This window comes from Corynebacterium provencense (assembly GCA_900049755.1).
GTDB classification, from domain to species: domain Bacteria; phylum Actinomycetota; class Actinomycetes; order Mycobacteriales; family Mycobacteriaceae; genus Corynebacterium; species Corynebacterium neomassiliense.
This window is the reverse complement of sequence record LT160593.1, coordinates 221,824-275,582: the sequence shown is the minus strand read 5'-3', so window position 1 is coordinate 275,582 and position 53,759 is coordinate 221,824. Positions and strand designations below refer to the sequence as shown.

The following is a 53,759-nucleotide window of genomic DNA, read 5'->3' as shown; positions in this document are numbered from 1 at the left end:
AACGGGGGGGCGAGATCCACTGCCTGTCTCTAAAAAACAACAAGAAGTGAAAAAGAGACAGGCGTCCCACCGTGTGGTGGCGACCACCTGCCACGCCGGCGCGTCGCTGAGCACCAGCAGACGACGCCCGGTGCCGCTGTAGCGGGCGGCGACACGTTCGGCGATGTGCTGTTCGGTCACCGAGTCCACCGCGGTGGTCGGGTCCGTGAGCACGAGTAGCTCCGGGTCGGCGGCCAGGGCCCTGGCCAGGGCTACACGCTGCCGTTGACCACCCGACAGTCCGTGTCCCCCCTCACCCACCGGACGGTCGGGTCCGCCGGGAATGTCCGCACAGTCGGCGAGGACGAGCGCGGCGTCCGCCACCTCCGGGTCCGGGTGAACATTGTCACGCAGCGATCCGTCGAACAGGTCCGCGGTGTGCGGGGCCACGATGACCCGGTCGCGGGGCAGATGCTGCAGGGCATCGGCCAACCTGGTCGACCGGCCCGTTCCGCGGACCACCGTGAGACCCGTGGGGACCGCGTCAAGCACCGCCGAGGTGGCGGACTCCGACGCCTCCCCCACGGTGACGTACGGTGCGGTGAGCACGCTGACGACCCTCCGACCGGACGCCGCGGACACCGCGACCCGGGTGGCGAAGTTCCGCCCGAGCATGGTCATCGGGTGGACCACGTACTGGGACAGGCCGACGACGGTGATCAGCTGACCGACAGTCAGACCGTCGTGGAGGGCCAGCCACCCGGCGGCGACGCCGACCGCGACGACGTAGACCGCGCCGATGGACTGGGTACTCGCCGTCAGACGGGCTTCGGCCGCGTTGGCCGCGACCGTCGCCCGGTAGGCCCGGTCCGAGTGACCCCGGTACCTGTCCCGCATCGTGGAGACCACGCCGAGACCCTTGATGATCCGCAGACCACGCACCGCGTCGGTGGCCACCGCCGCCGTGCGTGCGAGAGCCGTCTGACGGGCACCAGCCCGGGCACGCAGCGGGCGGGCCGCACGCACCGACAGCAGGACCACAGCGGGGGCACCCAGAAGAACCGCCAGTCCGAGACGCCAGTCCACGGTGAGCACAACCGCGGCGACATAGAGTATCGAACCGAGCTCCGCGACGGGGAAGACGGTCATCACCACGATCTCGGCGGCCTTGTTGGCGTCGGTGCTCGCCACCGACAACAGCCCCCCGGCAGTACGTTCCACTCCGGCACCTCCGGCCGGCACACCGACCCCGCGCGGATCCTGGATGCGGTCGGTGACCGCCGTGCGCAGGTCATGGCTGAGCTGCTGGAGGATCATCTCCAGGTAACGGCGTCCGAACCAGACGGCCACCCCGTTGAGACAGAACAGGGCGACGAGGGCGCCGAGCCAGACAAGGAGCTGGCGGACACTGCCCGTGGCGACAGCCTCGTCGATGGCCCGTCCGACGATCACCGAGGTGGTCGCGTTGCAGATGAACCCGAGGAGCATCCCGCCCGAGGCGAGGAACTGCCGGGGCCGTTGCGAGAACGCCACCTTGAACAGCCAGTGCGGATCCGTGGGCTCCGGCAGCCGGGACACCCGGACGCTGAGCCTGCCCGAACTGACGGACCCGTCGTGACGGTCCTGCCGGGGGTCGTGCCGGGGGTGTCGTTCCTGTCCGTCGCGCTGCGCCATGACCTCCGAGGCTACCGCTCTACACGCCGCGGGGTAACTGCCCGTGCAGTTTGACTGAAAAGACCCTGCAGCAGTCCCTGCACTGCCATGCGTTGTCTGTCTCCGGATCCGGCCAGAGGTTCTCCGATGCGCAGTAGGGGCAGTTCATCACGGTGGCCCTCCGGGGGTTGGGGTGGGCGGATTTCCCGCCGATGGTCAGGTTCGTCTCGTCCGTCACTGCAGGACCGCCTCATCCGCCCGCAGCACCCAGTCACGGAACTGCTCCCCGTCGTTGCGCTGCTCCTTGTAGTGCTCCACCACGCGGACGATGTAGTCGTCCAGACCGGCGGAGGTCACCTTGTGACCGCGCAGCTTCTTGCCGAAGTCGGGGTGCATGCCCAGGGCGCCGCCGAGGTGCACCTGGAATCCCTCGACCCGGTTGCCGTTCTCGTCGGTGACGATCTGGCCCTTCAGACCGATGTCCGCGACCTGTGTGCGGGCGCAGGAGTTCGGGCACCCGTTGAGACTGATCTTCAGGGGGACGTCCAGGTCTCCGAGACGTTCCTCGAGCTGGTCGGTGAGTTCGATGGCCCGGGCCTTGGTCGTGACCAGTGCGAGCTTGCAGAACTCCAGACCGGTGCAGGAGATGATGTCGCGCCGGAAGCTGGACGGCCTGGCAGACAGTCCTTCCCTGTCCAGGGCGGCGACGAGGTCGTCGACGTCCTCCCCGTCCACGTCGAGGAAGAGCAGTTCCTTGTCAGGGGTGGTCCGCAGCTGGGAGACACCGTGGGCCTCGGCGAGGTCCGCGAGCCGTTGCAGCTGGTCGCCTTCGGTGTGGCCCACGGTGGGCTTGACACCGACGTAGAACCTTCCGTTCCTCTGCTCGTGGACTCCCACGTGGTCACGGTAGCCCGGCCAGATCTCCGGAGCCGGACCGTCGGTGAGCGGGTGCCCGAGGTAGTCCTCCTCGAGGATGCGGCGGAACTTCTCGATGCCCCAGTCGGCGACGAGGAACTTCAGACGGGCACGGTTGCGCAGCTTACGGTAGCCGTAGTCACGGAAGATCCGGACCACACCGACCCACACCTCGGGGACCTGGTCGATCGGCACCCACACCCCGAGTCGCCGCGAGAGCATCGGGTTGGTGGAGAGCCCGCCGCCGACCCAGACATCGAAGCCGGGGCCTTTCTCCGGGTGCTCGGAGCCGATGAAGGAGATGTCCTGGATCTCGTGGGTCACGTCCTGCCGACGGTTGCCGGAGATCGCCGACTTGAACTTGCGGGGGAGGTTGGCGAACTCTTCGCGTGTCAGCCAGTTCTCCTTGATTTCCCTGATGGCGGGGGTGGCGTCGATGATCTCGTCCTTGGAGATCCCTGCCACCGGAGAGCCGAGGATGACGCGCGGGACGTCGCCGCATCCGAAGAAGGTGTCCAGGTTCACCTGGGCGAGTCTGTCCCAGATCTCCGGGACGTCCTCGATCCTCACCCAGTGCAGCTGGATGTTCTGGCGGTCGGTGAAGTCGGCGGAACCGCGGGCGAACCTGGAGGAGATCTCCCCGATGACCCGCAGCTGGCGCGGGGTGACCTGCCCGCCGTCCAACCTGATCCGCATCATGAAGTAACGGTCCTGCAGTTCCGCGTTGGACAGGGTGCCGGTCTGCTCACCGTCCATGTCCTGACGCCGCTGCGTGTACATCCCGATCCACTTGAACCGGGGGGCGAGATCCTCTGCCGGGATGGAGTCGAATCCCTGGAGGGCGTAGATGTTCCGCACCCGGTCGGCGACGGCGAGTCCGGCGTCCTCCCGTTTGATGCGTTCGTCGTCGTTGAGGGGACGGTGCCCGTCGATGAGCCACTGGCCCTGTGGTTTGGGGGCGCGGCGTTCCTCCTTCTCCTCGTCGGTGAGTGTCCTGGGGGCAGGCAGCCCGGCGGGCGGGGCGGGCCGGGCGGCTCCGGCCTACCCATCTAGAAGTTTCGCCGCCTGCGCGGCTGCTCTGGCGGCCGCCGCCGCGGAATCCCTGGCTGCGGTCGCTTCACGGACATGCTCACGGGCGGCATCCACCCTGGATGTGGCATCCACCCTGGACGAGGCGCGGGAAGGCGTCTCGGTCGCCGTGGTCATAGGTACCCTTCTCTCTGAGCGGCTCTCTGTCCAGACTGCTCGGTCTAGCATTCGTCGACGCCCCAGAGTAGACCGCTCGGTTCAGATACACAACGCAGGACGCCCTCATCCCCACCCGGCACAATTCACCTTGCATAGAACAGACCAAGCGGTCTAGACTGCGGTCCGACCCACCTGCCCTGCCCACTTCCGCGTGCCCGGCCCTTCCCGGGGAAGTCAGGCCAGGCTAACGTGGAAGCACTGTCATCAACGGATTGGACCCTCGTATTCATGTCTGACAACCGACCGCTCCGCGTCGCCGTCATCGGATCCGGCCCGGCCGGCATCTACGCCTCTGACGCCCTGATGAAATCCGGCCAGGAGGTCTCCATCGACCTCTACGAGCGCATGCCCGCCCCATTCGGACTGATCCGGTACGGCGTCGCCCCTGACCATCCCCGCATCAAGGGCATCATCAAGAGCCTCCACAAGGTGCTGGACAAGCCCCAGATCCGCCTGCTGGGCAATATCAACGTCGGCGAGGACGTCACCCTGGACGACCTGAAGAAGCACTATGACGCCGTGATCTACGCCACGGGCGCCACCGACGACCGCGAACTGAACATCCCCGGCGGCGAACACACCATCGGTGCCGGAAAGTTCGTCGGCTTCTACGACGCCAACCCGCACTTCTCCGAATCCTGGTCACAGCCGGCCGAATCCGTCGCCGTGATCGGGGTGGGAAATGTCGGCCTCGACATCGCCCGCGTGCTGGCGAAGACCGGGGACGAACTCCTGGTCACCGAGATTCCCGACAATGTCTACGAGTCCCTGAAAAACAACCGGGCCCGGGAAGTCCACGTTTTCGGACGCCGTGGTCCCGCCCAGGCGAAGTTCACCCCCCTGGAACTCAAGGAGCTCAACCACTCGAAGACCATCGAGGTCGTCGTCGACCCGGAGGACATCGACTACGACGAGGCGTCCATGGAGGCCCGTCACAACTCGAAGATCACCGACCAGGTCTGCACCATTCTCGAGAACTACGCCATCGCCGACCCCAAGAATGCCCCCCACAAGCTCTACCTGCACTTCTTCGAGTCCCCGGTGGAGGTGAAGACCGACGCCGACGGCAAGGTCACCGGTCTCGTCACTGAACGCACCACCTACCGGGACGGCAAGGTCGTCGGCACCGGCAAGCTCACCGAGTGGCCGGTCGGCGACGTCTACCGTGCCGTGGGCTACAAGTCCCACAGGCCGGCGGACATTCCGTGGGATGACCGCCAGAACGTCATCCCCAACGTCGGTGGACGTGTCCTCACCGAAGGTCCGACCGCGGACGGCATCGCCGGCGTGCCCGGCTCCGCCGACCCCGAGGCCGAACTGCGCGAAACCCTCCCCGGTGTCTACACCACCGGCTGGGTTCGCCGCGGCCCGGTGGGGCTGATCGGCAACACCAAGGGTGACGCCAACCAGGCCGTCGCCAACCTGCTCGAGGATGTCGCGCAGGGGATCGGATTCCAGCCTGAGGACGCGTCCGAGGAGGGCGTGATCGAACTGCTGCACTCGCGGGGTATCGACTACACCACCTGGGAAGGGTGGCACAACCTCGACGCCCACGAGCGTGCCCTGGGCGAGGCAGAGGGACGCGAGCGCAAGAAGGTCCGCGAGATCGAGGAAATGGTCCGCTACTCCTCCGGCGAAGCCCGGGTCGAGGCGTAGGACAGATCCTCTCACCCTAGGTCACCGTTGTGACCCGGGGTTTTCGTTGCTGCAGTTCGGCGCTAGCGTGTGAAGCGTTAAAAGTAGGGTCGAATCTGCACCGTCGATGCACGTGAGTCGACTGATCTTGACTGACTTCACACACCGGCCGGGCGATCAGACTGTCACCCAGGCAAGACGCTCCTGTCCCCAGGCATCCGCCTCAAAGTCACCGTGGTTCCCTAACACGCTGAGGTCCGGAGATCCGGGGCACAGACCGGACCACCGTCCAGGCACGCCGATATCATCAGCGGCCTCCACTCCTCGTGCGACTTCTCGTCCACTGCGCCAGAGCCGATGCCCAAGGCAATGGCGTCCCGGGCTGCCCGATGGCGACAACGAAGACCAGTCCCACCGAGGAACCACCAGGTACGACGCCGTCCCACTTTGAGTGACACGGTTCGAGATTGGAACAGGTCGGGTGTCAGGGAGTAGCTTGCCGCGACACCCAGCGAGGTATCAGGTGACGCGGTGGAAGGACGTTTCTACTGCAACTCTCCCGCTGTCAGTCGCGCCATGCCTAACGGCAGTCCGGTGTCTGACGGGAACAACAGCCCGTCGGTGGTGGTCGACACGGAGACATGTTGCCCGACGTAACCGGTCCAACTGATGGAACTTGTCGACCCGAGCGGGGTGGCCAGGCTGACGTAACTGACCGTCTTCTCCCATACTGATCCGGGACTGCCGGACTTCAGCGCCGTAATCTGCTGCGGACTATCGAGTTTCAGAACCAGGTAGCCTTTGACGTCCGCTTCCCCATTCGGGGTGGCCACACCCCGGCTTGTCTCTGCTGTGACGGCCATGAGCTCACTGGGGGTCATGTCGACGACCGTGCCGGTGAGGACCATCTGGCCGTCGACAGTGTTGCCCGGGGTGGGCTGTTGCTGATGCCCCGGAGATGCCCCGGGACTCGAGTTCTCGTCGACGAGGTACAGCAGGCTGCCATTACCCGCCTTCTCGATACGGACCTGGGCGTTGTTCCCACCGGAGCAGTTCGCGGTGCCGCCACCGGAACCGATCACGCAACTCATCGTGTAGGTGGTGCTCGTCGTCGGACTGGACGCAGTGACGGTGGTGGCACCGGCACCTCCATTGGCACCGGCGGGCGAGGCGGTGTCCGGTCCCCACGTCGTACCCAACGCCTCCTTCGCGACATTCATCGCGAAGCCGCAGCTGGTGACGCTGCCAGCCGTGATCGTCGCACCGTCGACTGTGCCACAGTTTCCACCGATCTGGGAGAACGGTGCGGTCGCATTCACAGACAGCGCTCCACTGCGGGCTGTCGTCGGCCGCGGGCCTTCGCCGGACGCCGCATCCTCCTCTGCCCCGTCGACGACCAGGGAATCGATAGCCGAGGAATCGTCGGTGGAGATCCAGGAGATCTCGGTCCGGAGAGCTGCCAGATCCTGAGGAGTCTGGTCTAACCGGTAGTTCCAGACCTGACCGGAATCGGCCATCTCCGCCCCATCGAAGGCCCAGAGCGTCGACATTGCCTCACCGGTCCCACCCGTCAGGTCAGTTTGAAGCACACCGCTACTGTCGGACGCCGTATACACAGCGGACCGGGAACCGCCGGCAGATGATGCACCCTCATGGAAAATCTTGGCGGGGGTGATGAGCGTGCCGTCCTCCGTGGCACCGTACACCCGGATCGGACTGAATCCTCTACCATCCGCCTTGACCAGCAGTTCCGGTGCTCTGTCGGCATTGAGGTCAGCCAGTGTGTATTCGAAGTCTCCGGTGTAGTCGATTCCGGGACCCCCCGGTTCATCGAAGTCAGCGGTGGTCAGATCACCGAGGACGCCCCGGTAGGTCTTTTTCAGAGCCTCTGCCCTCTGCGCGCCGACGCCACTGCCGCTGTCATCGTCGGCAGTTGGCGAAGACCCGTCCGACGATGCTCCAGAGGTGCCCCCGGAACCGCATGCGGTGACGGTCAGGGCCATGACGGTGGCCAACGCAGCTAGGCCTGTGGCGTGACCTAAGCTGGCAGTACGCCGTAGGTAATGAACCATGATACTCTCCCTGTGAGTTTGATCAGGCCTTAAGTGTATACAAATTCGTCACCCGCGCATAATATATCATGAACCTACCTTAGAGAGGAGCTGTCTTCGCCAGTCGTTGGCATCGTAACTCACGTGAGCAGTAAGCCTTAACAACTCAAAAGAGTTAGGCGCACAGACCACATCTCCGGACATACACGGGGAGATAATCCTCGACTTCCACTCCATTGGAAGAACGTCGTCAACTGCACCGGAATCTATCCCGTGGTGGAGTGCCACCTGGGCAATCCCCTGTCTCGCATCGGTACCATACTCCGGGATAGTCTCTACGTTGTCGTAGGGAACCTTGTCCCCGTCCCCGATCAGAACCACTGCGGTGATCCGAGCATCAGGACCGATCGCCCGCAGCGCACGGTGCACTGCCATTGCACCCTGGGAGAATCCAGCAACCACGATCTTTGAATCACCACACTCCTCCGTCGTCGTCCTTATCAGCTGCTCGGCCTCCGACGCGCCAGTGGAGACCGAATCCATGAAAGCTGTCCAGTTATCCACCGTCGGCTTGACAGGTACAGCCGTAGCCGGATACTCCACAGTCCGGAGGTTGATATCCGTCCCCTCCGGAAGATCGACTGCAAGATTCTGGTAAGTGTCCTCAACGATGCCGCCTACACCACTGTCGGCAATCTCGGTAATCCCGGAGGAAGGGTCACTGTCACGTTGACCGGAACCGGCTGCGCCGATGAACTCCACGTCAGCACAGGACGCCGTCGCTGACGGTGATCCGGAGCGGACAGCAATGACCGCAACTGCCGCGACCAGGACAATGATCAGGGCCAGCGCCCCGACAACGAGAAGCCACAGGGACCGCCGTTGCGGGGCAGAGTGGTGTGGAGGGTGTGGTGGGCAGGGAACAGACACGGCAGTATTCCTTCGGGCGTACGGGGACGGTCAGTTTGGATCGAGACAGGTGAAGAGCTACTGCGGATACTGCGGCGGACCCGCATTGGTGCCTGACTGCCGGTTCGTCCACGACACGGCGGGGACAGAGGATGGCGGAACGGACACAGCCCCCGCGCGGGTCACCGTAGATTCTCCAGCAAAACGGCGGAGCCCTTGCATGTCCTCGATAAGTTCTTCACGGACTTCTGTAGACATGTGGGTAAATTCATGAGCTTCCCGGTAGACAAGTCGAGCAAAAAGAAAAGACATAATCAAAGTAGTGAAGAAGTACCGTGCAATAGTGCCGACTCCAGTTTGAGAAACGTTAAGGTACGAGAACCAAGCATTTCCACTCTCAGCGTCAGAGGTACTCCCAATCAGATCCATTCCGCTAATATCTGCCGTGAAAAGATAGATGCAGAGCAGCACCAGTCCGACCAGACTTGCCCCTATCGACAGAGAAGATGACCTAGTAAAGATGGGAGCGGCTTCCGTTCTCGACATTGGCTTTGTGAAGTTTTTCATAAAAAGTAGGTTGAGAAGTGGGGCGACCGACAGGATCAGAGCTCCCGCCGCCAGAAGAGCATTTCCCAACATTGGAGCTATTATCGCAAAAACCGTCAGCAGAATAACAGAATAGAAGGGTCCGGCAATAATGATAAACCACCCAGGAACGATGGAAGAGGGAAAAACTGACTTTGTTCTGCGAGCTCCCCTGATTACACCTCCCACCAGACCGACGAGAACGGGAAGAAGCGCTACCGTGTATGAAACAACACTAGAAATACCCATGACTCCGGATGCAAAATCGGAATAGATTTGCACTTCTTCCGCATTTTGAATCATATCAGGAGAGTAACCGTAGTCAAACGCATATCCTTGTGCTCCGACTTTCTCAAAATCAATCCGCCACGAGAGCGGCACTAATGCTGTGAGCAGAGGAACGATGGTGGCCACCAACCAACTCCAGAATAGGATTCGGGTGGATCGCCCCGCCTCAGTCCACCAGCCAATGGATATCAGCGCACTTACGGGAATGGCCAAGAACGTGACAGGGGTCAAACATTCCACCAACTTCCCCAGTCCCGTCATGAACTCCGAAATATCCTGCGTCATCGAGACCACGCACTGGTAGGCAGACAGAATGAAAGCCAGCAGCAGTAGCGGTGTAATCACGATGAGAAGGGTGCGCCGCCAGACGAGAAGGCCCTGGACCCGTGGCTCGACCACACCGGCCGCGGTAAGCGCCGCCGCCTCCCGGGGGCTGGGCACGGACTCACCGAATCCGGTGAGCCGGACCAGGTAGTCCCGGGCACCCGGTCCGGGAAGGGGGGCAGGTTGCTGCGGATACGGTTGCTGCGGCATCTGCCAGTTCCGCGGTGTCTGCTGGGTGTGCTGTTGCCAGTTCGTCATGCGAGGACTCCCAGGTCCATACCTGTCATCACTTTGTCGATGGTCTTGCCGTTGGTGGTCGCAGCATCCTCCGCGAAGTTCACCCAACTGGTGATGGCGACGGCCTGAATTGTGTGCATGGAGCTGTCCGCAGGATCGAATGCCCAGATCACGCCGCCGGAATCACCATGATCGGTGATACCGTCGAAGGCGACATTCGTATCATCCACCATCTTCTGATATTCACCGCAGGTGATGCCGGAGCGCCAACCGAGGCGACACATGTAGGGTTTGTTCTTCTCCAGCCAGGTGGAATCCTCCCATCCTGCAAGTTCCAGTTCACCCTGTTTTCCGAAGATCTGGAAGTTCGGGGTACCGGTCATGACGTCCTCATCGACGAGTTCCGGGTAGAACTGGATGAGCGCATAGTCATCGCCGCCGTTCATCGCTGATGACTCACTGTCGAATGCCTGCCACACGAACTCACCGACCCCGATGAACTGTCGGGGATCCTCGGTCCCACTCGGATCCATGTAGACCTTGTCTCCGGGGTTACCGCAGTGTCCGGCGGTGAGGTTGTAGGTTGCGTCCCGGTTGCCCTTCTCCTGGACGAACCAGCCGAAGGAGCACGAGGCCAGCCCCTCTGCGGAATCGACGTAGTACCGTGCACCCGGTTCGATGTAGTTCGGCGTGGACAGGTACTGATAACTCTCGCTGTCCCGGAGGATTTCCCTCTTCTCAATGGTTTCCGGATCCTGTTCCACCTTCTCCGGCGATGAGGTGTCCAGTTTGCCAAGGTCCTGCGTGTCAGCGGCGTCCGTGAACGTCGCCGGTGGCGTGTAGTTGTCGACGACCTTGGCGGTCGAACCGTCACTGCAGGATGCGAGGACGAGGGAGACTGCGAGAGCGGAGATACCCGCCGCTGCGCGTGATGTCTTCATTTTGGTCATCTTTCTGGTGAGTTCCCCGGCCATTCAGATCCGGTTGCCGGAGGCGAGATGGGACGAGATCGGAGCAGCGTCCGGGTGGTCACCGAAACCCGAGTTTCCCGGGCACTCATATCCCGACTGAGCGAGTTGCTGTCGACGGACCAGAACGAAGGCAGATCCGGCTGCCACTATGATCAGGATTCCGGTGGCAAGGGCGATGAAGCAGCCGAGCCCGGTGGACAATTCGCCGTCCCGGAGCATCGCTTCAACAACGTCCTCAGCACCTTCTGAATAATCCATGGCGTCGTCCATGTTGTTCGCAGCCATGTTCAGGACAGCGAGAAGTGCTGCGACCAGGCCGCCGACACCAGCCAGCACGGTGGCGGAACGGGGCGCCTTCCCCATCGCGAGAAGCCCTGATCCCACAAGGACCAGCACCAGAGAGAGCAGTATCCCTGAGAGGTAGAAGGGGAGGATCTCGGAAGTACTGTCAAGCGACTGTCCGTCGGCGGCGAGGTCGGCAAGTAGTCGTCCGTACCCCTTCTGGTCGATGTCATAGTCGAAGTCCACGCCTTCATAGCTGAAGCTGCTTGTGAACTTCTTCCAGTTCAGGAACAGACTGAGCACCAGGAACAGGAACAGTACGCCGAGGGCTGCTGCTGCTCCCCGCCCCGCGGTAGCCGGGGCGGCGGAGACGACCTGTGCCGCGGAATACGCCTGCCTCTGTCCGGCGGTCGGAGCCACCGCCGGCTCAGCAGCCTGCGACCAGACCGGGGTCGCCGGGTACTGCTGCCACGCGGCCAGCTCCGTCAGTTCCGCCAGCGACATGGGGGCGGCGGCGGGGTCGTCGATCCGCCGGTCGTACTCGGTCCTCTTCCACGGGTCGCCGAGGATGGCCCGGGCCACCCGCAGTTCCTCCAGGCGCAGGGCGTCCTGGTCCGGCATTTTCAGCCACTGGTCGAGCTGGGCCGCCAACTGCTGCGGGTCTCTGCTCCGGTCTAGACCGAGTGATCGGTAGAGGGTGTACCGGGACATGTGGTTTTCTCCTGTTTCTCTTGCGGTGGCAGTGGTGGTTGCACACGGGACCGTAGTGACAGTACTGTCACTTTCTGTGGTAATCAACAGCTCCGGGCGGTATCCGACGGCACCGGCCGGCGGAGCTGTCAGGTGCCGTAAGGCACAATGGGCGTCATGCCCCAGTCATCCGCCCATCTCAGCGAGGCCCAGCTCGCAGTGCAGGAGCGGCGTCGGATGAGCCTGGGGAACACGATCTGCGACCTCCGGCACGCCAGGGGACTGACACAGACCCAGCTGGCGGCGGCGGTGGGGATCAGCAAGCGCGGCGTCATCCGCATCGAGCAGGGTCAGACCAGCCTGACGGTGGACATCCTCGGCAGGTTCGCGGACGCCCTCGGGGTCCGCCCCAGCGAACTGCTGAGACTTGCCGAGGAGCGGGACGCAGCCGACAGTCGCAACCGTCTGTCCTGACCGTTCCAGATATGCCTTCACATATGCCGACATATGTTTCCTTCCGTCCGTGCCGAGGGTGACACGTCGGAACTTACCTGTTCAGGGCCATTATTCAAGCCGCACACTTGACACGTATGGTAGCCTAAGTCCTCGATATTTACCCCACTAATAGTCGAGGACTCAGACGAGGACTTGACTGTGATGAACATCACATAAGTTCGGCATTCTGCGCCGGCCACGGCGTCCCTGTCCGCCGCAGTTCCTCCGGAGAAACCGGTGCCCGGCAGAAGACACGGCAGGGACAGACTTTCCGCGATCCTCCCTCTCCCCACGGGTCCCGGACTATCCTGATCGACATGACCGACAGCCAGGACATCTCCTCAGAGACCCCCGACGTCCACATCACCGGCAAACAACTGCTCGCCATGACCCCCGGCCAGGTCCATGCCCTGTACAAGCTGCGTGTGGACACATTTGTCAACGAACAGCACACGAGCTTCGCCGAGATCGACGACGCGGACGCCGAACCCGGCACCCACCATGTCCTCGCCTACATCCACCCCGGTGCGGACCTGCGGTGGGGCACCCCCGACCCGGGGTCCCCGCTGAAGCTCATCGGTACCGCGCGCATCTTCGGGCCGGCCGAAGAACAGCAGATAGGACGCCTCGCCGTACTGCCGGAATTCCGCGGCTTCGGCGTCGCCCGCAGAATCGTCGAGGCGACACTCGACGTCGCACGGGGTCGCGCCGCCGCACTGGACCCGGTGAGTCAGCAGGCGGTCGTGAAGATCGACGCCCAGGTCGCGACCCAGCCGTTCTACGCCTCCTACGGTTTCGAGCCTGTCGGCGAACCGTTCACCGTGGAGGGTATCGCGCACCAGGAGATGCACCTCACCCTCTGAGATGCCGGCCGGCCCGCCTACACTCACACGCGTGACCGAATCCCGCATTCTCCTGTACTACCGCTTCACACCGCTGTCCGATCCCGGCGCAGTGATGCTCTGGCAGCGCACCCTGTGCGAGTCCCTCGGACTCCGGGGACGGATCATCATCAGCCGCCACGGCATCAACGGCACAGTCGGAGGCACCCTCGACGCCGTCAAGGCCTACATCCGGAGCACCCGCACCTACCCGGCCTTCCACGACATCGACTTCAAGTGGTCCGCAGGTTCTGCCGGTGACTTCCCGCGGCTGTCGGTCAAGGTCCGCGACGAGATCGTCACCTTCGGCGTGCCCGACAGTATCGAGGTCGACGAACACGGGGTTGTCGGGGGCGGGGTGCACCTCTCTCCCGTCCAGGTCAACGACCTGGTTGCCGAACGGGGCGACGAGGTCGTCTTCTTCGACGGACGGAACGCCATGGAGGCCGCCATCGGAAAGTTCCGTGGAGCGGTCGTCCCGGACGTGGACACCACCAGGGACTTCCTCGGTGAACTGGATTCAGGGAAGTACGACGACCTCCGTGACCGGCCTGTCGTCACCTACTGCACCGGAGGCGTCCGATGTGAGGTTCTCAGCAAGCTCATGGTGGACCGGGGATTCCGGGAGGTCTACCAGCTGGACGGCGGGATCGTCCGCTACGGGGAGCAGTTCGGCGACCACGGCCTGTGGGAGGGGTCACTGTACGTCTTCGACCGGCGCATGCACGTGGAGTTCAGCGGGGACGCCGCGGAACTCGGCCACTGCATCCACTGCGGAACCGCGACCAACACCTACCGCAACTGCATCAACGACAGCTGCCGGGACATGGTCCTCATCTGCGACAACTGTGCCGCGCAGCCGGCGACCTCCCACTGCGGACGCCCCGGGTGCCGGATCCCGGCTGTGGAACCGGGGACGGTCCCGGACGGAGACACGGCGGGGACCTCCACAGGGCGCGTCAGCGGCTCCGTGTCCGTGTGATTCGTATGATCAGGGTGGAGAGGCCTTATGAGGCCATGTGAGGCGCTGAGAGGCACTGAGAGGCGCTGAGAGACCCGGGAACAGGCATACAGGAACCGCAGAACCACGGAGGACGGACAATGAGGGTTCACCATGAGAGCTGACCACGGAATCCCGCGCGTGGTCGCCCTCGCTGCAGGGGCGGTACTGCTGACCTGCGCCGCCGGATGCGCAGACAAAGCGGTGTTCTACAGTGAGGTCGACAGTGAGACCGATCCTGCGGCCGCGGGCATCTCGGCCCCTGCCGACGCCTCGGTCTTCCGTTCCTCGGCGATCGGTCCCGACCGGGTGAACTTCTTCGTCGGGGAAGGGTCCCCACTGGCCTACGTGGAACGCAGACTGCTCGACAGTGAAGGACGTCTGCCCGCGGGAATGAGTCTGACCGAGGCCCAGTCGCTCCAGGTCCTCGGCAAGCTCGACGACCTGCTGACCTCCCGGGGTCTGGAGTTCTACGAGGTCGGCACAGTCAGGGCCTACCTGGCACCTGACGGGGCGGCAGGCGCAGACTTCGACGGGTGGCAGCGTGCCTACCGCCGCTACTTCGCCAACATCGACCGGGACAACGGGGACTCCCTCCTCCCGGAACCGGTGGAGACCACCACCGTGTCGACCACTGTGGCGCTGTCCACTCCACCGCCGCCTGTGGCGCTGTCCACCACCCCGGCCGGTCCCGACGAGACCTCACCGGCCACGACCGGCCGGTCATCCACTGCACCGGCGACGACGAGGACGACCCGCCCCTCGACGGTCGAGGATCTGTACCCGGGCACGGTCAACCCCACCCGCCCCACCCTCGTCACCGTGGGGGTCGCCCAGCAGCCGGTGGAGGGGTGGCTCGTGCAGGTGGAGATCGAGGTCTTCCACGGGGAGGACTGACCGGGCCCCGGGAGCACGGCAGGTGTCCCCCGTGAAACCCGTCTGAGCGGGCCGCCGGCTATTCGCCGCTGACGCTCAGGGTCACGGCGTCCGCGGCCTGTCTGGCGTTCCTGCGGGCGGTGTCCGTGTCCTCGGCCGTCGCGAACGCCACCCCCATCCTGCGACGGACATGACTCTCCGGCTTACCGAAGATCCGCACGTCGGATTCCGGCACGGCCAGTGCCTGCGCCAGACCCGCGTAGGACGGGGCCCTGCCCTCGACGTCACCGTAGATCACCGCGGACGCCCCGGGGGAGATCAGGGTGGTGTCGATCGGCAGTCCCAGGATCGCCCGTGCGTGCAGGTCGAACTCACTGAACCGCTGCGACCCCATGGTCACCATGCCGGTGTCGTGCGGGCGGGGGCTGACCTCGGAGAAGTACACGTCATTGCCCTTGACGAACAGTTCGACCCCGAACACTCCACGTCCGCCGAGAGCACCGGTGATCCTCGCGGCCACCGAGCGTGCGGCCTCCAGTGCCTCGGTGCTCATCTGTGCCGGCTGCCAGGATTCGACGTAGTCGCCGTGCTCCTGCCGGTGACCGATCGGTTCGCAGAACCACGTGGCGTCCTCCCCCGTCGCCGGATCCACCGACCGCACCGTGAGAAGTGTGATCTCGTAGTCGAAGGGCACGAACTGCTCGATGATCACCCTCTCGGAGTGGACCCGCCCACCGCTCATCGCGTACTCCCATGCCGGGGCGATGTCCTCCGCTGACCGGATGTAGGACTGTCCCTTGCCTGAGGAGCTCATTACCGGTTTGACCACGCAGGGGATCCCGATCTGCCGGACACCGTCCCGGAACTCCTCGAAGGAGGAGGCGAAGACGTGCCGGGAGCTCGGCAGCCCGAGTTCCCGGTCGGCGAGTGTCCTGATCCCCTCCCTGTTCATCGTCAACCTCGTCGCCCGCGCGGTGGGGATCACCGTGGTGAGCTGCTCGTCCTCCAGTTCCTGGAGGGCGCCGGTGGCCAGGGCCTCGATCTCCGGGACGACGAAGTCCGGACGGATCTCCTCGACCAGGCCACGGATCATCTGCGGATCAGTCATGTCGACGGTGTAGTGGAAATCTGCGACCCGCTGTGCCGGTGCCCCTGCGTACCGGTCGACGGCGTGGACCTCGACGCCGAGCCGTTGCAGTGCGACGGTGACCTCACGCCCGAGTTCACCGGAACCGAGGAGAAGGACTTTCGTGGCGTTGGCGGCGCCCGGAGTGCCGATGGCGTCGGGAGTGTACACCGTGTTCCTTTCGGGAGACTGTCAGTTGCGTCACCCCGAGACGCTACCCCCAGGACCCCCGTCACACCGAAACTGAACGGGAAAAATGTGCCCGGTCGGGAATAGATCCTCCCCCGCAAGAGTTGAGTGTGGTGCAAGCAAGTTTTGAGACCGTTCCCCGGATTCACCGGGGCAGAAAGGACAGTACAATGACCAGCTTCCGCCTCGACCCCTTCGCCCCCCTCGACCACGTCGCGCGCGAGTTCTTCGGCACCCCCGCCACCCGTGCTCCCCGCTTCATGCCGCTGGACCTGGTGAAGACCGAGGACGGCTTCACCCTCACCGCCGACCTCCCGGGAGTCTCGCCCGAATCCATCGGGATCGACATCGACAACGGAATCCTCACCATCACCGCGGAGAGGACCACCGGACCGGCCGCCGACACCACCGGGGACGCCCGGGGTGACGCCCAGGCCAACGGGACCTCAGGCAGGTCCGGAGCCACCTGGCTGGCGAACGAACGGTTCTCGGGTTCCTACCGGCGCCAGATCTCCGTCGGCGACACGGTCAACACCGAGAAGATCACCGCCGACTACTCCGACGGAGTGCTGACAGTCACCCTGCCTGTCGCAGAACGTGCCAAGACCCGCAGGATCGCCGTCACCCACAGCGCCTCCACCCCGGAGACCGTGACGGCAGCTGCGCCGGAGACCGTCGACGCGGCACCGACCGCACCCGCCGTCGAAGCCTGAGCGGTTCTTGACGCCTGCGCTGTAACACCTCCCCTGCAGTGACGTTGGTCAGCAGGAGACACACGACATCTCCGGAGAACCCGGCCACACCCGCCTGCGGCCGGGTTCTGCTGTGCCCGGCCCCCGCCCCCGGCCCCCGGCGTCCCTCAGTCGCGTCCGCTGGCTGGGGGTCGCGGCCGACCTGAGGTGCCCGGGCAGGGGCGGTTCCGGGGGTTGTTCCGGAAGGTGCAACGGGCAATGGGGCCCGTGTGGCTGGTAGACATCTGGATGGGGAGAAGGGCGAGGCTGACCGCCGCGGCGAAGTCCGCGTCATGACAGGTCCACACCACCGCCGGACGTACCCCGTCCCTCCCCAGTTCACGGTGGTAGTCCCCCGCCGCGTACCGGCGCAGGACCCCGGCGAGCCACCCGTGGCCCGGCGCGTCGAGCCCCACCGTCGGCTCATCGACGAGCAGCAGTTCCGGCCCCCTCACCAGTGCTGCAGCGACCGCGACCATCCTGCGTGCGGCACTGGGCACGTCCAACGGGTGCACGTCACGCCACCGCTCCAGCCCCACCCACCGGAGCGCCGCCTCCGCGTGGTCCGCGTCGGTGCCCACCTCCAGTTCCCTGGCGACGGTGCGCCTGGAGAACGCGGCGTCCATCCCGGTGGGTGCCCAGCCGGTGACGGCGGGGGCGTGGAGGCGTCCCTCTGACGGCCGCAGTCCGGCCACTGCGAGCATGAGGGTGGTCTTCCCCGACCCGTTCGGCCCCGCAAGGTGGGTGACCTGGCCCGCGAAAGCGGTCAGGGACGCCCGGAGCGTGAACGCGCCGTTCACCACGGTGAGATCGCAGTCGAGGACGGCGTCCCCCGGCGGTGCGGGAACCGTGGCGGAAACAGTGGCAGGAACCTCGGGCCGCGGTGCCGGCGCGGCGACGAGATGCCCGTCGGTCAGCCTGAACTGCTCGTCGGCGAGGGCTGTCAGGGGCGTGGCGAACCGGTCGTAGACGGTCACGTCACCGACCGTGCGGCTGAACCGTACGAGCGTGGCGGCCAGGGTGTCCACGGCGGCGGCGTCCAGTCCGTCTGTCGGACAGTCGAGGACGAGAGCCCCCGGGTCCCGCAGGAGCGCTGAGGCGACGGCTACCCGCCTGGTCTGCCCGGTAGACAGTGCCGACGGGTCCTGACCGGTGATCTCCTCCAGTCCCCACAGGTGCACGGCGGCACTGATGCGGGACTCCATCTCCTCCCTGGGCACCCCCTGCTGTTCCATGCCGAAGGCGAGCTCCTGACGGACCGTAGGTCGCAGGAGCGAGATATGTGCGGCGGCGTCGTTGCCCACCCACGCGGCACCGGTGGATTCGGCCGTGGCCCAGGCGTGCTCGGACAGGCCGGATCCGGAGGTCCCCCAGATGAAGCGCACGGTCATGGCCGAGACCGTACCAGCGTCGGCACGGCCCGGCGGCACCGGCGGCACCGACGGCAGCTCACCACAGCACCGTGACTGCGACGAACACCGGGACGAGCACCAGGAGGCGGCGTCCCACCCTCTCCTGCCAGGGATCGTCCACCGGGTCCAGGAGTGTCCTGGGGCCGGGATCGCCGATTCCGGTGCGCTGGAGTGGGCGGGAACGGTGACCGGCCTCCACCACCAGTCCGACGACAAGGGGCAGGACGCAGGACGCCCTGGCCCGCCAGGTGTCGGGCACACCGCGGCTGCGCTGCACCTCCCGGATCGTCGACCAGCGGCGGCGTGCCATCGGCAGCAGCCGGACCACGGATCCGACCATGTAGACCAGTGGTGCCGGGACCCGCAGCTGCAGTGAGCACATCAGATCGTCGACATCCACGAAGGACAGCAGGACCAGCCCTGACGCCGTCATCGCGGCGAACCGGAGTGACAGCCCTCCGGCGGTGGTCCAGCCCTCCGCGGAGAAAGGCACGTAGATCAGCGCGTAGGAGACCGTGGCCGGGACAGTGAGCAGCAGGGAGGCGCCGAGAGCGCGGAGCTGCCGTGACGACCGGCGTCCGGTGGAGCGGCCGGCCCCGCCAGACAGTACGGCTGACAGCACGGCGGTGACCACGGCGAATGCCAGCATGACGGCACTGACCACGGTGTCGTGGGCGATCATGACCACGACCACCGCACACACCGCCGCGGTCAACGGCGTCAACGGGTTCACACCGTCACCGTGGTGCCGTCGGCGGCGGGGGCACTGTCGGCCGCGGGGGCGAAGGTCCGGCGGGTCTTCTGCGGCAGTGCCCGGTAGACCACGAACACCAGCATGAAGATGATGACCTTGTCGACCGGGTCGGAGGTCCAGGACTGCAGGAACACCGCTGTGGTACCGGAGAACCCGAGTGCCTCGTAGGCGGAGACGAGCAGCCCGGTCCCCGTGCCTGCGGTTCCGCCGAAGATGAAGTTCGCGACCGGGGCGGAGACCAGGCCGGAGAGGAGGCCGACGACAAGTCCGGCGATGACGACCTTCCACCACGACGACCGCCACAGTCCCCGGACCAGACCGACGACGAAGCCGGTCATCGCGTAGCCTGCCGCGAAGCAGATGATCGTGGGGTTGAACGCCCCCCACACCAGACTGGAGAGTCCCCCGGTGGCCAGTCCTGCGGCCGGACCGGCGAGGACCGCCACGAGTACTGTGCCGAAGGAGTCGAGGTAGAGCGGCAGGGGCAGGCCCATGGTCCCGACCACCTGGCCGACGACGATGTTGAGCACCAGGGCGACGGGGATGATGCTGAGGGTGCGCACCGGCAGGGTGGGGACCACGGCGATGAGGGAGAGGACCGTGGGGACGAGGAACCCCACCAGTGCGACGGCGGTGGACCGGGAGTCCGCAACCGTGGAGAAGTCGGAGTCCTCCGGCTGACTGAGGACGAGCCAGAGCCAGGTGAGGACGAACAGCAGCACACTGGTGCCGACAAGTGCGTGGCGTACGGGGCGTGACAAGGGGCGCACGGTGATGACTTCCTGGGTTGGCCTGGTGTGGACGGCGTGGCTGGACAGGTCGCGGCAGCCCCTATGTCACCTCGGGGTCGCCGCCCACCTCAGATCGCCGGGCAGGGCCGGTTCCTGAGGTTGTTCCTGAAGTTGCTACGGGCAATTGTGCCCAGTACGGCCCGCGGGGGCAAGACAGCTGCCTGCCGAACACCGTGTGAACCGGGTTTTCCCGGGATGCGGGACAGTGGAGTCCACCCGCAGACTTGACAGACCGAGCGGTCTACTGGTTTTCTTGGGCACCAAGCAGTCGACGAGAGTCGAGTTCCCCTCCTGGAGCCCCGGATGAGGCGGAACCTGCGGACCTTCCCCCCACGGGAACGGACCGCAGCGTGCAGCCTGGTCCACAGGCGCTTCCCCGGGGCTTTCCGCGCATCATCCGCAGATCCCCCGGCAGGTACCGGCGGACCCGGCCTTCACGTGACCTCCCACCGACGGCGAGACCCGTACACCCACTTTGTGAAGGATCATCGTGACCGCACAGATCAACGCCACCGTCGCCGGGGTTCCGCGCATCGGCCCCGGGCGCGAGCTGAAGAAAGCTCTGGAAACCTACTGGAAGGACGCCACAACCGGGCGCAACCTCGCCACCGTCGCCACACAGCTGGTCAACCAGCAGGCGGACGCGCTGACGCAGGCGGGCCTGGACTCCGTCCCCACCATCGGCCGCAGCTTCTACGACTCGATGCTCGACACCTCCGCCCTCCTGGGCACCCTGCCCGCCCGCGTCGCCGACATCGACGACCACGGCAACGACGGCCTGCCCGCCTACATCGACCGGCTGTTCGCCGCCGCCCGGGGCACCGCCGACCTCCCGGCGTCCGCGATGACGAAGTGGTTCGACACGAACTACCACTACATCGTCCCCGAACTCGACGCGGACACCGAGTTCCGTCTCGACGACGCCGCCCTGCTCTCCGACCTCTCCGACCAGATCACCCGCGGCACCGCCGCCCGCCCGGTGCTCATCGGCCCGCTGACCTACCTGGCACTGGCCCGCACCACCGACGGGTCAGACGCCCTGGTCCACCTCGGTGAGGTCTTCGACGCCTACGCCCGCCTGCTGCCCCGCATCGCCGAACGCGGTGCCTCCTGGGTCCAGTTCGACGAGCCCTACCTCGTCACCGACATCGCCGTCGACGACGGGCGCCGGTCCGACCTGCTGGCCCGCACCCGCGCCGGGTACACGAAGCTGGCCGCGGCGTCGGACCTGCACATCCTGCTGCAGACCTACTTCGGGGACGGTGACCTGGCGGTGAGCACCCTGTCGGGCACCGGCATCGCCGCTTTCGGTGTGGACCTGGTCACCGGCCGCACCGACGAACGTCAGTCCACCGACACCCGTACCGCCGACGCCGACCTGCTTCCCTCGTGGACCGGGCAGGAGCAGATCCTCGCCGGTGTCGTCGACGGGCGCAACATCTGGCGCACCGACCTTTCCCGCGCCCTCGCCACCCTGAAGACCCTCGCCGCGCGGGGGCCGGTGGGGGTGTCCACCTCATCGTCACTGCTGCACGTCCCCTACTCCCTGGCGCAGGAGACGAGCCTCGACGATGACGCCGAGCTGCGCAGCTGGCTGGCGTTCGGTGCCGAGAAGGTCGCCGAGGTCGCTGTCCTGTCCCGGCTGCTCACCGGCACCGAGACCGAGACTGACCGGACCGCGGTCGCCGTCTCCCACGACGCTGTGGAGGCACGCCGTGTCTCCGCGCGGACCCACAATGAGGCACTGCGTGCACGTACCGCCGGCGTCACCGACGCCGACCGGCACCGCAGTCCGTTCGAACAGCGTCGCGAAGTACAGGCCAGGGAGCTGAACCTGCCCCCGCTGCCGACGACCACGATCGGTTCCTTCCCCCAGACGGCCGAGATCCGGCGGGCCCGGGCCGACCTGAGGGCGGGCCGGACCACCCCGGCCGAATACCACCAGGCGATGGTCGACGAGATCCGGGACGTCATCGAACGGCAGGAGGCACTGGGCCTCGACGTCCTGGTCCACGGGGAACCGGAACGCAACGACATGGTCCAGTACTTCTCCGAACAGCTGGAGGGATACCACTCCACCGACCTGGCATGGGTGCAGTCCTACGGGTCGCGGTGTGTCCGCCCGCCGATCCTGTTCGGTGACGTCACCCGCCCGGAGCCGATGACCGTCGAATGGTTCCGGGTGGCCCAGTCCTTCACCGACAAGCCGGTGAAGGGGATGCTCACCGGGCCGGTGACGATGCTCGCCTGGTCGTTCGTCCGCGACGACCAGCCGTTGGGGACCACCGCCGACCAGGTCGCCCTGGCCCTGCGTGACGAGATCGACGACCTTGTGGACGCCGGTGCGAAGATCATCCAGGTCGATGAGCCTGCGATCCGTGAGCTTCTGCCCCTGCGCCGTGCCCAGCAACCGGCGTACCTGGAATGGGCGGTCGGTGCCTTCCGTCTGGCCACCTCCGGTGTCGCGGACAGCATCCAGATCCACACCCACATGTGCTACTCCGAGTTCAACGAGCTCATCGGGACAGTGGGCGACCTGGACGCCGACGTGACCTCCATCGAGGCCGCCCGCAACGGGATGCAGGTGCTCCACGCACTGCGGGAATCCGGTTTCGAGCTCGGTGTCGGCCCCGGGGTGTGGGACATCCACTCCCCCCGCGTCCCGGAACAGTCCGAGGTGGACACCCTGCTCACCGAGGCGTTGGAGGCCGTCCCGGCGTCCCAGCTGTGGGTCAACCCGGACTGTGGTCTGAAGACCCGCGGCTGGGAGGAGACCACGGCCTCGATCCGGGTGCTCGTCGCGGCGGCGGAGAAGGCCCGCGCGACAGTGTCGGCGTGACAGCGTCGGCGTGACGCCACGGGCCTGATCTGCCCGGTCAGGGCCCTGTCAGGACCCTGTCAGGACCCTGTCAGGGCCTGCCGGAGCGGGACAGCAGTCCGCCGAGTTCCTCAACCATCTCCGGTATCCACCAGGCCCAGTCGTGACCGCCGGACACCGTGCGGGCGGTGGCGTCACCGCCCTGCCGGCGCAGCAGCGCCGCCAGTTCCTGCGCCCTCTGCGCCGAATCTCCCTCGTAACGTCCTGACTGGAGGCGGACGACGGCGTCCCCGCCACGGAGTGCGGCGGCCAGGGCATTGTCGAGGTCAGGTGTCCGGTAGCGCCAGTAGGAGACCGACTGCGCCACGGCGGCGCCGATCCTCCCCCCGGACCGGGCGAGTGCGAACAGTGCCGACAGTCCTCCGAAGGAGGCCCCGGTGACCACCGTGCCGGTCCTGTCCACCGCGCCCAGGACGCCCTCGGCGTGGAGACGTGGAACCAGAACGCCTGCCACCCACTCCGCCTGACCGCCGGGAACCCCCAGGTCCTCCGACCTGGCAGGACCGGCGGAGACGAAGGCCACCGCCACCGGGGGAACCACCCCCGCCTGCTCCGCGTAGCTGAGGACCAGCGGTGTGCCGAGACGGTCGACATGCCCCTCACCGTCGAAAACCACGACCAGGGGGACAGGAGTTTCCGGTCGCGCGGACGGGGAGCGCCACAGCCGGACGACCGGTTCCTCCGGTGACCGGGCCGGCAACGTGACCGTCATCTCCGGGCACGGCGTCCCGTAGGCGTCCAGCCACGGACGCCGGGGGCAGACCCGTGCCACCTCACTGACGGTCGCGCGACGCAGACCGGGGTCACCGGGCACCAGGCGTGGCAGGCGGTGGAGGTCTCCCCCGTGCCACGGGGCAGCCCCCTGCCCTGACTCACGGTCCGGCACGGGGCCGGCCGGAAACTCCGTCCGCCCGACGGGTCCCCGGTGCTCGAGGAAGGAGTACGAGGCCTGCCAGTCCCCCGGGACGGTGAAGGCGGCCGCCCACCAGCCGTGGCCGACCGGCTCCAGGTCGCAGGCGGCGGGGGGATCCGGGCGGAACCATCCGCTGACGGCGACCGACACCGCCGTCGCCTCCGGTGCGCGGTGACGCACCACGACCCCGACACGACCGTCACTCCGGCTGAACTCCGTCCACACCGGCGCCCCGTCCCACCCGTGGCCCGACGCCGGGTCACGGAAACCCTCAGGGAGGGTGGTCCGCGGCACCGGTGTCCGGAGCCTGCTACCGGGTCTCGGCAGCACAGTCAGTCCGTCAAGCATCATGTCCTTCCCACCTGCTGTCACCACAGTGCGATCTCCACAGTTCGATCTCCACGGTTCGATCTCCACGGACGTCCACAGTCAGTCATCTTCCACCGGTCAGTCTCTCCGGCCTGTCTCCGTCACCACGGTAGCGCCACGTCCCGGCCCCTGTTCATACCGGAACCACCAGCGGATCACCGGCGACCGGGTGGCCGGGTGGCCGGGTGGCCGAGGATACGGACCTGACGACCTAGACTTGGTGGCCATCTGGAGCTCCGACCCCACAGACTGACGGGAGAACCCCGGTGACTCATCCCACCGACTCCGGCAAGACCGCCGCAGCCCTGCGCTACCTGCGTGCCCGCATCACCTCCGGAGAATGGACACTGAACTCACGGATCCCCCGGGAGCATGAGCTCATGGTCGCCATCGGAGTGGGCAAGTCCACCTTGCGCGAGGCGGTACGGTCGCTGACCAGCCTCGGAATGCTGGAGCCGATCCGCGGTGTCGGCACGTTCGTTCGTTCCAGGACACCGGTCAACTCGGTCATCGCCGACTACATCGCGGACTTCCCCGTCGCGGACATTCTCGGCTACCGCAGGTCCCTCGAGATCGAGAGTGCGCGGCAGGCCGCCGTGAACCGGTCAGAGGAACAGCTGCAGACCCTCACCGCCCTGCTCGACGACAGCCGCAACGCCGGTGCGGAAAGCACGCTGCCGTTCAGTCACGCCCGGGCCCCGGGCAGTTTCCACCACACCGTGGTCGAGGCGTCCGGAAATCTTCTCCTGCTGAACATGTACACGTGCACCATCGCCGCGGTGAGACGCCACCGGCAGAGCGGAGACCTGCAGGCACCGGACCTTCCGCAGCTGCGCAGGGAGGACCATTCGGTGATCCTCCGGGCGATCAGGGACCGGGACCCGGACGCCGCCGCTGCCGCCATGGCCGCCCACGTCTCACACGACATCACCCCCGGCCCCGGTGCCGTCGGGCCTACGGGGTGACCGGGAGGTCGCGCAGGTCCTTGCGGAGGATCTTGCCGGTGCCGGACTTCGGGATCACGTCGATGACCTCGACCATCCGGATCTTCTTGTACGGCGCCACCCGTGCCGCGACCCACTCCATCAGCGCGTCCCCGTCAACGGTGACCGGGGTGCCGGACGCGTCGACCTGGGGGACGACGAACGCCCGGGGGATCTCCTCACCGTCCTCCGGCCGGAAGAAGCCGACGACGGCGGCGTCCGCGACAGAGTCGTGGGTCATCAGCAGTGCCTCAAGCTCCGCCGGGGCGACCTGGTAGCCCTTGTACTTGATGAGTTCCTTCGCCCTGTCGACCACGTACACATTGCCCTGGTGGTCGTAGCGCACGATGTCTCCGGTGCGCAGCCAGCCGTCGCGCAGCAGTGTGACCTCGGTGGCCTCCTCGTTGTCGAGGTAGCCGAGCATCACCTGGGGACCGCGGACCCACATCTCCCCCGGCCTGGACAGTCCGGACTCCTGCGCCGGCGGGAGGATCTCGGAGAAGTCCGGGTCGGTGAGGTCCACCACCTTGCACTCGGTGTTCGCCACGGGCAGACCGATGGAGGCCAGGGGTGTGACACCCCGGGAGGACACGTGGGTCACCGGTGACGCCTCGGTCATGCCGAACCCCTGGAGGACTTTCACCCCCAGCCGCTTCTCCACCGCTGCGGCAAGGTTCTCGTCGAGGGCGGCAGCCCCGGAGAGCACGGTGGTGAGTGAGGAGATGTCGTAGTCATCGACCAGCGGATGCTTTGCGAGGACCACGGCGATCGGGGGTGCGACAAAGGTGAAGTCGATGTTGTGCCTCTGGTGCAGTTCGAGGAAGGTCGGCAGGTCGAACGAAGGCATCGTGACCAGGTGGGTCCTGTTGTGCAGCGAGGAGTTGAGCAGGACGTTCATCCCGTAGATGTGGAAGAACGGCAGGACGGCCATGATCACCGAGTCCCGGGTCTGCCCGTTGTCCATGAGCAGCGGACTGATCTGCACGATATTCGCCACCAGGTTGCGGTGACTGAGCCGGACTCCTTTGGGAACCCCGGTCGTGCCCGAGGAGAAGGGCAGGACCGCGATGTGGGTGGCGGGGTCGAAGTCGACCTGGGGTGCGGGGTGGCCCTCCGACAGCAGGGACGCCAGTCCCCGCTCCCCGTCCGCCAGGTCGATCACCCGGTCAGTGTCGAGACCGGCCTGTTCCGCCCCCTGGGCCCCGGCCGGGCCGAGCAGTCCGACGGTGAGCATGAGGGACGCCCCGGAGACGGTGACCTGCCGGGCGACATCCCCTGCCGTGGCCAGGGCGCCGACAGTGGTGACGGTCGCCCCCGCCCGCATGATGCCGTGGAAGGCGACGACGAAGGCGAGGGAGTTGGGTGCGTGGAGGGCCACGACGTCCCCGACTCCGACGCCCCGGTGCGCCAGGGCGCCGGCGAAGGCGTCGACACGGTCTCTCAGCTCCCCGAAGGTGACGGAGGTGCCGGTGGCGGAGTCGGTGACGGCGGTACGCGCGGCGTCCTGCGGGGTCAGGTCGGCGAACAGGAGGTCGTATACACCGACCCCGGGGATCTCGACGGGGCGGTGCGGGCTGGTGACGGGCACGGCGGGCTCCTTGGGTGACTGGCGGGAGAGAACTGACGGGACTTTCCGTTGTGAAATGACACTAGCCTGTCCCGCACCCCCGCGTCCGAATTTCGGTTCAGATTCCGGGGGTCAGCCGAAGGTACGCAGAGGGTGCCCGCCTTTCCCGTCCTGTCGGTCGAGGTGGGCGTGCTCGTTGAGCGAGCGCAGCCTCATCCCGGGTCCTGCCTCCGGCGTCACCCCGATCGTGGTCACCGACCCGTTGAGCACGGTCATCAGCAGGGTCGTCCACCGGACTCCGGGGAGCATCTCGGCGACGCAGGCGGCGATCGGTCCACCTGAACTGACCACCACCAGCGCACCGGTGTCCGCCGCAGTGCGGGCGGCGTCCTGCAGCCCGGCGCGGACGGACCCGGGCATCACAGGCCGGACGCGCCCAGCGGGCCGAGCGTCGGCGCGCCGACATTCTCTCCGCCGCGCGTACCGTGTTTCTCCGCGACGGCTACCATGACGCCAAGCTCACCGGTGTGGCCCGGGAGGCGGGGTGTTCGGTGGGGACGCTCTACACCTACTTCACCGACCGGGACGCCCTGCTCGCCGCGGTGCTCTCCGAGGTCGAGGAGGAGATGAGGGCCGCCGGGCGGCCGGCAGCCCCGGAGGACGGCAGGCCCGTGTCCCCTGCGGCGCAGATCAGTGCGACCAACCGCGCATACCTGGCCTCCTACCGGCGCAACCGGGCGATCATGGCGTTGATGGAACAGGTCGCGCAGGCCGACGAGAGCTTCGGACGCCAGCGGCTGCTGCGGGCGGACGGTTTCATCGACCGCAACTCCCGGGCGCTGCAGCGTCTCGTGGACGCCGGGGAGATCGCCCTGGACGATCCCGAGATGACGGCGACGGCACTGTCGGCGGCGGTCTCGCGCCTTGCCTACGTCGCCTGGGTTGACGGCAGATTCCCCGACACCGACGAGGTTTTCGAGCGTATGTGCTCCACCGCCGACCGTATCTGGCTGGGAACTCTGGGCCTTTCTCCCGATTCGGTGAAATGAATCACAGTTCACAGTAGTGTGGTGCCATGACCACCTACGACTTCACCGGCCGCACCGCCGTCGTCACCGGCGGATCCCGCGGCATCGGTTACGCCACCGCAGCCCTCCTCGCCGCCTCCGGGGCGGACGTCATCCTCACCGCACGGGACGCCGCCCGCGCCGACGACGCCGCCCGGACAATCACCGACTCCCTCCCCGACAGTGCCGGCAGCGTCACCGGAACCGCCGCCCACGCCGCAGACCCGGCCGCCGCCCGCGCAGTGTGCGACACCGCCGTCGACACCACAGGACGCCTCGACATCCTCGTCAACAACGCCGGAACCAACCCCGCCTACGGCCCCGTCACCGACCAGGACCCGGCCCTGGTCGCCAAGGTCTTCGAGATCAACACCACCGCACCCGCCGTGTGGACCGCCGCAGCCCTGGCCGCAGGGCTCGGCACCGTCGGCACTGGCGCCGTGGTCAACATCGCCTCCATCGGCGCACTGACCATGGAGGACGGCATCGGCGTCTACAACGCCTCGAAAGCCGCCCTGGTGCACCTCACCCGGCAGATGGCCCGGGAACTCGGCCCCCGGGTCCGGGTGAACTCCGTGTGCCCGGGAGTGGTCCGCACCCGACTGTCCGAGGCGCTGTGGAGAGACCACGAGGACACCGTCACAGCTGTCACACCCCTGGCACGGATCGGCGAACCCTCCGACATCGCCGACGCCGTGGCCTTCCTCGCCGCCCCCTCCACTTCGTGGATCACCGGCGCAAACCTCGTCGTCGACGGCGGGCAGCTCGTCGGCACCGTCGGACACTAGAGCGCCCACCCCGACAACCGGCACCCCGGGAGAACAGCATGGATTTCGCGAACACCGACCGCAGCACCGACTACCAGAACCGCCTCACCGCATTCATGGACGAATGCGTCTACCCCGCAGAACCGGTCGCCGAGGAACAGATCCGGGCCTCCGGAGACCCCCACCACTTCCCCGCCGTCCTCGGCGAACTCAAAGAGGAGGCGAAGAACCGTGGCCTGTGGAACCTGTTCCACCCCCACGCAGGAGACGGGGTCCCCGCACTGACCAACACCGAGTACGCGCCCCTGGCAGAGATCATGGGACGCAGCATCGGCCTGGCCCCCGAAGCGTGCAACTGCAACGCCCCGGACACCGGGAACATGGAGATCCTCGAACTCTACGGCACCGACGAACACCGCCGCCGGTACCTGACCCCCCTCCTGCGCGGCGAGATACGCTCCGCGTTCTGCATGACAGAGCCCGGGGTAGCCTCCTCCGACGCCACGAACATCGCCATGGACTTCCGCAGGGTCGACGGCGGCTACCGTCTCACCGGTCGGAAATGGTTCAGCTCCAATGCGATGCACCCGAACCTGGGCGTCCTCATCGTGATGGGCAAGACCAGCCCGGACGCCGACCGGCACCTCCAGCAGTCCATGCTCGTCGTCCCCGCCGACGCACCGGGGGTGACCGTGGTCCGCAACCTCCCGGTCTTCGGCTACCACGACCGTGAAGGCCACGCCGTGATCCGGTTCGAGGACGTCTTCGTACCGGACTCCGACATCCTCGGCGGCGAAGGCGCGGGCTTCCGCATCTCCCAGGACCGTCTCGGCCCCGGACGCATCCACCACTGCATGCGGTCCATCGGCATCGCCGAACGTGCCCTCGACCTGATGTGCCGACGGGCGATGTCGCGGACCACCTTCGGACGCCGCCTGTCGGACCGGGACAACATCCGCGACTGGATCGCCGAAGCGAGGATCAGCATAGAATCCGCCCGACTGCTGACCATGAAAGCGGCATGGATGATGGACACCGTCGGCAACAAGGCCGCCAGACAGGAGATCGCCGCGATCAAGGTCCTGGCGCCTCGGACGGCCCTGCGGATCGTCGACCGGGCCATCCAGGTGTTCGGCGGGGAAGGCGTCACCGACGACACACCCCTGGCGCAGATGTACGCCGGACTGCGGACCCTGAGACTCGCCGACGGCCCTGACGAAGTGCACCTGATGACCATCGCCCGGACCGAACTACGGCGTCACCGGACCGACGATGGCGGGGTAGCGCGATGAACACGACCACCGCCTTCGACACCGCCGAACTGACCACCTGGCTGGCTTCCCTGTCCTCGTCACCTGACCTGCACGGCCCGGTGATCAGTGACCGGCACGGCCCGGTCACCCTCACCCGCATCGGGGCCGGACAGTCCAACCTCACCTTCCTCGCCGCCGACGGGGACGGACACCGGGTGGTGGTGCGGCGTCCTCCCCTGGGCCGGCTCACCGCCTCCGCCCACGACGTCCTCCGCGAAGGACGGATCATGGCCTCCCTGGCGGGCAGCGGCGTGCCGGTGCCGGAGATCTACGGGGCCACCACCACCGCCGGCGGTGTTCCCGTCATCGCCATGTCCGTCGTCCCCGGCACCTCGCTGAACTCGAGGGACGCCGCGGCCGGACTGTCACCCCGGGCACGTGCCGCCGCCGCCGAGGGACTGGTGGACGCCATGGTCGCCGTCCACGCCGTCGACCTGGACCGCACCGGCCTGTCCACTCTGGCCTCCCACGAACCCTACGCACCACGACAGCTGCGGCGGTGGTCACGGCAGTGGGAGAAGACGAAGACCAGGGAACTTCCCCCGCTGGACGCACTGACCGCCCGACTCCGGGACGCTGTCCCGGACCAGTCCGAGACCGTCCTCGTCCACGGTGACCTCCACCTGGGGAACATCATCGTCGACCCCGGCACCGGGACGGTGAACGCCGTGGTCGACTGGGAGCTGGCCACCCTGGGTGACCCGTTGGCGGACATCGGTTCACTGCTGGCGTACTGGCCCACACCCACCGGGCCGAACCTGCCCGGATTCGACGCCGCGCTCTCCGACGGTTTCCCCGGCCATGCTGAACTTGCTGACCGCTATCTCTCGGCCACCGGACGGTCGCGGACCGCACTGGATTTCTGGCACGTCCTCGGACTGTGGAAGGTCGCCGTGATCGTGGAGGGGGTGGTCCGTCGGGTCGGCGACAGGCCGGAGAACGCACCCACCTCCGGCGCCCCCACCACAGAACTGGTCGACCTGCTGGTGTCGAAGGCGACCGGGATCGCCGACGCGGTGGGCCTGTAGTCTGCTGCGGTGGCGGTCGCAGGCGCGGTTACACTGGATGTCCGCCATCGTACGAAGACTTTCCGTCGAGAGCCGGAGGACCTTGTGACAGATCCGAGACCGAACCCGCCGTACCACGGGGTGCACGACCTTGCCCGACCCCGGGAACAGGACAGCACACAGGACAGGACACAGGACAGCACACAGGACAGGACTCCGGGCGGGAAGCTGGACGGGAAGCTGGACAGCCGGCCGGACGGGCACCGGGATTCGCGGGATCAGGAGCCCGACGACGGTGACGGAGGCCTGTCGACGATCATCGTGGGGGTTGTCATCGGAGTTGTCGTGGTGGCGGTCGTCATCGCGGTGATGTTCCTCATGGCACTGTCCGGCAGCGACGACGGCTCCAGCGCGGACGGCGCCGGCGCCACCGAGATCATCCTGCCGGAGCGGTCAACGCTTCCCTGAACCTGGCGAAGACCGTCTCCGGGTCGAGACCCGTGAGGATCCTGGCGTTGGCGGGACGTCCCCAGTACGGCCCCGTTGCCGGCTCTGTATTCCTCGCACCCTGAAGACCGCCCTGTATGCAGGGGTCGGGGCCCGTGCCGGCACAACGCCCGTCACCCTGGGCCGTCGCGCCCGTCCAGTCCGCGACCGTGGTCCCGCGCACCAGATCGTCACCGAGGGCGACCCGTACCGTGGCGTCCCGGAACTCCGCCGGCACCGCCGAACACAGGACGGTCGCTGCCGCGAGATCATGTATCTGGGCGACGTAGCCGACCCCGACCGACCGGTGGAACTCCATGTAGAAGCGCAGCAGTTCATCCAGGAGGACGCCCACCTCCGCCGGAGCCGCCGCAGTCCACTCCTCCAGGCGCTGCGGGGTGAGCAGGACAGTTTCGGTGACGTTCAGCGGGCAGATCTGCGGCAACGGTGCGGACGCGGGCCAGTTGTCCAGGCAGTACGCCAGTGCATGCGGGTCAGACCAGGCGTTCCACTCCGCGGTCGGAGTGGTGTTGCCCGGGTACAGGAATGCCCCGCACATCAGGGTGACCCGGGTGCCCCGCAGTACCTCCGGTCGGTGTTCGACCGCCCACGCGAGATTCGTCGCGGGACCGGCGACGAGGATCCGGTCCGGGGACGCCGCCTCCCACGCGGCCACTGCGTCCCCGGGGTCCCCGGTGCCCTCCGCCTCCCCGGTACCTGTGGCAGGGGAGGCGGGAATGCGGTATCCGAGTCCGCCGGGGCCGTGGGTCTCCGGTGTCGTCGTCAACGGGAGAACCCGGGGACGCCCCGCCCCGACAGTCACCGGAACCTCCGGGACACCCGCGACCTGCAGCACCTCCCGCGAGTTACGGGCGGCGGTGGCGGCGGTGGTGTTGCCGGCGACCGTGGTGACGTGGAGGTCGATCTCCTTCCGCCGGTGCAGGGACGCCAGCCAGAGGAGTGCGAGAGCGTCGTCGATCCCCGTGTCCACGTCGGCGACGAGGGTGTACGGGAGCTCCGGCGCCGCGGCTCCGGCAGTCCGTGGGTCAGTCCGTGGGTCAGTCACAGAATCAGTCATTGTCGACCAGCTCCCATCCGCGGTCGAGGAAGTCGCTCTCGGGTTCATCTATCCAGGCGTGGATCAGCGTTTCGGCGTCCTCCCGGGTGTCCACGATCCTACGGAAGTAATGTTCCTCGCCGAAACCGTGTCCCCACATCACGCTCCACTTGGTGCCCAGGTGGCGGCTGACGGTGATGTAGTCGCCCTGGACGATCCGGTCGGAGACCTGGAACCAGTTGAGGTCCTCGTCGTAGTTCATCGGCACCGCGACGTGCACCTCCTGCTCGCCGACCTCGAGAATGTTCCCGGTCGAGTCCGAGAGCTGCCACCGCGACGACCCGTCCGGGACGGTGCCCTCGGAGATGTCCTCCCAGTCCCGGCCGAGAAGTGCCCCGGTGTCCCCGGTCAGGTACTCCACGAGCAGCTCGATGACGTCGTCGACGGTGGTACCCGGGGTGGTCAGGGAGAAACGCCTGTTCTCGGAGAGCCGGTGGATGATCCAGCTGTTCTCCCCGATTCCGACCTGCACCTCCGACACCCCGGGGACCGGCGGGCCGACAGCCCGGCCGGACGGTTCCACGGAGAGGACGAACCCTTCGACGCCGGCGAAGACGGCAGCCTCCAGGGTCGACCGCAGGGACTCCGGTGTCGCCGAGAGGACGACACCGCCACCGCGCACGCTGACCCGGCAGTCTGTGACAGGACCGGAGGCGTTGACCCACACCGTGCCGTTCTCCTCCAGCATGCACAGGCCCAGGGAGGACGCCTTGACCAGGAGATCGACGAAAGTGTCGTCGTGGACGTGGGCCACCAGGGGGACGGTCACCGACAGCATCCGTCCACGGGGGCGGACGGGAAAGGGGTCCAGGTCCATGTACATGTCCGCCGGAGGATTGTCGGGGTCGTCGGCCGCACGGACGGCGCGACGGTTCATCCAGTCGGCGAAATTGTCCAGCACCTCGGGAACTGCGTCCCGGTCGGCGGCAGGATCCCGGGCATAGGAGTTGAAGTCCTCTGCCGCGAGTTCGAAGTCGCGGGAGGTGCGGAACTGGCCGGGGTCGTCGTCGAAGTCCGCGGCGAGGAAGAAGTGGACGGTCACCGGGCTTTCGTCGGCGTCGGTGGAATCACCGTCGTCGTCGGGGACGATGCCCGGGCGGTTCCAGTCCCGGCCCAGGAACTCCGCGGCGTCCCCGTCGATGAAGTTCCCCACCACCCGTACCACCTCCTCGACTCCGTCGACTGTGACCTCGAGCTCGGGGTCGGGCCCCCCGGTGGCGTGGCTGACCACCCAGAGACGGTCGCGCAGGTGGACGGCGTGGACGAGGTGGACGCCGGGCACCGGCGACAGGCTCCCGTCGACCGGCTCCACCGTGACCGACGGGGACCCGCCCTCTTCCTCGCACCTGGAGATGTCCCTTTTCAGCAGGTCACCGACTGTCCGACGGTCCACGTGCGTGGTGATGCGGTCGTGTGAGTCCCACATGAGGCAGTCGGTCGCCGGGCCGGTCGCATTGACGAGGATCTCCCCCACCGCACCGGCGACCAGGTCGAAGGTGGTCAGGCAGAACCGGTGGTCGACAGCCATGGCGACAAGTTCTGCCCTGCTCTCGGGCGGGAACTCCTCTCCCGCGAGAATTCCGGTGTCCGCGGGGACTGCGTGGTCGAACAGTCCCAGGACGCCGGGCAGGTCGAGAATGTCCTCCGCCAGTTCCCGGAGGTGCCGGGCCTCGTCCCCGTCAGGAACCCCGGGTGCCCCGCGCAGGTACTCCGGCGGACACCACGCCGCACCGTCGCCCACTGCGGATGGCGCTACGAGGAGAAAGGCGTTGTCCAAGGGGTCCATGTGGACACGCTAACAAACGACACGGAACGGGACCTGCCGGCTGAGTCCACCCGTTCCCCCCAGTCTGTGTCCCCTGCCTGTGGCCCCCGCCCGTGGCCGGCGTCCGTCACATCATCAGTTCCGCTGAGGCGTCACTCCACCGGTGCGCCAGGAAAGACGCGGAGTCGCCGGACGCGTACTCGGCGAGGACCGTGGTGATACTGTCCAGCGCATTGCCCGCGTCAATCTCCCCGTCGTCGAGCCGGTAGTGCCTGTTGGCGGTACGGTACTCGACCACCCAGCCCGCACCCGTCAGTGCGGCCTGCACGTACCGGACCCCGGGTACAGGAGCTGTCGAATCATCCCCGTTGACCTCCAGGACCACGAAAGGGATGCCCTGGTCTGCCCGTCGACGACGGTCGACGTCCTCCCCCAGGACGGCGAGGATGCTCGCCCGGTCGACATGGGTGGTGACCGTGTCCAGTGAGTCACGCATCCGCAGGCCGGAATCTCCTCCGGTGGGGTTGACCCACACCTGTTCCATGTCATCGACCATGCAGACACCGAGTTCGGCCGCCTTGAACTGGAAGTGGCGTCCGGTCACCTCCGCGGTGGAGAACGGGACCGCTATGTGCAGGACGCCGCATTCCGGGGTGACCGGGTACTCCGAGACGGACAGGAACCGGAACGCGGGGGGCAGGTTCGGGTCGTGAGCCCCCAGGTCGGCGTGGTGGTTGACCCACCCTGCGAGGTCGATGATCTGTGCCGGGGCGTTCGCTGCAGCTTCATCCCAGGTGGGCGGTTCCTTCTGCCCGAGGTCCACGGTGGTTGCCGTGTCGGCGGCCTCCAGGGTGTTCATGTGCTCGTTCGCCAGGGAGAGCAGGGCATTGTCCGGCAGGTACCCGTCCGGAGTACCTGTATCCGGAGAGGGGACGAAGAATAGGAAGCCGAAGCTCACGGGGAATGCTCCTGGGGTGTCGGAGGGGTGGATGACCGGTTCGGGGGGTATCCGCTCATACTAAGGTGTGACTGCTCTCACCGTCCCCGGGTTCGCAGGCAGGAACCACTGCCGGGGGTAGGCGCGGGGGTCCGGTACACTGCCGCACCATGAAAGCAGCCGTCGCCCGGACGCCGGGCCCCCTCGCCGGCTCCGTGTCCGTCCTCACCGTCGACGGACCCGGGCCACCCCGCCCCGGTGAGGTGCGCATCCGTATGACGGCGACGACGGTCAACCCCTCGGATGCGGTGACGGTGTCCGGGGCGTACCCGTCGCGGACGGTATTCCCCTTCGTCCCCGGTTTCGAAGGTGTCGGTGTCGTCGAGGACGACCGCGGGGCCGCCCACAGCGGCAGCTCCCTGGAAGGACGCCGCGTCCTTCCTCTGGGCGGCCCCGGGTGCTGGCAGCAGCTCAGGAACGTCGGACGCGACTGGTGCGTCCCGGTGCCCGACGACCTCGACGACGCCACCGCCTGTTTCTCCTACATCAACCCCCTCACCGCCTCACTCATGGTCGACCGGTTCTGCACCCGGCCCGCCGCCGGCCGGGCACCGGGGACGCCACCGACCGTCGTCGTCACCGCCGCAGGTTCCGCCATTGCCGGGCACCTGGCCGAACTGCTCACCGAACTGCCGCTCACCCACCCCGGCCTGGCCCCGGTCCGCCCCGTGGGCCTGGTCCGCCGGGCTGCCGGTCATTCCCCGCCGGTCGCCGATCCGTCCCGGTGGAGCAGGATCGTGGGCACCGCCGTACCCGGGTGGAGGACCCGTCTGCGCTCGGCCGTCGGACCGGACGGTGCGGACATCGTCCTGGACTGCGTCGGCGGATCTCTGGGATCCGACCTCACGGACATTCTGGCACCCGGTGGCGTCCTCGTCCTCTACGGACTGCTGTCGGGAAGACCACTCCCCCCGGCCTGTTTCGACGGACGGCGGGGTACCAGGGTCGAGATGTTCCGCCTGCGTGACACTGTCCACTCCCTGCCCCGGTCACAGCTGGCCCCGCTCTTCGGACCGGTGTTCGCTCTGCAGCGCCGTGGCCTGCTGCGTACTGCGGTCGCGACCCGGGTGGGCCTGTCGCGCCTGACGGAGGCGCTGGACGCCGGAACCACCGGACCGGGGAAGCTGCTCATCGACCCGTGGTCGTGACGCCGTCCTCTGCGGCAGGGTTGTCCCGGTCGGGGCCGTCCCGGTCGGGCGGGGACTGTTGCACCCCCGCCCCGGAGGCCGGGACGACAAGCACCGCGGCAGCTATCGGCGCGCTCAGCTCGGCGACCCTCTCGCCGTGCCTGACCCTCATCAGGCCCGTCGCCGACATCTCCACCTCCACAACCAGGGTGGTGCCGAGGCCGATGCCGCGTCCGGACAGGAAGCGGAGAATGTCAGTGTTCATGTCCGAGACCCGGACAACCTGCACGCTGTCCCCTGACACGCAGGAGGACAGCACCACCGCGGAAGGTTCACCCGCCTGTCCCGGCCGGGGAATCGGATCACCGTGCGGGTCCACCGCAGGGTGTCCCAGAATCTCGTCCAACCGACCGATAAGCCGCTCCGAGACGACATGTTCCAGCCGGTCGGCCTCGTCGAGGACCTCGTCCCACTCCACACCGAGCTGCCGGACCAGGAACGTCTCTATGATGCGGCGTCGCCTCACCACGTGCAGCGCAATCTTCTCCCCCTCCCCGGTCAGGGCGATCGCACCGTAGGGCTCGTAGTCGATCAACTGCCTGCCGGCCAGTTTCTTCAGGTTCGCCGAGACCGTGGAAGGTGTCACCCCGAGCGCTGCGGCGAGACTGCCGGTCGTCGGCCTGCGCTGTACGTCGGGCCAGTCGCGGGACTGCCAGATCAACCTCAGGTAGTCCTCTGTGACCCGTGTGACATCCGCTGTCACGGTAATCGTCCCACCTTCCGGTCGTCCACGTCTTCACCTGTCCACGTCTTCACCTGTCCGCCCGACCAGTCCACCTGCCCGTGCGCCGGCCCGTGCGCCGGCCCAGACGCCGAGAACCACTTTCCCGCCCCGTGCCCCTGTGTGTCCACACTAATTTCAGTGTTTGCGACCGGGAACTTTGGAAACAGGGATAACGGAAACCGTCGTCGCAGACTGTGAAGTTAAATCTTTCAACGGAAAACAGACCGGTATTCCCGGTACCGGACGGAATTGTCCCTGACCATCAACAACTGACTTGTGGCCGTGACATGCCAAGTTATGCGTAGACACACCGCGGGCACGTGGTCGACGCTGGTCAACGGAACGAACAGCGGAAGTGGCACCGGAGGACAACTCCGGAAGAGATCCAGAGTCAGGGTGAATGCGATGTCATTGTGGTCGGTATTCGTCATCGGTGTGGGAGTTTCCGCCGACGCCGTCGCCGCATCCCTCACGACAGGTGTGAGAATGCGGACCCTGAACTATTTCCACGCACTGGTCACCGCACTGGTGTTCGCGGTCTTCCAGACGGTGATGCCGTTGCTGGGCTGGTTCGCCGCCTCCCGGTTCTCACAGTTTCTCGCCCCGGTCGACCACTGGATCGCCTTCGGGCTGCTCAGCGCCGTGGGTGCGAAGATGACCTGGGACGCACTGCACCCGGGTGACGACAGCCCCCGTGACGGTCGCCTCGACCTCGGACGCCTTCTGCTGCTCGGCCTCGCGACCAGCATCGACGCGGCCGCCGTGGGCGTGTCCTTCGCTGTCCTCGACGTGTCCGTCATCAACTCGGTCCTCATCATCGCCGCCACCACACTGACACTGTCCCTCCTGGCGGTACTGGTCGGTCACAAGGTCGGGGTCCGGTTCCGCACACCCGCCGAGATCATCGGCGGCCTGGTACTCGTGGCCATCGGCGTCCGCATCATCCTGGAGCACTTCCTCGGCGGGTGAGACGTTCCACCAGGTCTGCCGCGTCGAGGCACCGGTCCGTCGGGACCAGCAGCACGGTATCCACCCCTGAACCCTCCACGGTGAAGGGCACTTCCCGGCGCGCCAGTGCCGCCGACCGTGAGAGTTCCCCTGAGAGCCCACCTGAGAGCTGACCGTGGCCGATCTCCGGGACGACGAAGCAGCCCCGCCGTACCCGTCCGACCGGGACAACTGGTGCGGCGAGATCCCAGCCGAAACCACCGGACGCCAGGACCCGGGCGACGGCCCTGGCCCCGCGCGGAATTCCCAGCGCCCGGGCCACCTCCCCGTAGCCGGTGACCTCACCGTCCCCGATGACTGCCAGCACCTGCCGAACCCGGTCGGTGAGGCCGGAAGGTGCTCCGGCAACATGGCCCCGACGACGGACAGTGTCACAGAGGGTGACGGGATCCGGGCGGTCGGGCCCCTCTGGGTCAGGCCCCTGTGGGTCAGGCCAGGACATCGTGGCGGACGATGGTCTCGTCACGCCCCGGACCGACACCGATGTAGGAGATCCTGGTTCCGGACAGTTCCTCCAGACGGTTGATGTAGTCCTGTGCCTTCGGCGGGAGATCCTCGAAGGTACGGCACCCGGTGATGTCCTCGTCCCAGGCCGGCATGGTCTCGTAGACGGGCACCGCATGGTGGAAGTCCGACTGGCTCATCGGCATCTCCTCGTGGCGGACACCGTCGACGTCGTAGGCGACACAGATCGGAATTTCCCCGATACCGGTGAGAACGTCCAGCTTGGTCAGGAAAAGGTCGGTGAAACCGTTGACACGGGAGGCGTATCTCGCCACGACCGAGTCATACCAGCCGCACCTGCGCTTACGGCCGGTGTTCACTCCGACCTCTCCACCGGTGGTCTGCAGGTACTCACCCCACTTGTCGAAGAGCTCCGTGGGGAAAGGCCCTGCCCCGACCCGGGTGGTGTACGCCTTGATGATCCCCATGGAGGTGGTGATCTTCGTGGGCCCGACGCCCGACCCGACACATGCTCCACCGGCCGTCGGATTCGACGAGGTGACGAAGGGGTAGGTGCCGTGGTCGACGTCGAGCATCGTCGCCTGACCACCCTCCATGAGCACGGACTTCCCTTCGTCGAGGGCCTTGTTGAGCACCAGCTCGGCGTCGATGAGCATCGGGGCGAGCCGGTCGGCGAAGCCCATGAAGTAGTCGACGATCTCGTCCGGGTCGATGGCCTTACGGTTGTAGAGCTTCACCAGCATCTGGTTCTTCTGGTTCAGGGCACCGGCAACCTTCTGGCGCAGAATCGACTCGTCCAGAAGGTCCTGGGCCCGGATACCGATGCGGGAGACCTTGTCCGCGTAGGTCGGACCGATACCGCGGCCGGTGGTGCCGATCGCTCTCTTGCCCAGGAAACGCTCGGTGACCTTGTCGAGAACCTGGTGGTAGGGGGCGACCAGCTGGGCGTTGGCGCTGACCTTCAGCCGGGAGGCGTTGGCCCCGCGCGCCTCCAGTCCGTCGATCTCCTGGAAGAGTGCCTCCAGGTTGACCACGCAGCCGTTGCCGATGACCGGGGTGGCGTTCTCACTGAGGACGCCGGCGGGCAGCAGCTTCAGCTCGTACTTCTCCCCTCCGACGACGACGGTGTGCCCCGCGTTGTTACCGCCGTTCGGCTTCACGACGTAGTCGACTTTTCCTCCGAGGATGTCGGTGGCCTTCCCCTTGCCCTCGTCCCCCCACTGGGCTCCCACCACGATGATTGCTGTCATTGTTGTTCCGTCGCTCCTCGGCGTGCGTTATATTGACCGACTGGACAGTTTAGCCCCCCGGTAGGGTACTTGCCATGACATCCGTGATTCTCGCCTGTGGTGGACTGCCGCCCGAACTGGCGGGCACCGTTCCCCACGAGGTCGTGACCACTGTCCTGTCCGCGGTACCGGGCCGCAGGGAACTGCGTGTCCTCGATGAACTGGCGTCCTCCCATCTCCCCGTCGACCCCACCCCTTCCCTCGACGAAATTGCGGCGAAGCCCGACGTTCCCCACCAGGCCGACCCCGTCACCGCACCACAGCAGCCGGATGAACCGGTGAGGGTCATCGTCGTCGGCTCCGACGCCGCCCTCGCCGCGGTGGTCACCCGCCTGATGAGGATCGACGCCCTGTGGATCTCGGTCGGCTACGTCCCGGTCGACCCTGAGTCACTGACCGCCCACAACTGGGGGCTGGACGCCGGACAGCTGCCCTTGCCCGCGGCATTCGATGTCGCACTGACAGGCCAGGCCCGGCCCACCGCTCTTGTCCGTGACGATTCGGGGACGGTGACCCTCGGCTGCGCGGAGATCTTCCACAGCGGGCAGACCCTCGTCGGCGAGGTCATCGTGGATTCCGAGACCCTGTTCCTCAACGACGCCGAAGTCCCGTGGAACGGGAGGACCGGACCGTTCGGCGTCCGCTTCGTCCCGACGACCGGGGCACCCGGCATCGCGGCGACACGGTTGACCACACCCTCCCGGTGGGACCGGGTGGCCGCGGACATGACCCCGGGCAGGAGACTGTCCAGGATTTTCAGCAGGCCGGCGACTCCCGGCCAGGTTGACGCGGACGTCGTGCTCACCGGCCGTGCACTCCAGGCCGGCGGTGTGGGACTCACCGTGGTCCGGGACGGCGTGGTCCACCCGCGGACAGTGTCCTCGGTGACCTTCTACCGGCACCTGCGCGACGGGCAGTTCGTCCGTCGCTGAAACCCGGACGGACGCCGGGGTCTCAGTGGCGCACCATCGTGATGTGGGGGATACCGGCCTCCTCGAACTCCCCGCCCACCGTCACGAACCTGAACTTCACGTAGGCCTCTGCGGGGGTGAGTTCGTTCCAGACCTTCACGGTGACGGTGTCCATTTGTCTATGATGGCCGGAGAAACAAAAACTGAACACCGAGAACAACTGACACCAACCGACACGGGGTGTCCCGGACCAGCTCCGGGGCTGAGATCACACCCGCCGAACCTGACCTCATTCACATGAGCGGAGGAATGTCTGTCATGCCCCTGCCGCCGACACCGGCGGTGGCCGTCGACCACGTCGACGTCGCCTACCCGAAGTCATCACCCGTCCTGCGTGACATACGCCTGGACGTCCCCGCCGGGGAACACCTGGCCGTCATCGGCCGTTCCGGCTGCGGAAAGTCAACCCTGCTCCACCTCATCGGAGGCCTGCTGACACCTTCCCGCGGTCAGGTGCGGGTCCTCGGGGACGCCGCGGACCACGCCCGCCTCCGTCACTGCGCACTGATGCCCCAGGGGGACAGTCTGCTGCCCTGGTTCAGTGTCCGGGACAATGTCGCCGTCCCCCTGCGCAACAGGGGGGTGGGACGCCGCGCGGCCCGCGAGCGTGCCGAGGCGGCTCTCGGACGCTGCGGACTGGCGGCCTGCGCCACCGCACGTCCCACCCGGCTCAGCGGAGGTATGCGGCAACGGGTCGCACTGGCCCGTGCACTGCTGGCCGAGAAACCGGTACTCCTGGCCGATGAACCTCTCGGTGCCCTTGACGCGATCACACGTGCCGAGATCCAGGACTGGCTCGCCGCACTGCTCGACGACGGCGCGCCCGTCGCCGGAGCCGCCACCGGAAGTGGCGTCGGCCCCTCCACCGCAGCCACCACGATGGTCATGGTCACCCACGACGTGGACGAGGCACTGCTGCTGTCGCACCGTGTCGTACTTGTCGCCGATGGCACCCTGGCTCGGGACTGGCCGGGCTGGTTCGCCCGGCGCCGCGGCCGGCCGAGGGAGGAGGTGCTCGCCGATCCCGAGTTCGCCTCGGTCCGGGCGGAGATCCTCCGGGAACTGGGCAGGGACTCGCGGGGGGATGCCGCATGAGCGTCATCCGTAAGGTACTCCCCCCGCTGGTCACCGTGGTCCTGGTGCTGCTGGTCTGGTTGTGGGCCACCACCGGAGAACGTACCGAAGACTATGTGCTGCCCTCCCCCGCCTCGGTCGTCTCGGCGCTCCGGGACAACTGGGGAGGACGCCTTGCACCGGCGACCTGGCTGACCCTCACCGAGACACTGGCGGGCACCGCCCTCGGCGTGGCGGTGGCGCTCGGCGTCGCGGTTGCCGCAGGTTACATACCGCTGCTCGGCAACGCCTTCGCACCGCTACTCGTGGCGTCCCAGTCCATCCCCGTGGTGGTGGTCGGCCCGATCCTCACCATCGCGCTGGGGTACGGGACAGCACCGAAGGTACTGGTCGTGGCCCTGCTGTGTTTCTTCCCGGTGGCGATGAACCTGCTCAGCGGGATACGCGGGGTGGACCCGACCCTGGTGGACACGATGCGCAGTCTCCATGCGACCCGACATTCCCTGTTCTGGCGCCTGCGCTTCCCCGCCGCACTTCCCGCCGGCTTCGCAGGACTGCGTATCGCAGTGACCTACGCCCCTGTCGCCGCGGTTTTCGCCGAGTACACCGGTTCCACCGACGGACTCGGCTACCTGCTGCTGCAGGCGATTCCACGGCTGCAGACAGATTTCGTCTTCGCCCTCGTCATCGTCCTCACCGCAATGTCTGCGGCTCTCCTGCTGGCGGTCACCACCCTTGAACGACTCTGCTGCCCGTGGTCCGGCACCGCGCGCCGGTGAAACTGCACCGGATGCACCACAGGCATGCACCACTGAAAGGAAAACTTCCGTGACAACCCGATTCACCACCTCCGCCACCGCCGTCCTTGTGGCGACCTGCACCGCGCTGTCCGCCTGTTCCACGGACGGTGACAGCGCCTCCTCCGGCGACGGTGCCGGCACCGACCAGGTCAGTGTCCTGCTCGACTGGAACCCCAACCCCGATCATCTGGCGATGTACACGGCCGACCACACCGGCGCCTACGCCGACCACGGCGTGGACCCGGAGTTCATTGTGCCGGGGAACACCGCCGACGCCGCCAAGGAGGTCTCCCTCGGACACGCAGATCTGGCCGTGAGCTATGAGACGGACACCATTCTCGCTGCGGCACAGGGCCTCGACGTGGTGAGCGTCGGTGCCCTGATCCCGACTCCGTTGAACTCGCTGATCACGAAGAAGTCCTCCGGTATCACCACGGCGAAGGACCTGGCGGGCAGGAAGGTCGCCGGTTCCGGTGTGCCGTCGCAGGAACCGTCGATGCGGTTCATCGCGGAGAAGGCCGGCATCGACCCGGACAGTATCGAGATGCCGAATGTGCAGCAGAACCTCAATCAGGCGTTGCTGAGTGACCAGGTGGACGCCATCTTCGGCGCCTACCCGAACATCGAGGGTGTCGAGCTGGCCGAACAGACCGAGATCACCGTACTCAGCGCCGGTGATCTGGGGCTGCCGGATTCCGCCGAACTGGTCCTGATCGCCAACCCCACCCGTCTCACGCAGGACGCCGACTACGCTCAACGCGTCCGTGGCTTCCTCGCCGGCACCGCCGACGGGCAGACCACCGCGCTCGGTGACAGTGCGACGGCGGTGGACGCCCTGACCCCGCAGACCGAGGGCGCCTACGATCCTGCTCTGCTGAAGAAGATGGTGGACGCCACCGTCGACATCCTCCGCAGGGGGGGATCCGGCAGTGGTGCGGCTGCGGGCGCGGCGTCGGCGGATTTCGGGGTCCAGGATCCTGCCGCGTGGTCGGCCTACGCCGACTGGATGCGGAAGAACGGCCTGCTCGATGCTGCAGCGGGGCAGGACGCCGGGATCGACGGTGCGTCCGTGACCACCAACGAGTACCTGCCGAGGTGAGTCACGGGAACCGGGCCGGTTCCCACCGACCGGACTTCCGGACTCCGGGCATATCTGACCGGGTGTCCGAAGGTGCGCACCCCCGGGGCCGTCTCACCTCCCGCCGGTGATCTCCCCCGCCAACTCGATCATGCAGTCCGCGACCAGTTCGCAGGTCCGGGACGCCGTCATCGCCAGTTGACCGTCGCTCATTCCCATCCCGACGAACTGGTGCAGCGCATAGACCAGGAATGTCGGACCGTTCTGTTCGCGGTGCACCACCGCGACAGCCCCCGCACGGTTCGTCGACCATTTCCAGGTGACTTCCAGCAGGCTGTCCGGTATCTGCTCCGGATCTGCGACCATGACTTCAGCCCCCGAAGAAATGGTCAGCACCGCGTCGTGCACGGCGATGTCCACTGCCGGCTCGCCCCACCTGATCCGCAGTACCCCGTCATCACTGACCTGCGACCGCTGACCCGACCTGGCGGCGAAAAGATCGGCGATACGGTCGGCAGTCACCGGCGCAGTCTCGGCCTTCAGCAGTCCGAAAGGGTTCCCGGGAGTGACGAACTGCGCGGCTAGTCGTTCCGTCTCCTCAAGTCCACGGTCGTCACCTGTCAACGCCACCCCGTTCTCCGGAGGCACCGTTTCCGGGGTCAGGCGGTCAACGGACGGCCACTGCTCTTCCAGCCACTCCGACAGATTCAACGCGGCAGAGACCACTACCCGGAGAAAATCATCGACCTGTGCCACGGTGTGCCCCCGCCACCACGTCATCACGATCTCCCCCCGGATCCGGAGGTGTCCCTGCCCGTCGCGCCAGGAGTACACCCGCGGCCCGACAAACCGGTCATTCCACCCGTTGACGAGCCGCTGAACATCCAACGGGTCCATTCCGTCGAGCACTCCGTACCAGTCCATCACGGCGCCATGCGCCAACGGTTCCTGTGAGGAACCACCGACCTCCACACGCAGGTCAATGTCCACCAGATCAAGCTCACCCAGACCCAGAGCGCCGGAATGCAGCCAAACCGTCGTCCCGGTGCACAACGCAGTCAGACCCGCCCCCGCCGCCACCAGCTGCAGCGCATTTGCCGCCAACGGGGCCTCAACCGGACCCGGAACCACCTGTTCCGCGGATTCCGTCGGAGCCGGCTGCGCCACAGGCGCGTCGGGTACCGCCGACGCATCCGGACCCGGAACTGACCCCCGGGCGTCCTTGGACTTCCTTCTGCCGAAGCCGAACATAGATTCTCCTCATTATTTTGTGTGCGCATGCAGTGTATACGCTGCACCCCTGGTGAACTACAGACCAGACAGTGGCGTCACCCCCGCAGTAACGACCACGTCAACGGCACACGAAGGATCCCTGTACACCAGACCGGCTTTCTCAGGTACGGGGAAACACTCCGGGTACCTGCTCTCAGTCGGGGGCGCCCCCGTCCTCCCACAGTTCCGGAGGCTGCCACGGGTGCTCCACCGTCGGACGCAGCGCAGCCATCGCGGACTCCCTCGACATGCCGCACACCTGCAGGGCGTCGACAATGATCGAACGGCACTGTGCCAGCACCACCCGCCCCGACAGTCCCGACCCTCTGGCCAGTGCCACGTCCGCCCGTCCGCCGAGAACCTGGAGACGCCGGGTGATCTCCGGCAGCTCCAGAAGTTCCTCGTCGGTGAACCGCGAACCCCCTTCGGCGTGAAGTGTGGCCAGGTGCCCGAGGGCGTCGGACAGGTCACGGATCAGCCGGGTCAGTCCGGGATTCGGGGAGACGCCGTCATTGACCATGATCTCGGCGCGCCGCGCCAGGACCCGGGTGTTCCTCATGATGTTGTCCACGGGAACCAGCACGCGGTCGATGGACTTCGCGTATCTCCGGGCCGACCAGTAGATCGGGGAGATGCTGACCACCTCTTCACCCCCGGACATGGCCTGGAGCATGGCGTTCACACTGGTCTGGGTGCCCCGCGCGGTCGTCAGCGCACGGTTGATGACACCGGGGTCGGTGTCCTCGATTCCGTCCGCCACATCATCGAGGACGAGAGAGGCCTTGGCGATGAGACCGGACATCTCCCGGCGCACCGCACGCAGCGGGTTCTTCGGCACCACAGCGAGAACCAGAAGGCCGATGAGACCTCCGACCAGGGCGTCGACCACCCTGTCGAACGCACCCTGGTCACCCGGCGGGATGAGAGTGGCGACCAGCACCGCCGAACTCGCAGCCTGGGTAGGAACCAGTGGCCCCCGGTCGACGACCACGGCCAGCAGGATCGCGGCGAAAACCACCACCCCGATCTGCCACGGACCGTCACCGATCCAGGAGATCACGAGATCACCGATGCCGATTCCCACCGACGCGCCCAGCACGATCTCGAAACCCCTGCGGATTCTCTTCCCACCCGACAGCCCGAGACTGATCACACCGGCGATGGGCGCGAAGAAGGCGTTGTCGTGGCCGATGATGTCGGTGGCGACCCAGTAGGCCAGTCCGGCCGACAGTGCCGCCTGGAGGGCGAAGATCACCGTCGACCGGGCACGGGAGAGCCCCTGCCGCGGCGCGAGACGGCTCAGGGACGCCGCGGCGGCGCGGACCCCCTCACCCGCACGCCGGCGGGGACGCTGCCACACCCTCTCCTCAGACATGCTCCCATTGTGTCAGTCGTCGGTCCTGCAGGCCCGACCGGTCACGGCCTGAGGTCGGCCCACACCCCTGCATGGTCACTGCCCTCCACCCCGACCACGCCGGAGGCGGCACACGCCAGTCCGCGGACTAGGACATGGTCGAGCCGCAGCAACGGTACCGTCGCCACCGGCACCCCCGCGCGGGGCCAGGTCGGGGCCGCGAACATGCCGCCGCCGCAGTCGACGAGCCCGGGAACTTCCCCGCCGGGTGCCTTTGTCAGCCGTCGGAACTCCGGGTGTGCGGTTGTCGCGTTGAAGTCTCCCGCCATCACCAACGGACCCGGGGTAACGGCGGCGAAGTCGCGCAGGTCACCCATTTCCCGGATCCAGCCGTCGACGAGGTCGCTGTGCGCCGGGGCGTTGGTGTGCACCCCGGTGACCGTCACCACCGGCCCGGTCGCCCGGGTCACCGTACCGGCGTCTGCCGGGCCACTGTCCCCCTGCCCGCCGGTCGTCAACCGGGCCACAGGATTCTGGTGTCTGGTGAGGTGCAGGTCCGTCACCGACCCGTCGACGAGCTGCGTGGAGCGGACGAGCAGCGCTGTTCCTCCGCCCCGGGATCTGGTGGAGACCTGCTGTACCAGGTGCAGCCCGGTCGCCCGTGCCACAGCCTCCGCCTCGGCCCCGGAGCTCTCCGGGAGGACCACCACATCGGCGTCCATGTCTGCCGCCGTGCGGGCGAGGACCGTGTCCGACGCCGCACCGTACCATGTGTTGACTGCGAGAATTCTCAGGTCACCCGGCGCCTTCGGGCCCGGCTGCGCTGATGCTGCCCTGCCTGCCATCCCGGGTACGACCACGGCCACGCACACGGCCACGGCCACTGCCACGACCACGGCGCACGCAGGCAGGACCGGAAGCGCCGGGCCCGTCAGCACCGGGCGGTGTCCGGCAGGGAAGACTGACCGGGATGCCGTCGGTCCACCCCGGACCGCCCCTGCTGCCGCGGCCCCGGCTGCCGCGACCAGTGTCAGCAGCAGACCCGCCGGCCAGGTAGCCTGCGCGGAGGGCAGCAGCCACGCCACTGACGAGGGAAGACGGTCGGTGAAGACGCCCCACCACGGGGAGGACGCCCACAGCACCCCGCATACGGAAGTGACCGCCGCAATGGTCCGCACCGCCGCACCAGCCGACCGGCACACCGACCGGCACGGCGTCCCGCCCTGCTTCCGGCGCGACGCCGGAGCCTCCCCTGCCCCGGGCCCGACGCCGGGGCCGGGCCCGGCAGAGGTAGCGTGACCGTCCAAGAATCTACTTCAGCATCTCGTCCGCAGCTCCGGGGTCACAGTCGTTGACGAGGTTGAGGCAGCGGATGTACTCGTCCTCTTCCCCGATGGCGCGGGCGACGACGGCCAGCATCATGATCGCCCGGAGCACACCCCGGTTGGGTTCATGGGACCACGGCACCGGACCGGTCCCCCGCCACCCGTTGGCCCGCAGGGCGTCCAGCCCACGGTGGTAGCCCGTGCGTGCACAGGCGTACGCCGTGATCTTCTCGCTCGGCAGGTCTCCCTGCTGCAGGTGGTAGGCGGCCAGGGCCGCCCACACACCCGAGTCCTTCGGGTCTGCGACAGCCTTCGCCTCCAGTTCGGCGAGAGTTTCGCCGCCGACGACGGAGGACGCCAGGGACGCCGGGAGCATCACCGCAGGATGCTCGGCACCGAAGAGGTCCCTGCCCTTCCTGATCTGTTCCGTCATGTCCGCCCCGACCTACTTCGACAGGGTCGTGCCGACGGAGTGCAGGTCGGTGCAGGCCTCAACGACCCGCACGCTCATGGCTTCCTCGGCCTTCTTCATGTAGGACCGGGGGTCGTAGACCTTCTTGTTGCCCACCTCGCCGTCGATCTTCAGGACACCGTCGTAGTTGGCGAACATGTGGCCGGCGACAGGCCTGGTGAAGGCGTACTGGGTGTCGGTGTCGACGTTCATCTTGATGACGCCGTAGCGCAGCGCCTCCTCGATCTTCTCCTTCTCCGACCCTGATCCGCCGTGGAACACGAAGTCGAAGGGCTTGGAGCCTTCGGGAAGTCCCAGCTTCGCCGCGGCGGTCCGCTGCCCCATGTCGAGGACCTCGGGGCGCAGCTTTACATTGCCGGGCTTGTAGACGCCGTGGACGTTACCGAAGGTCGCGGCGAGAATGTACCGGCCGTTCTCCCCGGTGCCGAGCGCGTCGACGGTCTTCTCGAAGTCCTCGGCCGTGGTGTACAGGTTGTCCCCCGCCCTGGCCTCCACTCCGTCCTCTTCGCCGCCGACGACACCGATCTCCACCTCGAGGATGATGTCCGCCGCCGCACACGCGGGCAGCAGTTCCCTGGCGATCTCCAGGTTCTCGTCGATCGGGATGGCCGAGCCGTCCCACATGTGGGACTGGAACAGCGGGGTTTCACCGGCCTCCACCCTCCTGCGGGAGATCTCCACCAGGGGACGGACGTAGGTGTCCAGCTTCTCCTTCTGGCAGTGGTCGGTGTGCAGGGCGACATTGACCCCGTAATGCTTCGCAGCCTCGTGGGCGAAGGCGGCGAGGGCCGTGGCTCCGGCGACCATGTTCTTCACGTGGAGCCCGGAACCGAATTCGGCACCGCCGGTGGAGAACTGGATGATGCCGTCGGATTCGGCGTCCGCGAAGCCCTTGAGGGCGGCGTTGATCGTCTCTGACGAGGTGCAGTTGATGGCCGGGTAGGCGTATCCGTCTTCCTTGGCCTTGTCGAGCATGTCCCGGTATACGGCGGGGGTGGCGATTGGCATGGAGGTCCTCCCTAGGTGTCCACTGTCTGACGCATGACTGCTCTCCAGTATGCCTGCTCCGCTCAGTCCGTGGAGTCCCGGACCACCCCTCCGGTCACCCTGACCGCCGCCTCCATCAGCATCCATCCGGACAACTGCACCGACAGATCCCGCTCCGGTACCCCCAGATCCGCACCCGGGCCCGAGGCCAGTGCGGTTCCGATCCGCCCGCCGGTGCGGGGCAGGGCCGCGTCCCGGACCCAGGACGCCCCGAACAACGGCAGCCCGTCCACCTCGAGGCGGTGGTGCCAGACCGACTCCGCCGACTGAAGTACCAGACGCCTGGCCAGCTGACGGGTCGCCCGGCTGAGACGGTCGTCGCTGGGCAGTCCGGTGGCCACGAGCGCGAGGTACCGGGCGAGAACTCCCTTGAACAGGCCCCCGTCCCCTCCCCCGTTGCCCTGCCATCCGGTCAGCCCCGGGTCGCCGGTGTCACCGGTGTCGATGATTCCGTCGGTCGTGGCCATGTGCGTTGCCACCGCCTGGACCAGCTGATGTACGCGGGTGAGGCACCGGGTACCCACCTCACTGACCGCGCCCATCGGGACCCCGGCGTCCTTCCGCAGGGACCGGGCGAGCTCCACCAGGGCACCGAGGACCAGCCCCTGGTTCACCGTGTGGACCCGCGGTACCTGCTCCTCACCGTGCAGGCGCAGTCTCACCCCGTCCGTCACCAGACCGTCGGCGTTGATCAGCCGCGGGTACACCCACTCGACGAACTGCCCGGTGAGGTCACGGCGCCCCGTGCGCGCCGCGAGGATCGCGGCCGGACCGTTCGTCGTCACGTTGAAGAAGTCCTGGCCGTCCCGCCACGGCAGGACGCCGGTCAGCGGGTCGATCCCGTCGAGCAGCGAGGAGCACAGGCCCGGCAGGTAGCGCACAGACCCGTACTTCGGCAGTTCTCCGGCACGGTGCATGGCCAGGGCCAGCCAGGCCCGGTCGTCGTAGAACTCGTTGTGCGGCAGTGCACGCCGGTTACGGATGCGTACGGCACGGACCGTACGTCGGATCCGGCGGAGTCGACGCCCTGTCGCCCGACGGGTCGCGGCATCGACCTGGCAGTCGATGAACTGGGCCTGCCACCAGCAGTGCCAGTGGTAGAAGAACTTGTCCCGGGTCGTCGGCGGCCACGCGATGACGGCGAGGGAGGTTTTCGGGATTCCCCAGAGCCTTGTCACGTGGCGTTCCAGGACGGCCTGTTCCGCCAGGTCGGCGCGGTGGTCCCAGATCTCCTCCATGGGACCGTTTCTACCAGGAACGGCCCAGGTCGGCGTGCTGCCTTATCCAGGTGTGCATGGCGATACCCGCGGCCACCCCCGCGTTGACCGACCTGGTGGACCCGAACTGGGCGATGGACACGGTCATACTCGCGGCGTCCTGGGCCTCCTCCGTGACCCCGGGGCCCTCCTGCCCGAAGAGCAGCAGACAGCGCTCGGGCAGGCGGACGGTCTCCAGGGGCACCGATCCGGGGGTGTTGTCCACCGCCACGACAGTCAGACCGTGCTCCCGCGCGTACGCGATGACCGACGCCGTGTCCGGGTGATGCATCAGGTGCTGGTAACGGTCGGTGACCATCGCTCCACGCCGGTTCCACCTGCGGCGTCCGACGATGTGCACGGTGTCGACGGCGAAGGCGTTGGCGGTGCGCACGACGGTTCCGATGTTGGAGTCGTTCTCGAAGTTCTCGATCGCGATGTGGAGCGGATGGCGTCGGGTGTCGATGTCGGCGACGACGGCGTCCCGCGTCCAGTACCGGTAGGCGTCGACGACATTGCGCCGGTCACCGTGTTCCAGCAGGTCGGGATCATAACGGTCGCCGTCGGGGCCCTCCGACGGGGAGGGGACGCCCGGATGCTCCTCCGCCCACGGCCCGACCCCGACCGGATGGTCGGACCACTCGGTCGGGCCCCGGTCGGGCGCGGGTTCCGTCCCCCTGTCAGGTGTGGTTTCATTCACGGGTGAGTCCTTCCACGAGCAGCAGCTGGGCGGCGACGTAGGTCGCCATGACAAGCCCGTCGACGATGCCGTCAAGCACCCGGACAGATCGGAAGAGCGTCGTGTAGGGAAAGAGTGTAGATCTCGGTGGTCGCCGTATCATTAAAAAAAAGCGTCAGACATTCCCCGACTCATGAGCTCCTCATCTCTTCCCCTCGGCTCATACTCTTCTTACCTGTCTCCCTCAACAGGGTGTCTAACATGTCATGTATGCTTGTCATATTTAGTTACATCATCTCCTCTTCCTACACACTATCTCCCTATCGCCTTCGTATGACCTCGATCGCAACATTTCCGCTCTTNCTTCCACGAGCAGCAGCTGGGCGGCGACGTAGGTCGCCATGACAAGCCCGTCGACGATGCCGTCAAGCACCCGGACCAGGGGTTTCTGCCCTGTGAGGAATGCCTGACGGGCCAGGATGAGCCCGTCGGAGAGCACGAAGAGGTTGCCGCCGAGTCCCACCCCGTGCAGGTCGGCGTGCCTACCCGTCACCGTCGGGTCCGCGGCGAGCACCGACGCTGCCGCGAGCAGGGAGCCGTAGCCCACGGCGGCGGGAAGGGCCGCCGGCGCCCCGGTGGCCGCGGTGAGGACACCGGACGCCAGTACCGGAACCCGCAGGGCGAGGGGCCCCTTCTGCGGCCGGTGGCCTTTCCGCCACAGTGCGGTGATGTAGGCGACCTGGTTGACGGCGAAGGCCGCCGAACCCCGGTTGAGGTTGCGGGCCCGGGTCCGGGAGTCCGCACTGCGGCCGTCCGGGCCCATGAGGATGACGTCACCGACCCACCCTCCGGCCAGTCCGGCGACCACCCCGGCGACCGCCCCCGTGACGGCCCCTGGGCCTGCCCCGGTACGCCTCCCCGCGAGTGCGGATGCCGCGAGCAACGGCATCAGCGCGGGTTTCACGGTTCGGGTGAACCGGTCGCCACGTGGTCCGGCCGCTGCCGCCAGGACCGACACCGCACCGGCGGCGAGGTAGGCGCCGCGCAGGACGCGTGCGGTGGACGTCACGGCTGTCCCCGGGCGGATCAGGCGAGACCCAGGTCTGCCAGGCCCAGCAGACTGCGGTAATCCACGCCCTCGGCCTCGATGACGTCCCTGGCACCGGTGGCACGGTCCACCACGGTGGCCACCCCGACAACGGTGGCCCCGGCCTCACGAGCCGCTGCGACGGCGGTCAACGGGGAATTCCCGGTGGTTGTGGTGTCCTCGACAACGAGGACCCTCCTGCCGCTGATGTCCGGTCCCTCGATACGGCGCTGCATGCCGTGCTTCTTCGCCTCTTTGCGGACGACGAAGGCGTCCACTCCGTCACCGGTGTGCATCACGGCGGTGGCCACCGGGTCCGCCCCGAGGGTGAGCCCGCCGACGGCGACGTAGTCCCAGTCCGCGGTCAGTTCGCGCAGCAGCTCCCCGATCAGTTTCGCCGACTCCCGGTGGAGGGTCGCGCGGCGCAGGTCCACGTAGTAGTCGGCCTCCCTGCCGGAGGACAGTACGACCCTGCCCCGGACGACGGAGAGTTCGGTGACGAGCTCGGCGAGACGCCGGAGTTTGTCGGGGTTGACGGCGGGGACGCTCATCGGCTGGCTCCTGGGGCTTGTGGACGGTGACGCTACGGTCACTGATCCTAGAACACCCCGGTACCCGGCCGACAGACGACCCGTGAGGTCAGTGCGCGGACGCCTTCCGGTCAGGTCAGTCTTCAGGGTCGATGATCTCAGGGTCCACCACGTCGTAGACCTCGGCGTCATCACGGCCGGTCCCCGCGCCTCCGGTGTCTGCGTGCCGTGCCTCCGGGCCACGGTGGCGTCCCCGCCGTGGCCGGCGGGGCGTCCTGCGCGGCTCGGGGTCCCCGATCCCGGCACCGATGCCCGGACCGTCGGAGAAGATCGTCGCCGACGTCCCGGCCCGGATGATCCGGGGATCACCGGGATCCGGCCCCGGAGTGGGCGAGGGCTCCTCCCCGAGGGCGGGGATCCTGGTCAGACCGTCCTCGGCGACATCCTCCGGCCACGTCCCGTCCAGGTCCGCGTCGCCGAGGATTCTGCCACGCGCACGGGTCGGGAACTCCACCGGCTCCGCCGACCTCTCCACGGTAGGATGCTCCTCCACCTCTGCGGCGGACGGTACAGCATCCTGATCCAGGTCCTGCCTGAGGTCCTGCTTCAGTTCGGGGGAACTTCCCTCCGCGCCTGCCCCCGGGGCCGGGGACTCCCCCGTTGTGCGGGCCTCAGATGTGCGGGCTTCAGGCGTGCGGGCCTCAGATGCCTGGGGAGGACTGTCCGGCACCGCACGCAGATGACCGGGACGCGGGCTGTCCGCGCGGTCCCGGGGGCGGGCCGGAGCCTCCTCCGGCACCTCTCCGGGACCGTGGCCGGCGTCCGGCAGCACGGGGGCGACCCGCGCTCCCGAGGCCGGTCTGGGTCTGGTCGGGTCGGCGACGGTGATG

The 53,759-nt window shown here is 67.2% G+C and carries 50 protein-coding genes and 1 pseudogene; 19 read left to right on the top strand and 32 right to left on the bottom strand.

Going from position 1 to position 53,759, the window contains the following annotated elements; translation table 11 throughout:
- The 3 genes from BN3906_RS07700 to BN3906_RS14700 form a co-directional block, all read right to left on the bottom strand.
- Window positions 1-1,653: ABC transporter transmembrane domain-containing protein (locus BN3906_RS07700; RefSeq protein WP_078057278.1), on the bottom strand; the 1,653-nt coding region annotated here is incomplete at its 3' end.
- A 213-nt stretch (window positions 1,654-1,866) separates the two neighbouring features.
- The gene (locus BN3906_RS07690) at window positions 1,867-3,555 is read right to left on the bottom strand and encodes a nitrite/sulfite reductase (protein WP_066586769.1); all 1,689 of its coding nucleotides are present in this window, start codon (window positions 3,553-3,555) and stop codon (window positions 1,867-1,869) included.
- Window positions 3,556-3,588: 33 nt separating this feature from the next.
- On the bottom strand, window positions 3,589-3,753 hold the full coding sequence (locus BN3906_RS14700) for a hypothetical protein (protein ID WP_154669495.1): 165 nt from the start codon (window positions 3,751-3,753) through the stop codon (window positions 3,589-3,591).
- 270 nt (window positions 3,754-4,023) lie between these two features.
- Here BN3906_RS14700 and BN3906_RS07685 point away from each other — a divergent pair, with 270 nt between their 5' ends.
- Window positions 4,024-5,451: an FAD-dependent oxidoreductase gene (locus BN3906_RS07685; protein ID WP_066586766.1), complete on the top strand. Its 1,428-nt coding sequence runs from the start codon at window positions 4,024-4,026 to the stop codon at window positions 5,449-5,451.
- A 524-nt stretch (window positions 5,452-5,975) separates the two neighbouring features.
- On the opposite strand, the gene BN3906_RS07680 is transcribed toward BN3906_RS07685, so the two are convergent.
- The 5 genes from BN3906_RS07680 to BN3906_RS07660 form a co-directional block, all read right to left on the bottom strand.
- Window positions 5,976-7,445, bottom strand: coding sequence for a hypothetical protein (locus BN3906_RS07680; RefSeq protein WP_147592878.1), 1,470 nt, complete (start codon window positions 7,443-7,445; stop codon window positions 5,976-5,978).
- A 123-nt stretch (window positions 7,446-7,568) separates the two neighbouring features.
- Window positions 7,569-8,243, bottom strand: coding sequence for a cutinase family protein (locus BN3906_RS07675; protein ID WP_066586761.1), 675 nt, complete (start codon window positions 8,241-8,243; stop codon window positions 7,569-7,571).
- Window positions 8,244-8,468: 225 nt separating this feature from the next.
- Window positions 8,469-9,845, bottom strand: coding sequence for a hypothetical protein (locus tag BN3906_RS14480; protein ID WP_147592876.1), 1,377 nt, complete (start codon window positions 9,843-9,845; stop codon window positions 8,469-8,471).
- Complete coding sequence (locus BN3906_RS07665; RefSeq protein ID WP_147592874.1) at window positions 9,842-10,765, bottom strand: chymotrypsin family serine protease; 924 nt, start codon at window positions 10,763-10,765, stop codon at window positions 9,842-9,844. Before BN3906_RS07665 ends, BN3906_RS14480 begins: the two co-directional genes overlap by 4 nt.
- Before the next feature lie 33 nt (window positions 10,766-10,798).
- Window positions 10,799-11,788 (bottom strand): hypothetical protein, encoded by a 990-nt coding sequence (locus BN3906_RS07660; protein WP_066586754.1) that lies wholly within the window; start codon window positions 11,786-11,788, stop codon window positions 10,799-10,801.
- 156 nt (window positions 11,789-11,944) lie between these two features.
- Here BN3906_RS07660 and BN3906_RS07655 point away from each other — a divergent pair, with 156 nt between their 5' ends.
- The 4 genes from BN3906_RS07655 (at window position 11,945) to BN3906_RS07640 (ending at window position 15,040) form a co-directional block, all read left to right on the top strand.
- Window positions 11,945-12,241: a helix-turn-helix domain-containing protein gene (locus BN3906_RS07655; RefSeq protein ID WP_261796914.1), complete on the top strand. Its 297-nt coding sequence runs from the start codon at window positions 11,945-11,947 to the stop codon at window positions 12,239-12,241.
- A 338-nt stretch (window positions 12,242-12,579) separates the two neighbouring features.
- Window positions 12,580-13,125 (top strand): GNAT family N-acetyltransferase, encoded by a 546-nt coding sequence (locus tag BN3906_RS07650; RefSeq protein WP_066586748.1) that lies wholly within the window; start codon window positions 12,580-12,582, stop codon window positions 13,123-13,125.
- A 31-nt stretch (window positions 13,126-13,156) separates the two neighbouring features.
- Window positions 13,157-14,125 carry an oxygen-dependent tRNA uridine(34) hydroxylase TrhO gene (gene trhO, locus BN3906_RS07645; RefSeq protein ID WP_147592872.1) on the top strand — a complete coding sequence of 323 codons (969 nt, stop codon included), beginning with the start codon at window positions 13,157-13,159 and terminating at the stop codon, window positions 14,123-14,125.
- 132 nt (window positions 14,126-14,257) lie between these two features.
- Complete coding sequence (locus tag BN3906_RS07640) at window positions 14,258-15,040, top strand: RidA family protein (RefSeq protein WP_066586745.1); 783 nt, start codon at window positions 14,258-14,260, stop codon at window positions 15,038-15,040.
- 58 nt (window positions 15,041-15,098) lie between these two features.
- On the opposite strand, the gene purT is transcribed toward BN3906_RS07640, so the two are convergent.
- Entirely contained in the window at window positions 15,099-16,316 is a 1,218-nt protein-coding gene (gene purT, locus BN3906_RS07635; RefSeq protein ID WP_066586743.1) for a formate-dependent phosphoribosylglycinamide formyltransferase, read from the bottom strand.
- A 188-nt stretch (window positions 16,317-16,504) separates the two neighbouring features.
- Here purT and BN3906_RS07630 point away from each other — a divergent pair, with 188 nt between their 5' ends.
- A complete protein-coding gene (locus BN3906_RS07630) occupies window positions 16,505-17,047 on the top strand; it encodes an Hsp20/alpha crystallin family protein (RefSeq protein WP_066586742.1) in 543 nt (180 codons plus the stop codon).
- 146 nt (window positions 17,048-17,193) lie between these two features.
- Here BN3906_RS07630 and BN3906_RS07625 read toward each other — a convergent pair whose 3' ends face one another.
- Genes BN3906_RS07625 through BN3906_RS07615 form a run of 3 tightly spaced genes read right to left on the bottom strand, consistent with a single transcriptional unit; the run spans window position 17,194 to window position 20,001 of the window.
- A complete protein-coding gene (locus BN3906_RS07625; RefSeq protein ID WP_078057273.1) occupies window positions 17,194-18,456 on the bottom strand; it encodes an ATP-binding cassette domain-containing protein in 1,263 nt (420 codons plus the stop codon).
- A gap of 58 nt (window positions 18,457-18,514) precedes the next feature.
- On the bottom strand, window positions 18,515-19,210 hold the full coding sequence (locus BN3906_RS07620) for an energy-coupling factor transporter transmembrane component T family protein (RefSeq protein WP_066586740.1): 696 nt from the start codon (window positions 19,208-19,210) through the stop codon (window positions 18,515-18,517).
- Entirely contained in the window at window positions 19,207-20,001 is a 795-nt protein-coding gene (locus BN3906_RS07615; RefSeq protein ID WP_066586737.1) for a glycosyl transferase family 9, read from the bottom strand. Before BN3906_RS07615 ends, BN3906_RS07620 begins: the two co-directional genes overlap by 4 nt.
- Before the next feature lie 511 nt (window positions 20,002-20,512).
- Between BN3906_RS07615 and metE the strand changes: the two genes are divergently transcribed.
- Window positions 20,513-22,861 carry a 5-methyltetrahydropteroyltriglutamate--homocysteine S-methyltransferase gene (gene metE / locus BN3906_RS07610; protein ID WP_066586734.1) on the top strand — a complete coding sequence of 783 codons (2,349 nt, stop codon included), beginning with the start codon at window positions 20,513-20,515 and terminating at the stop codon, window positions 22,859-22,861.
- A gap of 70 nt (window positions 22,862-22,931) precedes the next feature.
- Here the strand turns inward: metE and BN3906_RS14095 are convergent, their stop codons facing one another.
- The gene (locus BN3906_RS14095) at window positions 22,932-24,161 is read right to left on the bottom strand and encodes an alpha/beta hydrolase-fold protein (protein WP_222705275.1); all 1,230 of its coding nucleotides are present in this window, start codon (window positions 24,159-24,161) and stop codon (window positions 22,932-22,934) included.
- 287 nt (window positions 24,162-24,448) lie between these two features.
- Here BN3906_RS14095 and BN3906_RS07600 point away from each other — a divergent pair, with 287 nt between their 5' ends.
- On the top strand, window positions 24,449-25,147 hold the full coding sequence (locus BN3906_RS07600; protein ID WP_066586733.1) for a FadR/GntR family transcriptional regulator: 699 nt from the start codon (window positions 24,449-24,451) through the stop codon (window positions 25,145-25,147).
- On the opposite strand, the gene BN3906_RS07595 is transcribed toward BN3906_RS07600, so the two are convergent.
- Both BN3906_RS07595 and BN3906_RS07590 read right to left on the bottom strand, forming a co-directional pair.
- Window positions 25,137-26,753: an AMP-binding protein gene (locus BN3906_RS07595; protein WP_066586732.1), complete on the bottom strand. Its 1,617-nt coding sequence runs from the start codon at window positions 26,751-26,753 to the stop codon at window positions 25,137-25,139. The genes BN3906_RS07600 and BN3906_RS07595 overlap by 11 nt on opposite strands.
- A 111-nt stretch (window positions 26,754-26,864) precedes the next feature.
- The gene (locus BN3906_RS07590) at window positions 26,865-27,152 is read right to left on the bottom strand and encodes a histidine phosphatase family protein (protein ID WP_066586730.1); all 288 of its coding nucleotides are present in this window, start codon (window positions 27,150-27,152) and stop codon (window positions 26,865-26,867) included.
- 44 nt (window positions 27,153-27,196) lie between these two features.
- On the opposite strand from BN3906_RS07590, the gene BN3906_RS07585 reads away from it, so the two are divergent.
- The 5 genes from BN3906_RS07585 (at window position 27,197) to BN3906_RS07565 (ending at window position 31,354) form a co-directional block, all read left to right on the top strand.
- Entirely contained in the window at window positions 27,197-27,781 is a 585-nt protein-coding gene (locus BN3906_RS07585; protein WP_078057271.1) for a TetR/AcrR family transcriptional regulator, read from the top strand.
- A gap of 26 nt (window positions 27,782-27,807) precedes the next feature.
- A complete protein-coding gene (locus BN3906_RS07580) occupies window positions 27,808-28,587 on the top strand; it encodes an SDR family oxidoreductase (protein ID WP_066586727.1) in 780 nt (259 codons plus the stop codon).
- A gap of 38 nt (window positions 28,588-28,625) precedes the next feature.
- Complete coding sequence (locus BN3906_RS07575) at window positions 28,626-29,858, top strand: acyl-CoA dehydrogenase family protein (RefSeq protein WP_066586724.1); 1,233 nt, start codon at window positions 28,626-28,628, stop codon at window positions 29,856-29,858.
- Window positions 29,855-30,907: a phosphotransferase family protein gene (locus tag BN3906_RS07570; protein WP_066586721.1), complete on the top strand. Its 1,053-nt coding sequence runs from the start codon at window positions 29,855-29,857 to the stop codon at window positions 30,905-30,907. The genes BN3906_RS07575 and BN3906_RS07570 overlap by 4 nt, the downstream gene beginning before the upstream one ends.
- A gap of 84 nt (window positions 30,908-30,991) precedes the next feature.
- Entirely contained in the window at window positions 30,992-31,354 is a 363-nt protein-coding gene (locus BN3906_RS07565) for a hypothetical protein (protein ID WP_066586714.1), read from the top strand.
- Here BN3906_RS07565 and BN3906_RS07560 read toward each other — a convergent pair.
- The 3 genes from BN3906_RS07560 to BN3906_RS07550 all read right to left on the bottom strand — a co-directional run bounded on the left by BN3906_RS07560 (window position 31,323) and on the right by BN3906_RS07550 (window position 35,212).
- A complete protein-coding gene (locus tag BN3906_RS07560; RefSeq protein ID WP_078057270.1) occupies window positions 31,323-32,450 on the bottom strand; it encodes a nucleoside hydrolase in 1,128 nt (375 codons plus the stop codon). The genes BN3906_RS07565 and BN3906_RS07560 overlap by 32 nt on opposite strands.
- Window positions 32,443-34,275, bottom strand: coding sequence for a hypothetical protein (locus BN3906_RS07555; RefSeq protein WP_066586712.1), 1,833 nt, complete (start codon window positions 34,273-34,275; stop codon window positions 32,443-32,445). The genes BN3906_RS07560 and BN3906_RS07555 overlap by 8 nt, the downstream gene beginning before the upstream one ends.
- A 106-nt stretch (window positions 34,276-34,381) precedes the next feature.
- On the bottom strand, window positions 34,382-35,212 hold the full coding sequence (locus BN3906_RS07550) for a hypothetical protein (protein WP_066586710.1): 831 nt from the start codon (window positions 35,210-35,212) through the stop codon (window positions 34,382-34,384).
- 149 nt (window positions 35,213-35,361) lie between these two features.
- On the opposite strand from BN3906_RS07550, the gene BN3906_RS07545 reads away from it, so the two are divergent.
- Entirely contained in the window at window positions 35,362-36,399 is a 1,038-nt protein-coding gene (locus tag BN3906_RS07545; RefSeq protein ID WP_066586707.1) for a zinc-dependent alcohol dehydrogenase family protein, read from the top strand.
- Here BN3906_RS07545 and BN3906_RS07540 read toward each other — a convergent pair.
- The gene (locus BN3906_RS07540) at window positions 36,380-37,141 is read right to left on the bottom strand and encodes a metal-dependent transcriptional regulator (RefSeq protein WP_066586705.1); all 762 of its coding nucleotides are present in this window, start codon (window positions 37,139-37,141) and stop codon (window positions 36,380-36,382) included. The genes BN3906_RS07545 and BN3906_RS07540 overlap by 20 nt on opposite strands.
- A 426-nt stretch (window positions 37,142-37,567) precedes the next feature.
- Between BN3906_RS07540 and BN3906_RS07535 the strand changes: the two genes are divergently transcribed.
- Complete coding sequence (locus BN3906_RS07535; protein ID WP_066586702.1) at window positions 37,568-38,131, top strand: manganese efflux pump MntP; 564 nt, start codon at window positions 37,568-37,570, stop codon at window positions 38,129-38,131.
- On the opposite strand, the gene BN3906_RS07530 is transcribed toward BN3906_RS07535, so the two are convergent.
- Window positions 38,103-38,612 (bottom strand): MGMT family protein, encoded by a 510-nt coding sequence (locus tag BN3906_RS07530; protein ID WP_078057268.1) that lies wholly within the window; start codon window positions 38,610-38,612, stop codon window positions 38,103-38,105. The two genes, BN3906_RS07535 and BN3906_RS07530, sit on opposite strands and share 29 nt — an antisense overlap.
- Window positions 38,599-39,885 (bottom strand): adenylosuccinate synthase, encoded by a 1,287-nt coding sequence (locus tag BN3906_RS07525; protein ID WP_066586692.1) that lies wholly within the window; start codon window positions 39,883-39,885, stop codon window positions 38,599-38,601. The genes BN3906_RS07530 and BN3906_RS07525 overlap by 14 nt, the downstream gene beginning before the upstream one ends.
- A 74-nt stretch (window positions 39,886-39,959) precedes the next feature.
- On the opposite strand from BN3906_RS07525, the gene BN3906_RS07520 reads away from it, so the two are divergent.
- Window positions 39,960-40,856 carry a hypothetical protein gene (locus BN3906_RS07520; RefSeq protein WP_066586689.1) on the top strand — a complete coding sequence of 299 codons (897 nt, stop codon included), beginning with the start codon at window positions 39,960-39,962 and terminating at the stop codon, window positions 40,854-40,856.
- Between the two features lie 22 nt (window positions 40,857-40,878).
- Here the strand turns inward: BN3906_RS07520 and BN3906_RS15090 are convergent, their stop codons facing one another.
- Window positions 40,879-41,010: a hypothetical protein gene (locus BN3906_RS15090; protein WP_261796913.1), complete on the bottom strand. Its 132-nt coding sequence runs from the start codon at window positions 41,008-41,010 to the stop codon at window positions 40,879-40,881.
- Window positions 41,011-41,153: 143 nt separating this feature from the next.
- Between BN3906_RS15090 and BN3906_RS07515 the strand changes: the two genes are divergently transcribed.
- From BN3906_RS07515 to BN3906_RS07505, 3 genes are read left to right on the top strand one after another with little or no spacing between them, the layout of a single operon-like run.
- Entirely contained in the window at window positions 41,154-41,990 is an 837-nt protein-coding gene (locus BN3906_RS07515; protein ID WP_066586687.1) for an ABC transporter ATP-binding protein, read from the top strand.
- Window positions 41,987-42,748, top strand: a complete 762-nt coding sequence (locus tag BN3906_RS07510) for an ABC transporter permease (RefSeq protein WP_066586684.1) — start codon at window positions 41,987-41,989, stop codon at window positions 42,746-42,748. Before BN3906_RS07515 ends, BN3906_RS07510 begins: the two co-directional genes overlap by 4 nt.
- A gap of 49 nt (window positions 42,749-42,797) precedes the next feature.
- Window positions 42,798-43,868 carry an ABC transporter substrate-binding protein gene (locus BN3906_RS07505; protein WP_066586682.1) on the top strand — a complete coding sequence of 357 codons (1,071 nt, stop codon included), beginning with the start codon at window positions 42,798-42,800 and terminating at the stop codon, window positions 43,866-43,868.
- Window positions 43,869-43,961: 93 nt separating this feature from the next.
- Here the strand turns inward: BN3906_RS07505 and BN3906_RS07500 are convergent, their stop codons facing one another.
- The 10 genes and pseudogenes from BN3906_RS07500 to BN3906_RS14835 all read right to left on the bottom strand — a co-directional run.
- Window positions 43,962-45,098, bottom strand: a complete 1,137-nt coding sequence (locus tag BN3906_RS07500) for a YbjN domain-containing protein (RefSeq protein ID WP_066586680.1) — start codon at window positions 45,096-45,098, stop codon at window positions 43,962-43,964.
- A 175-nt stretch (window positions 45,099-45,273) separates the two neighbouring features.
- Entirely contained in the window at window positions 45,274-46,494 is a 1,221-nt protein-coding gene (locus BN3906_RS07495) for an FUSC family protein (protein ID WP_066586678.1), read from the bottom strand.
- A 41-nt stretch (window positions 46,495-46,535) separates the two neighbouring features.
- Window positions 46,536-47,651 carry an endonuclease/exonuclease/phosphatase family protein gene (locus BN3906_RS07490; protein ID WP_261796912.1) on the bottom strand — a complete coding sequence of 372 codons (1,116 nt, stop codon included), beginning with the start codon at window positions 47,649-47,651 and terminating at the stop codon, window positions 46,536-46,538.
- A 133-nt stretch (window positions 47,652-47,784) separates the two neighbouring features.
- Complete coding sequence (locus BN3906_RS07485) at window positions 47,785-48,231, bottom strand: DUF3151 domain-containing protein (RefSeq protein ID WP_066586675.1); 447 nt, start codon at window positions 48,229-48,231, stop codon at window positions 47,785-47,787.
- A gap of 12 nt (window positions 48,232-48,243) precedes the next feature.
- A complete protein-coding gene (gene fbaA / locus BN3906_RS07480) occupies window positions 48,244-49,278 on the bottom strand; it encodes a class II fructose-bisphosphate aldolase (protein ID WP_066586673.1) in 1,035 nt (344 codons plus the stop codon).
- 62 nt (window positions 49,279-49,340) lie between these two features.
- Window positions 49,341-50,555, bottom strand: coding sequence for a glycoside hydrolase family 76 protein (locus BN3906_RS07475; protein ID WP_066586671.1), 1,215 nt, complete (start codon window positions 50,553-50,555; stop codon window positions 49,341-49,343).
- Window positions 50,556-50,565: 10 nt separating this feature from the next.
- Window positions 50,566-51,273 (bottom strand): TrmH family RNA methyltransferase, encoded by a 708-nt coding sequence (locus BN3906_RS07470; protein WP_066586668.1) that lies wholly within the window; start codon window positions 51,271-51,273, stop codon window positions 50,566-50,568.
- Between the two features lie 271 nt (window positions 51,274-51,544).
- Window positions 51,545-52,216 (bottom strand): lysoplasmalogenase family protein, encoded by a 672-nt coding sequence (locus BN3906_RS07465; protein ID WP_436834820.1) that lies wholly within the window; start codon window positions 52,214-52,216, stop codon window positions 51,545-51,547.
- Window positions 52,217-52,338: 122 nt separating this feature from the next.
- A complete protein-coding gene (pyrE, locus tag BN3906_RS07460) occupies window positions 52,339-52,890 on the bottom strand; it encodes an orotate phosphoribosyltransferase (protein WP_066586665.1) in 552 nt (183 codons plus the stop codon).
- A 115-nt stretch (window positions 52,891-53,005) separates the two neighbouring features.
- Window positions 53,006-53,759: pseudogene (locus BN3906_RS14835) on the bottom strand (hypothetical protein); the annotation flags it as partial.

What these genes read in the sequence shown, in the direction of transcription:
- BN3906_RS07530 (WP_078057268.1), bottom strand. Translation starts at nt 38,612, where the DNA reads ATGTCCTGGCCTGACCCACAGGGGCCTGACCCAGAGGGGCCCGACCGC.
- BN3906_RS07535 (WP_066586702.1), top strand. Translation starts at nt 37,568, where the DNA reads ATGTCATTGTGGTCGGTATTCGTCATCGGTGTGGGAGTTTCCGCCGAC.
- BN3906_RS07475 (WP_066586671.1), bottom strand. Translation starts at nt 50,555, where the DNA reads ATGGAGGAGATCTGGGACCACCGCGCCGACCTGGCGGAACAGGCCGTC.
- BN3906_RS07575 (WP_066586724.1), top strand. Translation starts at nt 28,626, where the DNA reads ATGGATTTCGCGAACACCGACCGCAGCACCGACTACCAGAACCGCCTC.
- pyrE (WP_066586665.1), bottom strand. Translation starts at nt 52,890, where the DNA reads ATGAGCGTCCCCGCCGTCAACCCCGACAAACTCCGGCGTCTCGCCGAG.
- BN3906_RS07590 (WP_066586730.1), bottom strand. Translation starts at nt 27,152, where the DNA reads ATGCCCGGGTCCGTCCGCGCCGGGCTGCAGGACGCCGCCCGCACTGCG.
- BN3906_RS14700 (WP_154669495.1), bottom strand. Translation starts at nt 3,753, where the DNA reads ATGACCACGGCGACCGAGACGCCTTCCCGCGCCTCGTCCAGGGTGGAT.
- BN3906_RS07485 (WP_066586675.1), bottom strand. Translation starts at nt 48,231, where the DNA reads ATGACGGAACAGATCAGGAAGGGCAGGGACCTCTTCGGTGCCGAGCAT.
- BN3906_RS07570 (WP_066586721.1), top strand. Translation starts at nt 29,855, where the DNA reads ATGAACACGACCACCGCCTTCGACACCGCCGAACTGACCACCTGGCTG.
- BN3906_RS07495 (WP_066586678.1), bottom strand. Translation starts at nt 46,494, where the DNA reads ATGTCTGAGGAGAGGGTGTGGCAGCGTCCCCGCCGGCGTGCGGGTGAG.
- BN3906_RS07650 (WP_066586748.1), top strand. Translation starts at nt 12,580, where the DNA reads ATGACCGACAGCCAGGACATCTCCTCAGAGACCCCCGACGTCCACATC.
- BN3906_RS07520 (WP_066586689.1), top strand. Translation starts at nt 39,960, where the DNA reads ATGACATCCGTGATTCTCGCCTGTGGTGGACTGCCGCCCGAACTGGCG.
- BN3906_RS07500 (WP_066586680.1), bottom strand. Translation starts at nt 45,098, where the DNA reads ATGTTCGGCTTCGGCAGAAGGAAGTCCAAGGACGCCCGGGGGTCAGTT.
- BN3906_RS07625 (WP_078057273.1), bottom strand. Translation starts at nt 18,456, where the DNA reads ATGACCGTGCGCTTCATCTGGGGGACCTCCGGATCCGGCCTGTCCGAG.
- BN3906_RS07685 (WP_066586766.1), top strand. Translation starts at nt 4,024, where the DNA reads ATGTCTGACAACCGACCGCTCCGCGTCGCCGTCATCGGATCCGGCCCG.
- BN3906_RS14095 (WP_222705275.1), bottom strand. Translation starts at nt 24,161, where the DNA reads ATGCTTGACGGACTGACTGTGCTGCCGAGACCCGGTAGCAGGCTCCGG.
- BN3906_RS07655 (WP_261796914.1), top strand. Translation starts at nt 11,945, where the DNA reads ATGCCCCAGTCATCCGCCCATCTCAGCGAGGCCCAGCTCGCAGTGCAG.
- BN3906_RS07630 (WP_066586742.1), top strand. Translation starts at nt 16,505, where the DNA reads ATGACCAGCTTCCGCCTCGACCCCTTCGCCCCCCTCGACCACGTCGCG.
- BN3906_RS07640 (WP_066586745.1), top strand. Translation starts at nt 14,258, where the DNA reads ATGAGAGCTGACCACGGAATCCCGCGCGTGGTCGCCCTCGCTGCAGGG.
- BN3906_RS07665 (WP_147592874.1), bottom strand. Translation starts at nt 10,765, where the DNA reads ATGAAGACATCACGCGCAGCGGCGGGTATCTCCGCTCTCGCAGTCTCC.
- BN3906_RS07510 (WP_066586684.1), top strand. Translation starts at nt 41,987, where the DNA reads ATGAGCGTCATCCGTAAGGTACTCCCCCCGCTGGTCACCGTGGTCCTG.
- BN3906_RS07560 (WP_078057270.1), bottom strand. Translation starts at nt 32,450, where the DNA reads ATGACTGATTCTGTGACTGACCCACGGACTGACCCACGGACTGCCGGA.
- BN3906_RS14480 (WP_147592876.1), bottom strand. Translation starts at nt 9,845, where the DNA reads ATGACGAACTGGCAACAGCACACCCAGCAGACACCGCGGAACTGGCAG.
- BN3906_RS15090 (WP_261796913.1), bottom strand. Translation starts at nt 41,010, where the DNA reads ATGGACACCGTCACCGTGAAGGTCTGGAACGAACTCACCCCCGCAGAG.
- BN3906_RS07555 (WP_066586712.1), bottom strand. Translation starts at nt 34,275, where the DNA reads ATGGACCCCTTGGACAACGCCTTTCTCCTCGTAGCGCCATCCGCAGTG.
- fbaA (WP_066586673.1), bottom strand. Translation starts at nt 49,278, where the DNA reads ATGCCAATCGCCACCCCCGCCGTATACCGGGACATGCTCGACAAGGCC.
- BN3906_RS07660 (WP_066586754.1), bottom strand. Translation starts at nt 11,788, where the DNA reads ATGTCCCGGTACACCCTCTACCGATCACTCGGTCTAGACCGGAGCAGA.
- BN3906_RS07545 (WP_066586707.1), top strand. Translation starts at nt 35,362, where the DNA reads ATGAAAGCAGCCGTCGCCCGGACGCCGGGCCCCCTCGCCGGCTCCGTG.
- BN3906_RS07515 (WP_066586687.1), top strand. Translation starts at nt 41,154, where the DNA reads ATGCCCCTGCCGCCGACACCGGCGGTGGCCGTCGACCACGTCGACGTC.
- BN3906_RS07525 (WP_066586692.1), bottom strand. Translation starts at nt 39,885, where the DNA reads ATGACAGCAATCATCGTGGTGGGAGCCCAGTGGGGGGACGAGGGCAAG.
- BN3906_RS07580 (WP_066586727.1), top strand. Translation starts at nt 27,808, where the DNA reads ATGACCACCTACGACTTCACCGGCCGCACCGCCGTCGTCACCGGCGGA.